The organism is Klebsiella spallanzanii (assembly GCF_902158555.1).
Classification (GTDB): Bacteria; Pseudomonadota; Gammaproteobacteria; order Enterobacterales; family Enterobacteriaceae; genus Klebsiella; species Klebsiella spallanzanii.
On sequence record NZ_CABGGS010000012.1, the window covers coordinates 570264 to 627934 of the forward strand.

A 57671-nucleotide genomic window follows, 5' to 3' on the forward strand; every position below is an offset into this window, starting at 1 on the left:
ATATCGACCAGTCATTGGAAGGCGTGGTCGCCAGCACCATTGAGGTGATCAACAAAGGCAGTAACTAGTGAGTACATTAACGCTTGTTTTAACAGCAGTCGGCTCCGTTTTGCTGCTGCTGTTTTTAGTCATGAAGGCGCGTATGCACGCCTTCGTGGCTTTGATGGTGGTTTCTATTGGAGCAGGTCTTTTTTCCGGAATGCCGTTAGATAAAATCGCGGCGACGATGGAAAAAGGGATGGGCGGCACGCTAGGCTTTCTGGCCATCGTCGTCGCGCTGGGGGCAATGTTTGGTAAGATCCTGCATGAAACCGGCGCGGTCGACCAGATTGCCGTCAAGATGCTGAAATCTTTCGGCCATAACCGCGCCCACTATGCGATAGGCCTGGCCGGGCTTATCTGCGCGCTACCGCTATTTTTTGAAGTCGCGATCGTGCTGCTGATTAGCGTGGCCTTCTCGATGGCGCGCCATACCGGCACCAACCTTGTGAAGCTGGTGATCCCGCTGTTTGCTGGGGTAGCCGCCGCGGCTGCGTTCCTGCTGCCGGGGCCTGCGCCGATGCTGCTGGCATCGCAGATGAACGCTGACTTTGGCTGGATGATCTTGATTGGCCTGTGCGCCGCGATCCCGGGGATGATTATTGCCGGGCCGCTGTGGGGCAACTTTATCAGCCGCTACGTTGAACTGCATATCCCTGACGATATTAGCGAACCGCATCTTGGCGAAGGCAAAATGCCGTCATTCGGCTTCAGCCTGTCGCTGATTCTGCTGCCATTAGTGCTGGTTGGTCTGAAAACTATCGCCGCTCGCTTTGTGCCGGAAGGTTCCACGGCCTACGAATGGTTCGAGTTTATCGGCCATCCATTTACCGCGATCCTGGTGGCTTGTCTGGTCGCTATCTATGGCCTGGCGGTGCGTCAGGGAATGGCGAAAGACCGCGTAATGGAAATTTGTGGTCATGCGCTTCAGCCTGCGGGGATTATCCTGTTGGTCATCGGCGCAGGCGGCGTGTTCAAACAGGTGCTGGTGGATTCCGGCGTGGGCCCGGCGCTCGGTGAAGCGCTCACCGGTATGGGGCTGCCGATTGCGATCACCTGTTTCGTGCTGGCGGCGGCGGTGCGTATTATTCAGGGCTCCGCGACCGTCGCCTGCCTGACGGCCGTTGGCCTGGTGATGCCGGTTATTGAACAGCTGCACTACAGCGGCGCGCAGATGGCGGCGCTCTCTATCTGTATCGCCGGGGGGTCCATCGTGGTCAGCCATGTCAACGACGCGGGCTTCTGGCTGTTCGGGAAGTTTACTGGCGCAACCGAAGCGCAAACGCTGAAGACCTGGACGATGATGGAGACCATCCTCGGCACCGTTGGTGCAATCGTCGGTATGATTGCGTTTACATTGTTGAGCTAAACACCGACGTTATAACCCGGCAGAGCGAGGCGATGCCGGGTTGATTTTCCCCCTCTACTGTTATCCAACACATCTTTGCTTTGAATCACCCCAAATCCCCCTGATATGAGAAATACGACGAACGTCACACAGTTCATAAACCCACGCCACGCCTGGGTTTGTCGGGTTTTGTCAGGAAGATTAAAACTGCTGAATTTCCGCCAGGATCCATAATTCTGATCAATAAAATAGCGTCGGAAAATATTCCCTTCACAATATAAATTCCCTGATAATCATTAGGGTATTCCGGGGTGCCAATGACGGCTGCCGCGATGCAGAATTAGTTGTGTTACTGATTGCCTGGCAATCATTGATTAATTTCACTTGCGACTTTAGCTGCATTTTGTAATGTGAAGGACTAACCAGTAGGAAACTGGCCTGGAACAAACAGCAAACACCTCGCAGGAATACGTTATGAAAAATGTTGGTTTTATCGGCTGGCGCGGAATGGTCGGCTCTGTACTCATGCAACGCATGGTTGAAGAGCGCGATTTTGACGCCATTCGCCCTGTTTTTTTCTCCACCTCCCAGCTGGGGCAGCCTGCTCCATCTTTTGGTGGCAGTACCGGTGGCACGCTTCAGGATGCATTTGATCTGGAAGCACTGAAGGCGCTGGACATTATTGTCACGTGTCAGGGCGGCGATTACACCAACGATATTTACCCGAAGCTGCGCGAAAGCGGCTGGCAGGGTTACTGGATTGACGCGGCCTCTTCGCTGCGCATGAAAGATGATGCCATTATCATTCTTGACCCGGTGAATCAGGATGTGATCACCGCCGGTCTGAACAATGGCGTCAAAACCTTTGTCGGCGGCAACTGTACCGTCAGCCTGATGCTGATGTCTCTCGGCGGCCTGTTTGCTCAGGATCTGGTCGAGTGGGTCAGCGTGGCGACCTATCAGGCGGCTTCTGGCGGCGGTGCGCGCCATATGCGCGAGCTGCTGACCCAGATGGGCCAGCTGCACAGCCATGTTGCGGCTGAGCTGGCGGATCCGGCTTCTGCGATCCTGGAGATTGAACGTAAAGTGACGTCGTTGACCCGCAGCGGCGAGCTGGCGGTAGATAACTTTGGCGTTCCTCTGGCGGGCAGCCTGATCCCATGGATCGACAAACAGCTGGATAACGGCCAGAGCCGTGAAGAGTGGAAAGGCCAGGCGGAGACCAACAAAATCCTCGCGACGGCTTCACCCATTCCGGTAGACGGCCTGTGCGTTCGCGTTGGCGCGCTGCGTTGCCACAGCCAGGCGTTCACCATCAAGCTGAAAAAAGATGTTTCGATTCCGACCGTCGAGGAGCTTCTGGCTGCGCACAACCCGTGGGCCAAAGTGGTACCGAACGATCGTGATATCACCATGCGCGAGCTGACCCCGGCTGCCGTGACTGGCACCCTGACCACCCCGGTGGGTCGCCTGCGTAAACTGAATATGGGGCCGGAGTATCTGTCGGCCTTCACCGTTGGCGACCAGCTGTTGTGGGGAGCCGCCGAGCCGCTCCGCCGCATGCTAAGACAGCTGGCGTAGAGGTCACAAGATGAGAAAAGGGGTGTTGAAACACCCCTTTTTTTTGCGTAATACAAGGAGTAACGCGAATGTTTTATTTTTCCCAACGGAGGTAACTCAGCCTTGGCTATGCTTTAAGTAAGGAGTCATGACGTCTCCTTACCTGAAGGTGGGACGGAGCAGGGGGAATGCACAACGTGCTGCGCCGTTCAGGTCAAAAAAAGTCGCCGGATGCAGGAAAAGGCGACACCTACAACAGGATGAAACCATGTCTGATCGTATTGATAAGGACGTGATTAATGCGCTTATTGCCGGCCATTTTGCGGATCCTTTTTCCGTGCTTGGCATGCATTACACCGACGCCGGGCTGGAAGTTCGTGCATTATTACCTGATGCCACCGATGTGTGGGTCATTGAACCAAAAACCGGGCGCAAAGTCGGCAAGCTAGAATGCCTCGACTCGCGCGGTTTCTTTAGCGGCGTTCTGCCGCGTCGTAAAAATCCTTTTCGCTATCAACTGGCCGTCACCTGGCACGGACAGCAGAATCTGATTGATGACCCGTACCGCTTTGGTCCGCTGCTGCAGGATCTCGATGTCTGGTTGCTGTCGGAAGGCACGCATCTACGCCCCTATGAAACACTGGGCGCGCATGCCGATACGATGGACGGCGTTGTTGGTACGCGTTTCTCGGTCTGGGCGCCTAACGCCCGCCGGGTGTCGGTCGTCGGCCAGTTTAACTACTGGGACGGCCGTCGCCACCCGATGCGCCTGCGTAAAGAGTCCGGTATCTGGGAGCTGTTTGTTCCCGGTGCGCTTAACGGCCAGCTGTACAAATTCGAGCTTATTGATGCCCACGGCAATCTGCGGGTGAAGTCCGACCCTTACGCCTTCGAAGCGCAAATGCGCCCTGAAAGCGCCTCGCTTATCTGCGGGCTGCCGGAAAAGATCGAGCAGCCAGCAGCGCGTAAGCAGGCTAACCAGTTTGATGCGCCGATATCGATTTATGAAGTGCATCTCGGCTCCTGGCGTCGCCATACCGATAACAATTTCTGGCTTAGCTACCGCGAGCTGGCCGACCAACTGGTGCCCTATGCCAAATGGATGGGCTTTACTCATCTGGAGCTGCTGCCGGTTAACGAACATCCGTTTGACGGCAGCTGGGGCTATCAGCCAACCGGGCTGTATGCGCCGACCCGTCGCTTTGGGACCCGGGAAGATTTTCGCTATTTTATCAATGCCGCCCATGCTGCGGGTCTCAACGTGATCCTCGATTGGGTACCGGGCCATTTCCCGGCGGATGATTTTGCTCTCGCTTCGTTTGACGGTACTTCGTTGTATGAGCATAGCGACCCGCGCGAAGGCTACCATCAGGACTGGAACACCCTGATTTACAACTACGGTCGCCGCGAGGTCAGCAACTTCCTGGTTGGCAATGCGCTGTACTGGATTGAACGCTTTGGCATTGACGCGCTACGGGTTGATGCGGTGGCATCAATGATTTATCGCGACTACAGTCGCAAAGAAGGCGAGTGGGTACCGAACGAATTCGGCGGTCGGGAAAACCTGGAAGCGATTGAGTTCCTGCGTAATACCAACCGCGTGCTGGGCGAGCAGACCCCGGGCGCGGTGACGATGGCGGAAGAGTCGACCGACTTTCCCGGCGTTTCTCGTCCTTCCTCCACCGGCGGGTTGGGTTTCTGGTTCAAATGGAACCTCGGCTGGATGCACGACACCCTCGACTATATGAAGCTGGACCCGGTGCATCGCCGCCATCATCACGACAAGATGACCTTCGGTATGCTCTACAACTACACCGAAAACTTTGTCCTGCCGCTCTCCCACGACGAAGTGGTGCACGGCAAAAAATCCATTCTCGACCGCATGCCTGGTGACGCCTGGCAGAAGTTCGCTAACCTGCGTGCCTACTACGGCTGGCTGTTTGCCTTCCCGGGTAAAAAGCTGCTGTTTATGGGCAATGAGTTTGCACAAGGACGCGAGTGGAATCACGACGGCAGCCTCGACTGGCATCTGCTGGAAGGCGGTGACAACTGGCACCACGGCGTTCAGCGGCTGGTGCGCGATCTCAACCATACCTATCGTCACCATAAAGCGCTGCATGAGCTGGATTTTGACCCTTACGGCTTTGAATGGCTGGTGGTCGACGATCATGAGCGTTCGGTGTTTATCTTTGTTCGTCGCGACAGGGAGGGCAATGAAATTATTGTGGCCAGCAATTTCACCCCGGTACCGCGCCATGACTATCGTTTCGGCATCAACCAGCCTGGCCGCTGGCGTGAAGAGCTGAACACCGACTCAATGCACTATCACGGCAGCAATACCGGCAATGGCGGCATCGTTGAAAGCGATGCCATTGCCAGCCATGGTCGCGAGCACTCCCTCTCCATTACGCTGCCGCCGCTGGCGACGGTCTGGCTGGTGCGGGAGGCGCAATGATTGCACTCACGGCAGGAAAGCCTGCCCCTCTTGGGGCCAGCTACGACGGTAAGGGAGTGAATTTTGCCCTCTTTTCCGCCCATGCGGAGCGGGTGGAACTCTGTGTGTTTGACGATCAAGGCAATGAACGGCGTGTTGATCTGCCGGTGCGCAGCGGCGATATCTGGCACGGTTGGCTCGCTGATGCCGGACCGGGGCTGCGCTACGGCTACCGCGTCCACGGTCCCTGGGACCCGGCGCGGGGGCACCGTTTCAACCCGGCGAAGCTGCTACTCGACCCTTGCTGCCATCAGGTAGACGGTGTGCTGCCTGACGATGAGCGTCTTCACGGCGGTGACAGCGTTCCTGATAACCGCGATAGCGCGGCGATAGCGCCGAAATCGCGGGTTATCGACCTGCATTACGACTGGCGCGATGATAAGCTGCCGCGCACGTCGTGGGGTCAGACGGTGATTTATGAAGCCCACGTCAAAGGGCTGACGTACCTGCATCCTGAACTACCCGAGGCGATTCGCGGTACCTACAAAGCGCTGGGGCATCCGGTGATGATCGACTATTTCCGCATGCTTGGCATTACTGCACTAGAGTTAATGCCGGTGGCGCAGTTCGCCAGCGAACCGCGCCTTCAGCGGATGGGTTTAAGCAACTATTGGGGCTACAACCCGCTGGCGATTTTCGCTCTCGATACGCGCTACGCCAGCGCGCCTGAGCAAGCGCTAAATGAGTTTCGCGATGCGGTAAAAGCGCTGCATGCGGCGGGCATTGAAGTGATTCTCGACGTGGTGCTGAACCATAGCGCTGAGATAGACCTTGAGGGGCCGACCTTCTCCCTGCGCGGAATTGATAACCGTAGCTATTATTGGATCAGAGAAGACGGCGATTATCACAACTGGACCGGCTGCGGGAACACCATCAACCTCAGCCATCCGGGCGTGGTGGAGTATGCCCGTCAGTGCCTGCGTTTTTGGGTGGATGAGTGTCACGTTGATGGTTTTCGTTTTGACCTGGCGTCAGTTATGGGCCGCACACCGGAGTTTCGTCAGGATGCGCCGTTGTTTGAGGCTATCCGTAACGACCCGCGTCTGGCGGAAGTGAAGCTGATTGCTGAACCCTGGGATATTGGCCCCGGCGGCTACCAGGTTGGTAATTTTCCACCGTTTTTTGCCGAATGGAACGACCATTTCCGCGATACCGCGCGTCGTTTCTGGTTGCAGCAAAATGTCTCGCTGGGTGACTTCGCTCAGCGTTTTGCCGCCTCCAGCGACGTTTTTCAGCGTAACGGAAGAGCGCCCGCGGCGGCGGTTAATCTGCTTACCGCGCACGATGGTTTTACCCTTCGCGACTGCGTTTGTTTCAATCAGAAACATAATGAGGCAAACGGGGAAGAGAATCGCGATGGGACTAACAATAACTACAGTAACAATCATGGTATAGAAGGATTAGAAGGGAGTCTTGCCGTGATTGAACGGCGCCGAGCCAGCGTTCATGCCCTCCTGGCAACGCTACTGCTGGCGCAGGGAACGCCGATGCTGCTGGCGGGTGACGAACACGGTCACAGCCAGCATGGCAACAACAATGCTTACTGTCAGGACAATGCGTTGACCTGGCTGGACTGGAACCATACTAACCGCGGGCTGACCGCGTTCACCGCCGCGTTGATTCATCTGCGCCAGCATATTCCGGCATTAACCGAGAATCGCTGGTGGCAGGAGGGAGACGGCAGCGTCCGCTGGTTAAACCAGCATGCGCAGCCGCTGTCCGCTGATGAATGGCAGCACGGTGTACCGCGTATGCAGATCGTTTTATCCGATCGCTGGTTGCTAACGCTCAATGCCGCCGCCGAGGTGGCAGAGATGGTTTTACCCGCGGGGGAATGGCGCGCCATTCCACCTTTCGCCGGAGAGGATAATCCGGTCACTATGGCTGTCTGGCATGGGCCCGCGCACGGAGTGTGCGTATTTCAAAGGTCGTAACCTCGGGGCTTCCGGTTGGTCTCGAAGCGGCGGCGCGGCGAGAAGGGCAGGCAAGCTGGGGAGTAAAAAAGGAGTTAAATATGGTTGGGGTAGAAAAGAACGATCCGTTGATGCTGGCACGTCAGTTGCCAATCAAATCCGTTGCGCTAATCCTTGCCGGGGGACGTGGTACCCGTCTGAAGGATTTAACCAATAAACGCGCGAAACCTGCCGTCCATTTCGGTGGCAAGTTCCGCATTATCGATTTTGCGTTATCTAACTGTATTAACTCAGGTATTCGCCGCATCGGCGTCATCACTCAGTATCAATCGCATACGTTGGTACAGCATATCCAGCGCGGTTGGTCGTTCTTCAATGAAGAGATGAACGAGTTTGTCGACTTACTGCCTGCCCAGCAAAGGATGCAGGGGGAAAACTGGTACCGCGGCACGGCGGATGCGGTGACGCAGAACCTCGACATTATTCGCCGCTATAAGGCGGAGTATGTGGTGATCCTCGCGGGCGACCATATTTACAAGCAAGACTATTCGCGCATGCTTATCGACCATGTCGAAAAAGGGGCGCGTTGCACCGTGGCCTGTATGCCGGTGCCTATTGAAGAAGCACCGGCGTTCGGGGTGATGGCGGTGGACGAGAGCGATAAGATTATCGATTTCGTCGAAAAACCGGCTAACCCTCCGGCGATGCCGGGTGATGCAAGCAAATCGCTGGCGAGTATGGGTATCTATGTCTTTGATGCGGATTACCTTTATGAACTTCTGGAAGAAGATGACGGCGATGAAAGCTCCAGCCACGATTTTGGTAAAGATATCATTCCGAAAATCACCAAAGCTGGCATGGCTTATGCACATCCTTTCCCGCTCTCCTGCGTACAGTCCGATCCGCAGTCTGAGCCTTACTGGCGCGATGTCGGGACCCTGGAAGCGTACTGGAAAGCCAACCTCGATCTGGCTTCAGTGACGCCGGAACTGGACATGTACGATCAGAACTGGCCGATTCGTACCCATATGGAGCCTTTGCCACCGGCTAAATTCGTTCAGGACCGTTCGGGTAGTCACGGAATGACCCTGAACTCGCTGGTCTCCGGCGGCTGTATTATTTCCGGTTCTGTGGTTGTGCAGTCGGTGCTGTTCCCGCGCGTGCGGGTGAATTCATTCTGTAACATTGATTCGGCAGTCTTGTTGCCAGAGGTTTGGGTTGGCCGTTCGTGCCGCCTGCGTCGCTGCATTATTGACCGCGCCTGCGTGATCCCGGAAGGTATGGTTGTTGGTGAGAACGCGGAAGAGGATGCACGCCGTTTCTACCGCTCGGAGGAAGGTATCGTGTTGGTCACCCGCGACATGCTGCGGAAATTGGGGTACCCACAGGAGCGCTAATGCAGGTATTACATGTATGTTCAGAGATGTTCCCGCTGTTAAAAACCGGTGGGCTGGCGGATGTGATCGGCGCGCTGCCTGCGGCGCAAATTGCGGGCGGCGTTGACACGCGCGTGCTGCTGCCCGCGTTTCCTGATATTCGCCGCGGCATCACCGACGCACAAGTGGTGACGCGTCGGGAGACCTTTGCCGGGCGCATCACGCTGCTGTTCGGCCACTTTAACGGCGTGGGCATCTATTTGATTGATGCCCCACATCTCTACGATCGTCCAGGGAGCCCTTACCACGATACCAACCAGCACGCCTACACCGATAACGTGCTGCGTTTTGCGCTGCTTGGCTGGGTGGGTAGCGAGATGGCCTGCGGGCTGGACCCATTCTGGCGTCCTGATGTGGTTCATGCCCACGACTGGCATGCGGGGCTGACGCCTGCCTACCTGGCGGCGCGCGGCCATCCGGCTAAGTCGGTCTTTACGGTGCATAACCTGGCCTACCAGGGCATGTTCTACTCGTGGCATATGAATGATATTGAGCTGCCGTGGTCGTTCTATAACGTTCATGGTCTGGAATTTAACGGCCAGATTTCCTTCCTGAAGGCCGGTCTCTATTACGCCGATCATATTACGGCGGTGAGCCCGACCTATGCTCGTGAAATCACCGAGCCGCAGTTCGCTTACGGGATGGAAGGATTGCTGCGCCAGCGTCAGCATGAGGGCCGTCTTTCAGGGATCCTCAACGGGGTAGATGACCATATCTGGAACCCGGAAAGCGACCTGCTGCTGGCGACGCGCTATGACCGCGATCGGCTGGAAGAAAAAGCCGAGAACAAACGTCAGTTGCAAATTGCCATGGGACTAAAGGTGGATGATAAAGCGCCGCTGTTTGCCGTGGTCAGCCGCCTGACCAGCCAGAAAGGGCTGGACCTGGTGCTTGAAGCGCTGCCGGGCCTGCTTGAGCAGGGGGGCCAGCTGGCGCTGCTGGGGGCGGGCGATCCGGTGCTGCAGGAGGGATTCCTGGCCGCCGCCGCCGAACACCCCGGTAAAGTCGGCGTACAGATTGGCTATCATGAAGCCTTCTCGCACCGCATTATGGGCGGTGCTGATGTGATTCTGGTACCCAGCCGCTTTGAGCCATGCGGCTTAACTCAGCTGTATGGCCTGAAGTACGGCACGCTACCGCTGGTGCGGCGCACCGGCGGCCTGGCGGATACCGTTTCCGACTGTTCGCTGGAGAACCTCGCCGACGGTCTGGCAACCGGATTTGTTTTTGAGGACAGCAACGCCTTGTCGCTGCTGCGGGCTATTCGACGCACATTTGTCCTGTGGTCGCGTCCGTCGCTCTGGCGTTACGTTCAGCGTCAGGCGATGAATATGGATTTTAGCTGGCAGGTTGCCGCAAATTCTTACCGCGAACTTTATCAACGCTTGCTGTAACCAGGAGCCAAAGCTATGAATGTACCTTTTAGCTACTCATCACCCACGCTGAGCGTTGAGGCGTTAAAGCACTCTATTGCTTATAAGCTGATGTTTATCATCGGCAAAGACCCGGCTATCGCTAACAAGCATGAATGGCTCAACGCCACGCTATTCGCCGTTCGCGATCGCATGGTGGAGCGCTGGCTACGCTCAAACCGCGCGCAGCTTTCACAGGAAGTCCGCCAGGTTTACTACCTGTCGATGGAGTTTCTGATTGGTCGTACCTTATCCAATGCGCTGTTATCGCTCGGTATCTATGACGATGTGAACAGCGCGCTGGAAGAGATGGGGCTGAATCTCGAAGAGCTGATCGATGAAGAGAACGACCCCGGTTTAGGTAACGGCGGTCTTGGCCGTCTGGCGGCCTGTTTCCTCGATTCGCTTGCGGCGCTGGGCTTGCCGGGCCGTGGCTACGGTATTCGCTACGACTACGGTATGTTTAAGCAGAATATCGTCGATGGGCGGCAGAAAGAGTCGCCGGATTACTGGCTGGAGTACGGTAACCCGTGGGAATTTGAGCGCCACAATACCCGCTACAAAGTACGCTTCGGCGGACGTATTCAGCAGGAAGGTAAAAATTCCCGCTGGGTAGAAACTGAAGAGATCCTCGCCGAGGCCTATGACCAGATTATCCCTGGTTTTGATACCGATGCGACGAACACTCTGCGCCTGTGGAGCGCCCAGGCCAGCAGCGAAATCAACCTCGGTAAATTCAACCAGGGCGACTACTTCGCGGCAGTGGAAGACAAAAATCACTCTGAAAACGTCTCCCGGGTGCTCTATCCGGATGACTCTACCTATTCCGGGCGCGAGCTGCGCCTGCGTCAGGAATATTTCCTTGTTTCGGCGACGGTGCAGGATATTCTCAGCCGCCACTACCAGCTGCATAAAACCTATGCCAATCTGGCGGATAAAATCGCGATTCACCTCAACGACACCCATCCGGTGCTGTCGATTCCGGAGCTGATGCGCCTGCTGATTGACGAGCATAAGTTCAGTTGGGATGAGGCGTTTGAGGTGACCTGTCAGGTCTTCTCTTATACCAACCATACCCTGATGAGCGAAGCGCTGGAGACCTGGCCTGTCGATATGCTGGGCAAAATCCTGCCGCGACATTTACAGATAATCTTCGAGATTAACGACTACTTCCTGAAAACCCTGCAGGAGCAGTATCCCAACGATACCGCAATGCTGGGCCGCACGTCGATTATCGACGAGTCTAACGGTCGTCGCGTACGCATGGCCTGGCTGGCGGTGGTGGTTAGCCACAAGGTTAACGGCGTATCCGAGCTGCATTCCCGGCTGATGGTGGAGTCGTTGTTTGCTGAATTTGCGAAAATCTTCCCGATGCGCTTTACCAACGTAACCAACGGCGTGACGCCGCGCCGCTGGCTGGCGGTGGCTAACCCGCCGCTGTCGAAAGTGCTTGATGAGAATATCGGTCGCACCTGGCGCACGGATTTGAGCCAGTTGAAGGAGCTGGAGCAGCATATTGATTATCCAACGGTAAACCGGGCGGTTCGCCAGGCCAAGCTGGAAAACAAGCAGCGGCTGGCGAACTATATCGGCCAGCAGCTTAACGTGGTGGTGAACCCGAAGGCGCTGTTTGACGTGCAGATCAAGCGTATTCACGAGTACAAGCGCCAGCTAATGAACGTGCTGCATGTGATAACTCGCTACAACCGCATTAAGGCCGACCCCAGCGCTGAGTGGGTACCGCGAGTCAATATCTTTGCCGGGAAGGCGGCTTCGGCCTACTACATGGCTAAGCATATTATCCATTTGATTAACGATGTCGCGGCGATAGTGAATAACGATCCGCAGATCGGCGATAAGCTGAAAGTGGTGTTTATTCCAAACTACAGCGTGAGTCTGGCGCAGCTGATCATCCCGGCGGCAGATCTCTCTGAGCAGATCTCGCTGGCGGGAACAGAAGCGTCCGGGACCAGCAACATGAAGTTCGCGCTCAATGGTGCGTTAACCATCGGTACGCTGGATGGCGCTAACGTTGAGATGCAGGAGCACGTCGGCGAAGACAATATCTTTATCTTCGGTAATACCGCAGAAGAGGTTGAAGCCCTACGGGCCAGCGGCTACAAACCGCGTGATTACTATGAGAAGGATGAAGAGCTGCACCAGGCGCTGACGCAAATTGGTACCGGCCTGTTCAGCCCGTCGGAGCCGGGACGCTACCGGGATCTGCTGGATTCGCTGATTAACTTCGGCGACCACTATCAGGTTCTGGCGGATTACCGTAGCTACGTGGATTGTCAGGACAAGGTGGATGAGCTGTATCGTCATCCGGAAGAGTGGGCCAATAAAGCGATGCTGAATATCGCCAATATGGGCTACTTCTCTTCCGATCGTACGATCAAAGAGTACGCCGACCATATCTGGCATATCGATCCGGTCAGGTTGTAGCGGTTTAACGCTTGAGAACGGGGCCAAACGGCCCCGTTTTTTATCGTGGTATATCCGTGGGTATGCCGATATTCGTCTGATGAATCTATTAGCGGCATTTGGTCTCTGTTATGGAAAAAGGGTTGAGTACTGGTGTATAGTATTAGCAGAAAAATTCATAATTAATTGATAATAATATGAAAAAGATTACGACATCTATTCCGGCCCTCGATAAAATCATGCGCGTATTTGCTTACCTTCTGGAGTGCGATGGCGCAACGTTTACCCAGATCCATCAAAATTCAGGGATTGCGAAAAGCAGTACCTCATCTTTGCTCAACGGCATGGTGGAGCATGGGTTATTACGCCAGGAAAAAGACAAGTATTATCTGGGGCTACGCCTGTATGAATTAGGTAATAAAGCGGCGGAACAGTACGATATTAAAAAAATCGCGTTACCGATTCTTGAAGAGATTCGCGATAACACCGGCCTGACCTGCCATCTTGGCGTTCTGGAAGGCGATGCCCCTATTTACCTTCTGAAAGTCGAAAGCCCACAGGCTATTGTGATTCGAAGCTGGGAGGGCAAGCGCCTCTCATTACATAGCTCAGGGCTGGGGAAGGTGCTGATTGCATGGCTTAGCGGGGAAGAGCTGGAGGAATTGCTGCCTCCAGATCAGATATTAACGCGTTTTACGGATACGACGATCACGGATGTGAATATCCTTAAGCAGGAGTTAGCAGGAATTCGCCGTCGCGGCTGGGGTTATGATAACGAAGAAGACTCCCTTGGCGTGCGCTGCATTGCGGTGCCGGTATTCAATACGCAGGGGAAAGTGATCGCCGCCCTGAGCGTATCCGGCGTTGCGTTCCAGATCCCCGATGATAAACGCGAGTCGCTTGCTACGCTGATGATGGATGCCAGCCGTAGCCTGACGCGCCTGATGTGCTGAAATAAAAAGACATAGCGGGCAAGAAGCCCGCTTTCGTCATCGCTTAAAGTCCCGCACGCTGTAAGACCTGCTTCAAATTCGAAATATGTTCTTCATTTGCCGGCAAAACGGGGGGCATTACGTGAGTTGAAATATCGACTCCGCTAAGCTGAATTGCCTTTTTGATTATCCCGAAGAAAGGCGAATCCAGGCTGTAAATAGTGGAAAGCGCGGACAGCCTGCGCTGTAATCCGAACATTGTCTCATACTCTTTTTCACACCACGCGCGGTAGATCCCGCAGGTTAGCTGCGGCGCAAAGTTCGCTGTCGCTGGGATCCCGCCGTTGCCGCCTAAGATAAGCGTATCCATCATATATTCATCATAGCCGGAGAAAATAACGAAGTCCGGACGCACTGGCCTGACATTATTGATGATTTCACGAATATGGCTGATATTATCAACGGTATCCTTAATGCCGATAATATTGGGGTGATCCTGCGCCAGCCGGGTAATTAAATCAACGCTAAGGTCCTGTCCCGTCAATGCCGGGAAGTTGTAGAGAATGACCGGGCTTTTTATGTTATTAGCCACGGTTTTGAAATGATGATAAATATACTCATCGGTCAATCTGGCATAGTAGGGATTGAGTACCAGCACGGCATCGACTTCGAGTCGGTCGGCATGCTGGCCATACTCAATCACTTCCTGCGTACTGGTGCTGCTAATACCTAATAGTACTGGAATGCGGCGGTTAATATGACGGACGCAAAACTCTGCGGTTTCCAGACGCAGTGCATTGGTCATATGGCAAAATTCCCCCCCGCTGCCCAGCAGTAATACGCCATTGACCTTGCTTGCAATAAGATGATCCAGCAAGGTCGCCATGCCGACTTTATCCAACTCTCCCTGCGCATTAACAATGGTCGGGACTGGTGGAAATACGCCGTGAAATTTCGTAATCTGAGTCATGTATTGATCCTTAAAACAGGCGAGCCGTAGCCCGCCAGGGATATTATTTAAGCCAGGCTCCGGCCATTAATGATGTTGCATTAGCGGTGAACTGTTTAAAGACGCCGCGACGGTTTGAATAATCAGGTTTCTTCCAGCTTGCCCGACGGTCTTCAAGGCAGCGGCGTATTTCCTCTTCTGTTTTAAACACTCCGTCGATCCCTACAATATTGAGCTTACGGCCTTTCACATCCATTTCGATTAAATCACCATCTTCCACCAGGGCAATCGGCCCGCCATCAGCGGCTTCTGGCGAGACGTGTCCGACACATGGCCCGCTGGTCGCTCCAGAGAAACGACCGTCGGTAATCAATGCGACTTTTCCGTCGAGGCGTTTGTCATACACGATGGCATCGGTAGTCATCAGCATTTCCGGTGCGCCAGAGCCTTTTGCGCCTTCGTAGCGAATGAAAATGACGTCGCCGGGTTCGATATGGTTATGGATGATGGCCTGCTGAGCGTCTTCTTCGGAGTTAAAGACCCGAGCCGGACCGGTATGGTGGTGCATATCCGGCGCACAGGCCGCGTATTTAATGACCGCCCCTTCAGGCGCGATGTTGCCTTTCAGTACCGCAATCGACCCTTTTTTGGTGGCATTTTCTGGTTTCCGGATCACCTTCTCCGGGCTGACTTTGTAATTGTTGAGGTAACCGTGGTTGCGGGTAAAGAAGCCGGATTGATGGAGCATTTCCAGGTTGTCGCCGAGCGTACGGCCAGTCACGGTAAGAACATCAAGATCCAGATAATCGCGCAGATACCATTGCACCATTGGCACGCCGCCTGCGAACCACATCATTTCGGTAACGTATTCACCGCTGGGCTGAATATTGGTCAGATAAGGGATTTCATTATTGATCCGATCAAACAGTTCGGGCTTCAGCTCCCATCCGAGTTCATGAGCGATGGCCGGAAGGTGGATCATCGCATTGGTGCTGCCACCAATAGCAGCATGGACTTTGATAGCATTTTCAAACGCCGCAGGAGTCAGGATCTTATGGGTGGTGATATTTTTCTCCGCCAGATACAGCGCCTGGTGGCCTGCGGTTCTGGCAACGCGGCGAATTTCCGCCAGGGTCGATGGCAGCAGAGCGCTACCAGGCAGGGCCAGCCCCAATGCCTCCGACATGCACTGCATGGTACTGGCCGTTCCCATAAACTGGCAGGCTCCGGCGGTGGGGCAACCGCATTGCTGCATGGCTTCCACTTGCTGAATGCCGATTTCGCCTTTCTTCAACTTAGCAGTGATCCCGCCGAGGTCAGAAGTACTCATATTCGGTGCCGGACGCATAGAACCGCCGGGAATATGCAGCAGCGGCAGGTTCAGGCGTGCGGCGGCAATCAGATGCGCCGGGATAGATTTATCGCAGCTTGAGATCAGAATACCGGCATCATAAGGCACCACTGAGGCATGAATTTCGACCATGTTGGCAATGGCTTCGCGAGATGCCAGGATGTAATTCATCCCATCGTGGCCCTGACCCCAGCCGTCGCAGATATCCGTCACATGGTGACGGACCGCGCGACCACCGCTTTCATGAACACCCAGCACGGCTTCATCGCCCAGTTGGTTAAGATGGAAACTGCCCGGATGGCTTTCGCCATAGCAATCATCCACCAGGACCTGCAGTTTATTGACATCTTCTTTGCTGTAATTCATTCCAAGACGCAGGGCGTCGAGCTGCGACCACAGGTCGCGAGCATGCTGACATTTTTGGCTCATTTGGCGATTCCTTCCTGTTTAAGTGACGCACCCGGCGTCGAGGTGTTAGGCGTGTTGCTGCTACCTGCAGGACGAGCGGTAACAGAAGGCAAGCTGAAAAGCAGTCCAACGGCGATAAGCAGGGCGGCAACCAGTACGGTCATTCCTGCTGTTTGCGAGAACGTCACCGTTAACAGCCCGACGAGGTACGGACCGATAAAGCCGCCGATGTTGCCCAGGGCGTTGATCGTGCCGCGCACGCCGCCCAGAACGTTGGGGGCGAAGAGTAATGGCGGCAGCGTCCAGAATGGACCGGCATAGGCTTGCAGGAAGAATCCGCAAATGACCATCATGCCGTAGGCGAGCCAGACGTTATCTTTCAGTAATAAGGAGAGGGCGAGGCAGACCGCGAAACCCAGCAGAGGAATAGCCGTGTAAAGGCGGCGATTCATCGTTTTATCACACCATTTGGCGATGTAATACTGACCGATAATGCACAGAACGTAAGGCGCCGCGGTGAGTACCCCAACGATGGTCATGCCGCTGCCGGTCAGGTGTTTAATCAGATTTGGCATCCACAGCGCGAAGCCATAGAATCCGACCTGTACGAAGAAATAGATACCGACAAGCTTCCACAGGTTGATGCTTTTTAATACGCTGCGAATGCTGCTTTGCTCTCCGCCAATACTCAACGCGCGATCGGCCAGCAATTTTTGTTCGATCCAGGCGCGCTCTTTCGGATCCAGCCACTTTGCCTGATGCGGGTGATCGGAAACCAAAGGTAGCCAGACAAAGAGCAGTCCCAGAGAGAGCAAGCCTTCGATGATAAACATCTCCCGCCAGCCGTAGGTTTCAATAAGCCAGCCGGAAAGCGGCCCGGTAATAATAGAGGCGACGGCCAGGTTCATCTGGAAATAAGCGATAGCCCTGGCGCGCTCCTCATTTGGGAACCAGTGGCCAATCAGCGCCAGAATGGCGGGATACACAGCACCTTCCGCCACGCCGAGCACAAAGCGGATAATCAACAACTGCGTCGGTGTCTGAACAAAACCGGTCAGCAGGGCAAAGCCACCCCAGGCGACGATTGTCCAGGCAATTAACTTCTTGGCGCTTAGCCGCTCGGCTATCTGACCGCCGGGAATTTGCAGGAAGATATAACCAATAAAGAAGATCCCGGCGACCAGACCGGCAAAAGAAGCCGTCATGCCTAAATCTTCATCCATGCCGCCTGCGATCCCAATGGCGATATTGGTCCTGTCCATATAGGCCACGATATAAACGAGGATCGTGGCTGGAATAATATGCAGCCAGCGCCCTCGTGTGGTCGGTTTCTCTATTTCAATGCTCATCATTGCATCCCTTTAGTATCAAAAAATTATGTTCTGTATGTGGAACTATTGTTCTGTATATTGATACTATGCCGACGTATTCATACAGCGTCAATTCCATACTCTAAGGAAGGTTATATTTTGTGATTTGCTTCAAAAATGAACGGAAATAAGGTGAGAAAGAGCGGGTAACCCAATGGAAACTGCTCATTGGTCTAATACATAGCCAAAATTGTGCGCTGCCTCACAGGATAAAATTATGCTCTCACCTGGTCATTGTGCGTTCAGAGTAAACAGCATTAAATTCTTTATGTGGAATTTGTGTTCTGTATATTGAACTTTAATGCTTTTTAAGGAGAAACAATGGTTACTACCGCGATCTTTCCGTCACGATATGTTCAGGGTAAAGGGGCGTTGACAACGCATCTTCCGCAGGAATTGGCCGCACTCGGTCATAAGGCGCTGATTTTGCAGGATCCTGTTGTTCACAGCACCTACCGGGATGCGGTTGCAACAGCACTGCACGGGGTGATTGAATTTGATATCGAAGTGTTCAGTAGCGAGTGCAGTGATGAGGAAATTGCTCGCATCTCCGCACGTGCGCAGGAAATTGGCGCCGATGTGATTGTTGGTATGGGGGGTGGGAAAACCCTGGATACGGCAAAAGCAACCGGCGCCAGCCTGCGGCTGCCTATTGCCGTGGTTCCTACTCTGGCCTCAACGGATGCGCCGTGCAGTTCACTGGTTGTTATCTATACGCCAGAAGGGAAATTCAAACGCTACCTGATGATTCCACGTAACCCGACGCTTGTGCTGGTGGACAGCAGTATTATTGCTGCCGCGCCGGTACGCTTTTTGGTTTCCGGGATAGGCGATGCGCTGGCAACCTGGTTTGAAGCGGAAGATTGCCGCATCAAAGGGGCCGGCAATATGACCACCAGGCCAGGACCGATGACCGCATTTGAGCTGGCGCGCTTTTGCTACACCACCTTAATGCGCTATGGGCGCCTGGCGAAGCTTGCCTGTGAACAACATCAGGTTACTCCGGCGCTCGAACATGTTATCGAAGCGAATACGCTATTATCCGGGCTCGGTTTTGAAAGCGGTGGGCTGGCGGCGGCGCACGCTATTCATAATGGTCTGACGGTACTGCCCGCCACGCACAAATACTGGCATGGGGAAAAGGTTGCGTTTGGCACGCTGGCAATGCTTATGCTCACCGATAGAGCGCCTGAGCTTATCGAGGAGGTTTATCGATTTTGTGAAGATATAGGCTTGCCCACCACGCTGGCGGATATCGGTCTGGCTGGCGTTAGCGATGATGAACTGCTGGCCGTTGCCAGGGCGTCTTGTCAAACTGGGGAAACGATGCACAACGAGCCGTTTACCATTACGCCGGAGGCCGTTCAGGCGGCATTGCGGGCCGCCGATGCTGTTGGGCAGGCGCGGAAAAAGATCGATCTTGCAGGTTAATGTGAGCCTGTAAATAAAAAACGGCAGCCGGAACTTTCAACTTCTGTCTGCCGCTATCGTGAATGTTTTAACGTCGCGATTTCAGAAAAATGCATGGGGGGTGCTCAGGACTACCGGGTTTATACTTCCGCTATCGCAGGGATTAGCGGATAGAAAAATGAAAAATGCTAAGTGGCTTTTTTTGTCAATCATGCTGGCGTTTACCGGTGTGCCAATATTAACGCACGTTGTCGCTCTGGTACTGGCGATGGTCGGCGGCGGCCTGGCGCTGGTTGCTGGTCTATTTGGCGAATCGCAGATAGTTGCCACGGCGATTCTTTATCTGGTGTTCGCGGCGGGCGCGGCGCTGATGTTTGCTGGTGGTCGGGTATGGGCAGATAAAAGCGAGTCGGCATCGCTGGCCGGGTGGCGTCAGAGCCTCTTATTATTGCCTGCGCTGATGGCGCTTTTGACCTGGATTATCATGCTGCAGCGGGCTGGGCTGAGCTTTCAGCGCCTGAATTTTATCTGGATGTCTACGTCCCTGCTTCCGTGGTTTGGCATGAGCGTGGTATCGGCTCTGACCGACTGGTACTGGGGAATCGTTGTGTTACCCGTTGGCTCTCAGCTCTGCTTTACGCTGGGATATTACTGGCCGCACCGGCGTTCTCCCATCGTCAGAGGCGCATATATCTGCCGTAGCATTATGTTGTCGATAATCGCGCTACTGGTGGCATATGCTGCCTGGCAGGCATGGCTACGTGAGGAAAAGTACCCTTCTGTCAGCAGAAACAATAGCGTTCTCGAATCGATTAACACGGGCGATTACGCGCCGGGAAGCCGCAGTAAACTGACCCCTTTGCAAGGGCCGCCGCAATTACGCTTCACGAAAAACTGGCCGCGAATGGCCGGGGCGACAGCGGCCTATCCGCTGTATGCGTCGGCATTTTATGCGCTGAATACCTTTCCCGCTGAGTTTTCCATCAGGGACTCTTTATACGAGACCCGTACGCCGTCTGCTTACAGCAACATTATTGATAACGAAGCTGATATTATTTTCGTCGCTCAGCCTTCCTCCGGGCAGAAACAGCGCGCGCAGGATGCGGGCGTCAAGCTCATCTATACCCCCTTCGCCCGCGAAGCCTTTGTGTTTATTGCTAATCAAAATAACCCGGTCCAGTCGCTTAGCGAGGAGCAAATCCGCACTATTTTTAGCGGCAAAATTACCCGCTGGAACGAGGTCGGTGGTGCAGATAAAGCCATTCAGCCCTGGCAACGTCCGGAGGACTCGGGTAGCCAGACGGTGATGCTGGCGAAGGTCATGCGTGGGGAACCGATGCTGCCGCCAAAAGAAACTGAATTTGCTTCGGCAATGGAAGGCGTGATCCATGAAGTGGCCGAATACCAGAATACGCGTGGGGCGATTGGTTACACCTTCCGCTACTACGCGACGCAAATGAACAGCAATAAAAATATCAAACTGCTGTCCATCAACGGCATTGCGCCGACGGTTGAAAATATTCGTAACGGCAGTTACCCGTACACGGTTGATGTTTATATGGTCACCCGAGAACATGCCTCGACGGAAACGCAAAAGCTGGTGGCATGGTTTTTAAGCCCTCAGGGGCAGCGGCTGGTGCAGGATGTCGGCTATGTGCCGTTGTATCCGGCAGCAAAATAAAGGGATGTAAAAGAAGTGAAATACGGGTTGAGAACACTGGCGCTGGCATTTATCGGCGTGCCGCTCTGCGCGCATATTGTTATTTTTATTTTAGTATTACTCGTTAACTCAGTTGCATATGTTTCATTCAAAATGCAGCTCGCATTAGGTGCGAATCTTTCAACTGAAGAGACTATGCAGTGGTTTATATTTGCCCCTGGCTGCGTGGTGATGCTTATCGTCGGCTGGTTATGGGCGAGGTACACCAGACCCACGCTGAATATCCCTTCTCGCCACTGCTTGTTGTTGTTGCCTGCACTGTTGGCATTGACGGCGTGGGTGGCGATTATGCAGTACACGGGATACAGTTTCGTCAGCAAAGCCTATGCAAATCTCTTTTATTGGTCTCTTCCCTGGTGGGGAATCGATTTGCTTGCGCTGCTTTCTGGCTGGTATTGGGGGATGGTGCTGATTCCCGTGGGGACGCAAATTGGCTTCACGCTGGGATATTCCTGGCGTAGCCGTCGGCAGCCTGTTTCTAAAAATGAGCGGCGTTACCGTTTGGGTGTGTTGATGGGGCTGGTGTTGCTGTGCCTGTTCGCGCTGTGGCAGGCGAAACAGCGTGCGGATAAGTACGTGCATATGGACAAACGGTTTAGCGTTCGTGAGGTCATTGATTCATTGGGTAAATATCGCCCGGATGTGTCTGGCAATAAGCTTATCCGCCTTCAGGCAAAAGCGCCGTTTCAGTTTAGTGAACATTGGCCGAGATGGGATGGCGCCACGGCGGCGTACCCTCTCTATGCTTCGGCTTTTTATGCGCTGAACACATTTCCCGATACAACCTCGTCTTACGACATTCGAAGCTGCTGCCTGAAAAATTCGCGAACGCCGATTGCGTATCAAAAACTCATCGACAATAAAACCGATATTATTTTTGTCGCCCAGCCTCTGAAGGGCAGAAGAAACGCGCGCAAGAGGCTGGCGTTACGCTGACTTATACCCCTTTCGCTCGCGAAGCCTTCGTTTTTATTGTTAATGCCAATAATCCGGTGGAGTCGCTTACCGGGCAGCAGGTGCGCGATATCTTTAGCGGTAAAATTACCCGCTGGAGCGAGGTGGGCGGTAGCGATGAGCCGATACAGGTCTGGCAGCGTCCGGTGGATTCCGGTAGCCAGACGGTGATGTTGGCGAAAGTGATGAAGCAGACGCCGATGCTACCGGCGAAGGAGACTGAGGTGGCAAGAGGCATGGGTAGAGTGATTCGCGAGGTCGCGGATTATCAAAATACGAATAGATCCATCGGTTACACCTTTCGTTATTACGCCACGCAGATGAATAGTGATAAGGGCATCAAGCTGCTGGCGATAAACGGTATTTATCCTTCGGAGCCGAATATTCGTAATGGAAGCTATCCGTACTCAACGGATGTTTATATGGTGACTCGCGAAAATCCAACGCCGGAAACGCAAAAAATTGTCGATTGGTTTATTAGCCCGCAGGGGCAACTGTTAGTGCAGAACGTCGGCTATGTGCCGCTGTATCCGATGACGGAATAATGAATCTCATGGAAGACGTAAAATTGTACGTGCAGCTGGCGGGCGTTGAGCCTTCTGGCGGCGCTGATATTTGTATCGCGCGGCGGGAATCTACCGCCTGGCATAAAGACATCGTGGCGGAGCTGATTAATCAGGTTTTAGATGACGCCGAAAAATTCGCGGGTGTACCGGGTCTGGAAGGGCTACGGGCATACGATGTCATGTTAGGAATTGGTTTAACATCCAGCGGCATCTGGCCGGGTTTTTCTCTGGATCCCAATACGATTAGCCGCATGAGCGACTGCGGCGCCGACTTAGATTTCGATCCTTATATTGAAAATGTGCCAACGCATACCTGTGACCGTGAAACTCACGATGATTTCACGATAGTGTTTTCCGCGCTGGGTTTTCATCATCAGCGGGACGTTATCGCAATTCGTGGGCTGAGAGAGTACGCCAGCGTGGCGGATGTTTTCATCTTTCAGGTGTTTAAAGACGCCTTGAAATACCACAACGACAATAGCCTGCGGTTATTCAGAAAAAAGCAGTCGGAGCTGACGATATACGCCCGTTATTATCAGGCTGAAAGCTGTGGCGATGAAGGTTGTACGACATGTCATGAGTCGTGTACCCGGCCAGGCTTTCATCTGCCGAGTGATGTTTTTATCCGCCTCAATGCCGCCAATGCGCGCTTTCGGTATTGCCCGTTTGAAAAACGGCGGTTGTCGGTGTGATGAGATGGGGCATGGCGTTGATAATCGTCGCGGCGCTGACGGCTTGCGACGATCGTGTCGAAAGCCGTTTTTTATTCAGAAAATAAGCGTGGAGCGTTACCGCATAACTACCGACATGCCCGCGCGGTTTTACGACGCCAGCGACAGCTCAGACTTTCCCGCGTGCTGCGCCAGCCATTCGCTGATGCGGGCCTGCTGTTCGGCCGTTAGCCACATTCCTTGCTTAGTCCGCCGCCATATCGCATCGTCCAGGGTTCGCACCCATTCATGTTCGACCAGGTATTTAAGTTCGGCTTCGAAAAATTCATGGCCGAAGTTTTCGCCCAGATCGTCTAATGATGCGGCTTCACCAAGGATCCACTCGCTATTGCTGCCATAGGTGCGGGCATAATGGCGGGCCATCGATTCGCTAATAAACGGGAAGCGACGACGCAGTTTAGCCGCATAGTCATCACGGTCGCCGTTGATATCGCCGCCGGGCAGGATTGCGGTTTTGGTCCATGCCGGGCCGATGCCTTTGTAGTAAGGCGTCAGTTTCTCCAGCGCGTGTTCGGCCAGTTTACGATAGGTGGTGAGCTTACCGCCAAACACCGACAGCAGCGGAGCCTGTCCGTTCACATCATGAATATCAAGGGTGTAATCGCGGGTGATCGCCTGCGGTGAGTCGGATTCGTCATCGCATAGTGGGCGCACGCCAGAGTAGGTCCAGACAATATCGTCCCGAGTCAGCGTCTTTTTAAAGTGCGCGTTATAGACGTTCAGCAGGTAGTTAACCTCTTTGTCATCGATAGCCACGGCTTTCGGGTCGCCTTTATATTCCACGTCGGTGGTGCCGATGATAGAGAATTCATCCATCCACGGGATCACGAACACAATGCGTTTGTCTTCGTTTTGCAGGATGTAGGCCTGCTTCTGCGTATGTACACGCGGAACGACAATATGGCTGCCTTTAATCAGGCGGATGCCGTATGGCGATGGCAGATGCATACCGTCATCGAAGAATTGTTTGACCCACGGTCCAGTGGCGTTCACCAGGCCGCGTGCCTGCCAGGTAAACTTCTCTCCGGTATCGATATCTTCTGCTTCGACGACCCACAAACCATTTTCACGTTTCGCCGAGGTGGCGCGGGTACGCGTGCGAACTTCTCCACCTTTACGTACCACCATCTGGGCATTAGCCAGCACCAGCCGCGCATCGTCGACCCAGCAGTCGGAATATTCGAAACCGCGCACGATTTCAGGTTTTAGTACCGATTCTGTGCCAAAACGCAACCCGGTTGAGCTGGGTAAACTGGTACGTTTGCCCAGATGATCGTACATAAACAAGCCAATACGGATTATCCATGCCGGGCGCAGGTGCGGGCGATGCGGTAAACGAAAGCGCATCGGGAAGGCGATGTGCGGAGCCATTTTTAACAACACTTCTCGCTCGGCCAGCGCTTCGCTTACCAGGCGGAATTCGTAGTGTTCAAGGTAACGCAGCCCGCCGTGAATCAGCTTTGAGCTAGCGCTGGATGTGGCGCAGGCCAGGTCGTTTGCCTCCAGCATCAACACGGATAAACCACGCCCTGCGGCGTCTGCCGCGATACCGGCACCGTTGATGCCTCCCCCTATCACAATCAGATCTTTGGTTTCCACGCTCGCCACCTCTTACACTTTCGTTTAAGCTCATAAATGTTCGATATCGCTCAATATAGCAAATAATCGCGCCATTGGTAACATCAAAAAAACATTTCAGAGTGATGCGTGTAACATATTGGCGTTTATTTAGCGCCAGGCTGTACACTAGACGCTAAAATCCGCGGCGTTTTGCCACCTGCCTGTAGATAAAGAAGAGAGTATATGGATCACTTTGAGTGTATTAACGTAGAAGAAGCTCACCAAAAAATGCACCAGAAGACGGCGGTGCTGGTGGATATACGCGACCCGCAAAGCTACGCGATGGGCCATACGCCGGGCGCATTCCATCTGACCAACGATACCCTGGGCGCGTTTATGCGCGACAACGATTTTGATACGGCCGTCATGGTGATGTGCTATCACGGTAATAGCAGTAAAGGCGCTGCGCAGTATCTGCTGCAGCAGGGTTATGACAAGGTTTACAGCGTAGATGGCGGGTTTGACGCCTGGCATCGGCATTTTCCGGCGGAAGTCGCGCATGGTGTGATGTAGGCGTTAGCGCGCCATGCGCTATAATGTCTCCCTTTGTGTGGAATAAGCGATCCGCTGCATGTTAATGATTACCTCTTTTGCCAACCCCCGCGTGGCCCAGGCGTTTGTCGACTATATGGCGACGCAGGGAATTATTCTGACGATTCAGCAACATACGCAGAGCGACATCTGGCTGGCTGATGAAAGTCAGGCCGGGCGCGTACAGGCCGAGCTGGCCCGATTTCTGGAAAATCCCGCCGATCCGCGTTACCTCGCCGCCAGCTGGCAGTCGGGGCATACTAACAGCGGGCTGCATTACCAGCGTTTCCCTTTTTTAGCGACGCTTCGACACAACGCCGGGCCGTTTACCTGGGGCGTTCTGTTTGCCTGTATTGCGGTTTTTGTGCTGCAAACGGTTCTTGGCGATCAGCCGGTTATGCTGCTGCTGGCCTGGCCCTATGATCCTTCGCTGAAATTTGAGGTATGGCGCTACTTTAGCCATGCGCTCATGCACTTCTCGCTGATGCATATTCTGTTCAACCTGCTATGGTGGTGGTACCTCGGCGGGGCGGTGGAAAAACGCATTGGCAGCGGCAAGCTGGTGGTTATTACGGTCATCAGCGCCTTGCTGAGCGGCTTTGTCCAGCATCAGTTTAGCGGCCCGTGGTTTGGCGGTTTGTCCGGTGTGGTTTATGCGCTGATGGGCTACGTCTGGCTGCGAGGCGAGCGCGATCCGCAAAGCGGAATTTTTTTGCAGCGCGGCTTGATACTCTTCTCTTTAGTATGGTTAATTGCAGGCTGGTTTGACGTTTTCGGCATGTCGATCGCGAACGGCGCTCATGTGGCGGGTCTGGTGACCGGGCTGGCGATGGCGTTTGTTGATACGCAGAATGTGCGAAAACGAACGTAGAGACTCCCAGGGATATTTCATGAAACAAACACAACGTCATGACGCGATTATCGAACTGGTAAAAAAACAGGGATACGTCAGTACTGAAGAGCTGGTCGAACAGTTTGCCGTCAGCCCGCAGACTATTCGCCGTGACCTGAATGATTTAGCTGAACAAAAAATGATCCTGCGCCACCACGGCGGCGCGGCGCTGCCTTCCAGCTCGGTGAACACCTCCTGGCATGACAGGAAGTCGACCCAGACTCAGGAAAAAGAGCGCATTGCCCGTAAGGTGGCGAGCGAAATTCCCGACGGCGCGACGCTGTTTATTGATATCGGCACCACGCCGGAAGCCGTGGCGCATGCGTTGCTCAACCATAACGATCTGCGTATCGTCACCAATAACCTCAACGTCGCCAACACGCTTATGGTGAAAGAGGATTTCCGCATTATTCTGGCGGGCGGCGAACTGCGCAGCCGAGATGGCGGGATTATCGGCGAGGCCACCCTGGACTTTATCTCCCAGTTCCGCCTTGATTTCGGCATTCTTGGCATCAGTGGAATCGACAGCGATGGCTCCCTGCTGGAGTTCGACTACCACGAAGTGCGCACCAAACGGGCGATTATCGAGAACTCTCGTCATGTGATGCTGGTCGTTGACCACTCAAAATTTGGCCGCAATGCGATGGTGAATATGGGCAGTATCAGCATGGTCGATGCGGTCTATACCGACGTGATGCCGCCCGCTGGCGTGCTGAAGGTGATTACCGACAACAACCTTCAACTGGAGCTGTGCTGATTCTTCAGCATTTCCCAGGCCAGGCCAAAGCGCGCCAGATACTTACGTAGCCGGTCAGCGTCATTGACGGTGGCTTTGCCAAGGCGTGAAACGTTAAAGAGCTGGCGTCCGGCATCGGAGATGCTTGTTGCCTGCTGACATACGGCAATGACGTTTTGCAGATGCAGGCGGTCAAACAGGTCCAGGTTTTCCGCCTCCGCCCCTAAAAGCGTGTCGATTGCCGAGGGGCGGTTATCATTCCAGCTGTAGCGCAGGCGCTCAATCTCATCCTCAACCGTGTTCACCGTGATGCGACCGTTCTCCGCCAGGGTTGCCATGCGGGTGACGCTGGCGGAAAGCTCGCGGAAGTTGCCGTTCCACGCCGCCTGCGGCGAGGTGGCGAAGGTCAGCCAGGCACGGCGCGCTTCGGTATTGAAACGCACGCTGTCGCCGGTTAACGCCGCGTGACGCTCAATTTCATAGTCGAGGTTGGGTTCGATATCTTCACGGCGCTGGCGCAAACCCGGCAGCTCAAACGTCCACAGATTGATACGCGCGTACAGGTCTTCGCGGAACTGGCCCTGGGCAACCAGCTGGCGTAAATCACGCACGGTCCCGGCGATAAGCTGGAAATCACTGCTCACCTGCTGGTCGCTGCCGAAGGGATAAAAGCGTTTTTCTTCTATTGCCTTAAGTAGCATTGCCTGTTCATCGGCGCCCAGCTCACCAATTTCATCCAGAAAAAGCATCCCGCCGTTTGCGCTGCGCAGCAGGCCGGCCCGCTCTTCCCGTGCGCCGGTAAACGCGCCTTTGACATGGCCAAATAAGGTCGACATGGCGGTATCGCCGCGCAGCGTCGCGCAGTTGACCTCGACAAACGGGCCGTTGAATTGATGGCGAGCCAGCTTTAATTCGTAGATCCGGCGGGCCAGAAATGATTTGCCCGCGCCGGTCGGGCCGTTAAGCAACATGGGTGAACGGGAGCGGATGGCAACGCGCTCAATATGCTCGATCATCCGGTTGAAATGCGGGTTACGGGTCTCGATACCGGATTTCAGGAAGTTAAGCGTCTCTTCGCGCTCCTGGGCAAAGCGGCTGGCGATATCGTTATAGCGGCTGAGGTCGAGGTCGATGATCGTCACGTCGCCGGGGCTGTGGGGCTTATCCTTCTTCCGCGGCGGGGAGGTTTGCGCCAACCGCGCCGGGAGATAGCGCGCTTCCGCCAGCAGGAACCAGCAGATCTGCGCCACGTGAGTGCCGGTGGTGATATGAATCAGATAGTCTTCATCTTCCGGATGGAACGCGTGGCTGCGGGCGAAATCATGTAGGCAGGCATAAACCTCTTCGAAATCCCATGGATTGCGGATGGCTATCTCGACGCCGATGACTTCCGTTTCCGGCGATACGCTGGCGATATCCTGTTTTAAGGTTTCAAACAGCCCCCGCGAACGCGCGTCGTACAGCAGCTCAAGGCGATGAACAACTAACGTTTCCTGCTGGCACAGGCTTAAGGTTGGTCGCCATTTTTCCCAGCGTTGGCTGCCGCGGCCAACGTAATCCAGTACCGTACCGACAAAACCAAAGGTCACCGTTTTGCGCATATTAGATTTCCTTATAAAAGACGATATTAAATTATCGTCTTTTAGCTTTTCCCGCGCAGTGAATTTTTTAGCTAAATGACGGTTAAAATAATTAATCTATAAAAATCAATTAAATATAATTAATTTTAATTTCTGGCACGGCGGTTGCAATAGTCATGGCATGGAGAATAACGGAAATGGGAAAACAGATGGCTAATCCACTTTTGTTCCGTTCGCTGTTACGGGACGCGCCGCTGGCAGATACGCAAAACCACGAACGTGCAGCGGCTTTTGCCTTCACCCCGCGCCATAAGTTGGCGCAGATGGTGATGACAGGCTGCATGAACGAAACCTTTTACGCCAGCGCTCAGGCACAGCTCAGTGATGTTCTGGAGATAGCGAAAGACCTGGACGATCTGTTTCTCGCGAAGCTGGCGATTTATGGCCGTGAGCGGGGAATGATGAAAGATATGCCTGCGTTGCTGACCGCGCTTCTGGCGGCGCGCAGTTCCGCGCTGCTGCCGGTGGTGTTTGCGCGGGTGATTAACAACGGTCGCATGCTGCGTAACTTTGTGCAGATATTGCGCAGCGGCGTCACCGGACGGCGTTCGCTGGGTACCCGGCCGAAGAAGCTGGTTCAGCGTTGGTTGCAGGAGGCCAGCGAAGAGCGTTTATTGCAGGCTTCGGTGGGCAATGCCCCGTCGCTGGCGGATATCGTGAAGATGGTTCACCCGCGTCCACAGGCTCTGTGGCAGGACGCCTTTTTCGCCTGGCTAATCGGTAAGCCGTGTGACAAAGCACAACTGCCGGAGAAAACGCAGGCGCTGCTGGCGTTTCGTGAGGGTCGCGGTGGTGCGGCTTTACCCGATGTGCCGTTTTTACTGCTGACCCACGCGCCGCTGGCTACTGAACAATGGGCGCAGCTGGCACAGCGAATGAGCTGGCAAACGCTGCGGATGAATTTGAATACCCTGGCGCGTCACGGCGTTTTTGACAATGCAGAGCTGGCCGCCAGCGTAGCGAAACGGCTGGCGGACAGGGCGCAGGTGCGTCAGTCCCGGGTCTATCCTTATCAGCTGCTGTCGGCGTGGAGCAATCTGCAAAGCGGCGTGCCGCAGGCTATCAGCGATGCCTTAGAACAGGCGATGGAGTTTGCGCTGGAGAACGTTCCGCAGTTTCGCGGCAACGTGGTGGTCTGTCCGGACGTATCGGGGTCGATGGGCTCATCGATAACCGGCTATCGTCAGGGAGCAACCAGCAAAATTCGCTGCGTGGATGTTGCCGGGCTGATTGCCGCCGCCGTGTTGCGTAATCATCCGCAGGCCCGCGTGCTACCGTTCGAATGCGATGTGGTAAACGTTGCGCTCGACCCTAAGCAGTCGGTGATGCGTAACGCGCAGAAGCTGGCGGCAGTCGGCGGCGGTGGGACCAATTGTTCCGCACCGCTACGCAAGCTGCTGGCCGAGCGAGCGCGGGTGGATCTGGTGATCATGGTGTCGGATAACGAATCCTGGATTGATCGGTCGCGCCACGGCTCGACCGCAACCATGGAGTGCTGGGCCGCGCTGAAAAAACGTAACCCGCTGGCGCGTCTGGTGTGTATCGACCTGCTGCCTTACGGCACCACCCAGGCGGCGGAGCGGGGCGATATTTTGAACGTCGGCGGTTTTAACGATGAGGTATTTACGGTGATTGATAACTTTGTTAACGGTCGCTACGGCAGCGCGCACTGGCTGGAAGAGATCGAGTCCGTGACGCTGCAATGAGTATTCAGCGCGGCGCGAATGCTGGCCGGGATTACATCTTTCCCGATGCGTATCATCCCGGCTATGAATTTGTCGCGCGGCGCTGAAGGCACGAATGCTGGTGGATCTACATCCTATGAAGATCCAGGTCGCAGGTTCGAATCCTGCCGGAGTCTGACTCCGTAGCTCAGAGGCTAGAGCAGGTCGATCCACCTTAACTTGTCGTGCCACCCTGTTTTGGCGAATGCCTGTGGATCTACATTTGTTGCGGGTTCGAGTCCCGTCAGAGCCCGGCTCTGTAGCTCAATGGTAGAGCCATGTATTCACATTAACTTGTCGCCACCTTAATAAATAAAACGAGAAAAAATAATGAATTACGAATTAATGACCACCCAGAACGCCCCGGTAAAAATGTGGACTAAAGGCGTACCAGTAGAAGACGATGCGCGTCAGCAGCTTATTAATACGGCAAAAATGCCCTTTATTTTCAACCATATTGCCGTGATGCCCGATGTACACCTTGGAAAAGGTTCGACCATCGGTAGCGTGATCCCAACGCGCGGTGCGATTATCCCGGCGGCGGTCGGTGTGGATATCGGTTGCGGAATGAATGCGCTGCGTACCAGCTTAACGGCTGCGGATCTCCCGGATAACCTTGCTGAGCTGCGTAGCGCGATTGAAGCTGCCGTGCCGCACGGACGTACCACCGGACGGGGCCGCCGTGACGCAGGGGCATGGGAAAATCCGCCAGCTAACGTTGAAGAAAAATGGGCGCAGCTGGAAGAGGGGTATCTGTGGTTAACGCAAAAATATCCGCGTTTTCTGAACACCAATAACCATAAGCATCTGGGAACGTTGGGAACCGGTAACCACTTTATTGAAATTTGTCTGGATGAGGCCGACCAGGTATGGATTATGCTGCACTCCGGTTCGCGCGGAATTGGTAACGCCATTGGTACGTACTTTATCGGCCTGGCGCAGCAAGAGATGCAGGAGCAACTGGAGACGCTGCCGTCCCGCGATCTGGCGTATTTTAATGAAGGAAGCGAATATTTTGACGATTACCTGAAAGCCGTCAACTGGGCGCAGATGTTCGCCAGCCTGAACCGCGATGCGATGATGGAAAACGCGTTAGCGGCGCTGCAGAAATGCGTGGATAAACCGATAACCCTCGGGATGGAAGATATCAACTGCCACCATAACTATGTGCAAAAAGAGCAGCACTTTGGTGAAGAGATTTATGTGACACGTAAGGGCGCTGTTTCGGCGCAGCGCGGGCAGTACGGCATTATTCCGGGGTCGATGGGGGCGAAAAGCTTTATTGTCCGCGGGCTGGGAAACGAAGAATCCTTCTGTTCGTGCAGCCACGGTGCCGGGCGCGTGATGAGCCGTACTAAAGCGAAAAAGCTGTTTAGCGTCGACGATCAGATTCGCGCTACCGCGCATGTAGAATGCCGTAAAGATGCCGACGTTATCGATGAGATTCCGATGGCCTACAAGGATATTGACGCGGTGATGGCTGCGCAATCCGATCTGGTAGAAATTGTGCATACGCTACGTCAGGTGGTGTGCGTTAAAGGATAGTCAAAATGGAAAGGATGATTGCGCTGGACGGTGCGCAGGGAGAAGGCGGCGGGCAGATTTTGCGCTCGGCGCTGAGCCTGTCGATGATAACCGGCCAGCCGTTTGAGATTAGCGGCATTCGCGCCGGTCGCGCCAGGCCGGGGCTGCTGCGCCAGCATTTAACGGCGGTGCTGGCGGCGAAGGAAATCTGTGGTGCTGAGGTCAACGGCGATGAACTGGGTTCGCAGCGGTTACGCTTTGCTCCGGGACGGGTTCGCGGCGGGGAGTATAAATTTGCTATCGGCAGCGCGGGTAGCTGCATGCTGGTGCTGCAAACGGTTTTACCCGCACTCTGGTTTGCCGATAGTCCGGCCCGCGTCGAAGTGAGCGGGGGGACGCATAATCAGTCAGCCCCCAGCGCGGATTTTATTTGCCGCGTCTGGGAGCCGCTGCTGGCGAAGATGGGCATAAACCAGCACGCCACCCTGATAAAACACGGCTTCTATCCGGCGGGCGGCGGCGCGGTGGTGGCGAAGGTTGGACCGGTTGCGTCATTGAGCGGGCTACAGCTGATATCGCGCGGTGAAACGGTGAGGATGAGCGCTGAAGCACTGTTGGCTTCTGTTCCTTACCACGTCGGCGAACGTGAAGTGATGGCGCTGGAGTCCTGGCTGCCGCTGGCGGATAAAAAGGTTCAGGTACTGGAAGGCGGCGCCGGGCCGGGGAATACGCTGTCGCTGGCCGTTGAGTGCGAGAATCTCACGGAGCTGTTTATTGCCTTTGGCACCAAAGGCGTGAGCGCTGAAAAGGTCGCGCACCAGCTGGCTTTAGAGGCTAAACACTATCTTGCAAGCCCGGCGGCGGTGGGGGAATATCTGGCTGACCAGCTGATTTTACCGCTGGCGCTGGCGGGAGATGGTTCGTTTACCGTGGCGAAAACGTCAGCGCATTTGCTGACGAATATCGCGGTGGTCGAACGGTTTCTTCCGGTTCGATTTTCCTGCGAGCCGCTCGACGGCGGCTATCTTATTCAGGTACGGGGTTAAACCCCGTACCCCATCATCTTAAGCAACCGCTGGGCATGCTGTACGGCATCCTGGCGATGCGCGACGCCAAGCTTCTGATACAAATTGCGAATATGGGTTTTGATGGTGGTGGCGGCGACATCCAGCTCACCGGCGATTTGTTCGTTGCTGTAACCGGAATAGATTAGCCCCAGCACCTGCCATTCGCGCTGGGTCAACGGGCTGGTGCGAATAAGCTCCGGCACTTCCGGGTGGTTCAGCAACCTTTCAACGAAGTTTTCGTCAAAGTGGGCGAATTTGTGGCGATGATGCTGATTGATATCGCGCAGAATACGCTGGGCGCGGTGCTGCTCCAGCTCCGGCAGCGTATTGAGTTGAATCAGCTGGCGCAGCTGTTGCGCCATCGCTTCACCTTCGATCACAAAATGGTTAATAAACCCGGTGCGATTGGCGAGAGTGAGCGCTTCTAACAAGGCTTTCTGCGCTTCGTTTTTACGTCCTGCCTGCCAGTAAAGCTGGTTGAGCAGCAGCAGGTTGCGGTTCAGATCGCTCATCAAGCGCAGCGAGCGCGCATTGTCGTTTAACTCTTCCAGTACCATTTCAGCAGAATCAAAATCGCCGAGCAGGATTTGCGCGCGGGCGATATTGCGCCACTGGCTCTGCAGAAAATGGTTATTGGCAAATTCTGGTTTCGGCGTCTGGCGCAGCCAGTTTGCCGCGGCGGCTTTGTCGCCGGTCATCTGCCAGTAAATCACCCGCACTTTATCGGCATTGGATACCCAGTCGCTATGGTAATGGCCGTTGCCGAGCAGGTTTTCCAGGCGATTCAAATGGCTACGGGCGTTATCCAGGTCGCCGCGCGCCAGCGAGCACTGCACCATCAGCGTCAGGCACTGCAACTGCTGCTGCGGCTGATAGGTAGAAAGCACGTTCATGCCGCTGCGCGCGGAAGCTTCCGCTTCATCCAGCCGCGCCCAGGCCCACAGCAGCTGGGAGCGAATACGTAGCAGGAATTCATGCATCGGCAGCTGTTCGAGATGCTGTTCGCGAATGAGCTGGAAGGCTTTTTCCTGAATTTCCCAGGCCGCCTGCAGGAAACCCTGAGCGAAGAGAATTTCGCTCTGCTGGATCATGCTCCAGAGCGCGTAATGCCAGACGTCGTGGCGGCGGGCCATCTGTTCCGTTTGCTGCATCACCGCCAGCGATTTACTCAACTGGCCTTTGCAGTGCAGCACTTCGCCGTGTACCGATGTCGCGACGATACGGCTGTAGTAGTTAGCCAACGGCAGTTCATCAAGGGCCACCATCGCCAGGCGCTCCGCTTCGTCCTGATCCCCGGCGTTAATCGCCACCTGAGCACGCAGGGCGTTGAAGTCGCCGTGCATGGCGGTGTCCATTTCCGCATCCATCTCCTGCTCAGCGCGTGCCAGCAGGGTGTTCACTTCGCTGTAGCGATGTTGGCTCTGCATCAGCCAGGCCTGCAGGAGAATTAAACGCGGATTTTCCAGTAAGTTTGACCACGGCAGCGCCGCCAGAGATTGCTCCAGTAAACCCAGCTCGCTGTGGTTAAACATTCCCCACGCGTGGCTGAGCAGGATATCGCGCAGCATTTTTGCGTCACCCGCAGCCAGAGCATGATGAATAGCCTCGCTCGGGAAACCTTGCGCCATCCAGCTTTCGGCTGCCGCATGGTGAATTTCCGGCAGTTCAACCGCCAGCTCCCACTGACAGCGCTGGCGCAGGAAGTTACCGAACAGCGGATGGTAGCGGAACCACTCGCCGGAATCGTCCATCCGTTGCAGGAATAACCCCTGACGTTCGATCTCTTCCAGCTGCATCTGGCCATTTTCTTCACCAGTGACGCGGACGATGAGCGCATCGTTCATCGAGCGCAGCAGCGAGCTTTTCAGCAGGAAGTTGCGCGTCCGGGGATCAACGTTATCCAGGACTTCATCGACCAGATAGTCTGAAAGATGGCTGGCGTTAATTCCGGCAAGCCTGCGGGCGGAGTGATGAGCGGAGGTATTGTTCTGGCGCGCTGAGAGGGCAATTAGCTGCAGCGCGGTGGCCCAACCGGCGACATCGTCACACAGCCTTTTGCTGTCGTCGGGCTCAATAGGCGAACTGAGGCGGCAGTCGAAAAACTGCTTGGCTTCCTGATGGGTAAAAGCTAACTGTTGGCTGCCAATCTCAAGCAGTTGATCGCGTACGCGCAGGTTGGCGATACCGAGCTGCGGCAGGTTACGCGACAGAACCACCAGGGTCATATTTTCCGGCTGATGACGGAGGAAAAAACGCATCGCATCATGAATAACCGGATTGCTGATCAGATGGTAATCATCAATCACCAGGAACAGCGGGCGCTGCCAGTCGGCCAGTTCAATAAACAGTTGAGCAAACAAGGAGGGCAGGCTGGCGTACTGGCGCTTTTGCACCATGGCTTCGCTGGCCGCACAGTGACCGCCGGTGGCCTGTTGAATAGCGGCAATAAGATAGCTGGCAAAACGCTCCTGTTGGTTGTCGCCTTCATCCAGCGAGAACCAGCCAAGGTCATTTTTCCCCGCCGCCCATTGAGAAACGAGCGTGGTCTTACCGTATCCAGCCGGGCTGGTCACCAACGCGAGACGATAATTGTTCGCGCCGGAAAGTTTCGCCAGTAATCGCTCGCGAACCACGGTGTGTTCAAGGCGGACCGGACGACTTAATTTAGACGGAATCAACATAGTTCTACATTTCGCTGTGCAAGGGAGGATTGCGAATTTTTTTGCGCTTCGTAATTAATATCTAATAAGGTCGGCCATAATGAATTTTATTGCAAGTTATGTCCGAGTTTTATGCTCTTGAATTTGCTCTATGTCACAAATTTTGACATAGAGTGAAATTCATATAAAGGGGTGACAGCGTGCGCGGTTACTGGGCTTGCGGGATTTTTAGGCACAATAAGCTAATCTTTTTTTACAATACTAGTAGTTGTTTGTTTTTATTAAATTATTATCAGCGAATTCTTATTAGTCATCCTTTTGAGCTATTTCTGTATTTAAGTCTGTTTATTCTCCTGATATTTACTTTTATTTCTCAATATTTACAAAGCGGCATTTTGCTTACTTTTACCGTCTTGGCTTGTAACAAAGTTTCATGCGGTAAGCGTGACCGATTTGTTGTTCCGGCGTGGCGAATTTTGCAGCATAATTTCGCCGATCGGCTAACGTAATAGTGGCCACGATCACACTTTTCGCTCATCCCCGCTACTCCTCCCCGGCTAATCCCTGGCGGGATGAGGACGTGACTCCGGGAGGTCGGCACACTAACGCTAACGTTTTAGTAAAGGACCCGGATTTCTTATGTCACAGACTTCTTTTAACAAAGCTCAGTTTCAGGCTGCACTGACGCGTCAGTGGCAGCATTTTGGTTTACAGTCCGCCTCCGAGATGACCCAGCGTCAATGGTGGCGCGCCGTGAGCGGTGCGCTATCCGAGCTGTTGTCGGCTCAGCCGGTAGCGAAAGCGACCGAAGGGCAGCGCCACGTAAACTACATCTCCATGGAGTTTTTGATTGGTCGTCTGACCGGCAACAACTTGCTTAATCTTGGCTGGTATCAGCAGGTGAGCGATGAACTTCAGACCCATGACGTTAACCTGACCGACCTGCTGGAAGAGGAAATCGACCCGGGTCTGGGCAATGGCGGCCTGGGCCGTCTGGCGGCGTGCTTCCTCGATTCCATGGCGACCGTCGGCCAGTCGGCGACCGGTTACGGCCTGAACTACCAGTACGGCCTGTTCCGCCAGTCATTTGCTGACGGACAGCAGATGGAAGCACCGGACGACTGGGGGCGCAGCAGCTATCCGTGGTTCCGCCACAATGAAGCGCTGGATGTGCAGGTTGGGCTCGGCGGTAAAGTGACCAAAGGCGGTGAGTGGGTACCGGCATTCGTGATTACCGGCGAAGCCTGGGATCTGCCGGTGCTGGGGTATCGCAACAACGTCGCGCAACCGCTGCGTCTGTGGCAAGCCAAACACGCGCATCCGTTTAACCTGACCAAATTCAACGACGGCGATTTCTTGCGTGCTGAACAGCAGGGTATCGACGCGGAAAAACTGACGAAAGTCCTCTATCCGAACGATAACCATCAGGCGGGTAAAAAACTGCGTCTGATGCAGCAGTACTTCCAGTGCGCCTGCTCGGTTGCCGATATTCTGCGTCGCCATCATCTGGCGGGCCGCAAGCTGGCGGAGCTGGCCGATTACGAAGTCATCCAGTTGAACGATACTCACCCGACGATTGCGATCCCGGAGCTGCTGCGCGTGCTGATCGATGAGCATCAGCTGAGCTGGGATGACGCGTGGGCGATCACCAGCAAAACTTTCGCCTATACCAACCACACCCTGATGCCGGAAGCGCTGGAGTGCTGGGATGAGAAGCTGGTGAAAGCGCTGCTGCCGCGTCACATGCAGATTATCAAAGAGATTAACGACCGCTTTAAAAAGCTGGTGGATAAAACCTGGCCGGGCGATAAGCAGGTATGGGCGAAACTGGCGGTGGTTCACGACAAACAGGTTCGTATGGCGAACATGTGCGTGGTCAGCGGCTTTGCGGTTAACGGCGTTGCTGCGCTGCACTCCGACCTGGTAGTGAAAGACCTGTTCCCGGAATATCACCAGCTGTGGCCGAATAAATTCCACAACGTTACCAACGGCATCACCCCGCGCCGCTGGATCAAACAGTGCAACCCGGCCCTGGCCGCGCTGCTGGATAAGACGCTGAAGGAAGAGTGGGCCAACGATCTCGACCAGCTGATTAACCTCGAAAAATACGCTGACGATGCGAAGTTCCGCCAGACGTACCGCGACATTAAGCTGGCCAACAAGGTTCGCCTGGCGGAGTTTGTGAAGCGGCGTACCGGTATCGAGATTAACCCGCAGGCGATTTTCGATATCCAGATTAAGCGTCTGCACGAGTACAAGCGTCAGCACCTCAACCTGCTGAACATTCTCGCGCAGTACAAAGAGATTCGTGAGAACCCGCAGGCAGACCGCGTACCGCGGGTGTTCCTGTTCGGTGCGAAAGCGGCTCCAGGCTACTATCTGGCGAAGAATATTATCTGGGCGATCAACAAGGTTGCTGAAGCGATCAATAACGATCCGCAGGTAGGCGATAAGCTGAAAGTCGTGTTCCTGCCGGACTATTGCGTGTCGGCGGCGGAAATGTTGATCCCGGCGGCGGATGTCTCCGAGCAGATTTCTACTGCGGGCAAAGAGGCCTCCGGTACCGGCAACATGAAGCTGGCGCTGAACGGCGCGCTGACTGTCGGAACCCTGGACGGCGCGAACGTTGAAATCGCTGAGCAGGTAGGAGAAGAAAACATCTTTATCTTCGGTCATACCGTAGAAGAAGTGAAAGCCCTGAAGGCCAAAGGTTACGATCCGCTGAAATGGCGGAAGAAAGACAAGCTGCTGGATGCGGTGCTGAAAGAGCTGGAAAGCGGTAAATATAGCGATGGCGACAAACATGCCTTCGACCAGATGCTGCATAGTCTGCTGAAAGGCGGGGATCCGTACCTGGTGCTGGCCGATTTTGAAGCCTACGTGGCGGCGCAGAAGCAAGTTGATGAGCTGTATCGCGACCAGGAAGCCTGGACCCGCGCGACGATTCTGAACACTGCGCGCTGCGGCATGTTCAGCTCTGACCGCTCCATTCGCGATTATCAGCAACGTATCTGGCAGGCAAAACGCTAAGGACTGGCCTATGGAGACTAAACGCCTTGATAACGCTGCCCTGGCGGCGGGAATAAGCCCAAGCTACATCAACGCGCACGGGAAGCCGCAGTCAATTGCTGCGGCGACCAAGCAGCGGCTGCTTGATGCGATGCATCGTACAACAATCGCCACGAAGGTGGCGGTTAACCCGCTGCCTGTGGTGCAGGTTTTTACCTACGGCAAAAAGATGTCTCTGCCGGTGGCGGGCCAGGGGGAGTTCCACTGGATCCTCACCACTGAAGAAGGGAAACAGTATCAGGGCCAGGTGCGCGGCGGCGAAACGCTGCCGCTGCCAGCAAAACTGCCGGAAGGCTATCACACGCTGACGCTGACTCAGGATGGCGATCGCTGGCACTGTCGGGCCATTGTCGCGCCTGTACGCTGCTACGAGCCGCAGGCGCTAAAGGACGGCAAGAAGCTGTGGGGAACCTGCGTGCAGCTTTATACGCTGCGTTCGGAGAAGAACTGGGGGATTGGTGATTTCGGTGATTTGCGCGTTATGCTGCCGGAAATCGCCCGCCGCGGCGGCTCGTTTATCGGGCTTAACCCGATTCATGCGCTCTATCCGGCTAACCCGGAGAGCGCCAGCCCGTACAGCCCTTCGTCGCGTCGCTGGCTTAACGTTATCTATATTGACGTCAATGCGGTAGAGGATTTCCGTCACAGTAAAGAGGCGCAGAAATGGTGGCAATCACCGGCCACGCAGCAGGCCTTACAGGCCGCGCGCCAGACCGATGACGTTGACTATGCCGCTGTGACCGCGCTGAAGCTCACTGCACTGCGCATGGCTTGGAAAGGTTTTTCCGCGCGCAATGATGAGACGGCTGCAGAGTTTCGTCAGTTTGTGACGCGTGAGGGCGAAAGTCTGTACTGGCAGGCGGCGTTTGACGCGCTTCATGCCTGGCAGGTTAAGCAGGATCCGATGCGCTGGGGCTGGCCCGCCTGGCCGAAGGCTTATCAGGACACTAACAGCCCGGAAGTGAAAGCATTCTGCGCTGAGCATGCCGATGAGGTGAATTTTTACCTGTGGCTGCAGTGGCTGGCTTACACCCAGTTTGCCGAATGCTGGCATACCAGTCAAAACGATGCCATGGCAATTGGCCTGTATCGTGACCTGGCGGTTGGCGTTGCGGAAGGCGGGGCTGAAACCTGGTGCGATCGCGAGCTCTACTGCCTGAAAGCTTCCGTCGGCGCGCCGCCGGATATTTTGGGCCCGCTGGGGCAAAACTGGGGCCTGCCGCCGATGGATCCGCATATCATCGTGTCGCGTGCCTACGAGCCGTTTATCGAACTGCTGCGCGCTAACATGCAAAACTGCGGCGCGCTGCGCATCGATCATGTGATGTCGGTGCTGCGTCTGTGGTGGATCCCTTACGGTGAAACGGCTGACCACGGTGCTTACGTGCAGTATCCGGTGGATGACCTGCTGTCGATTCTGGCGCTGGAGAGTAAGCGTCATCGCTGTATGGTGATCGGCGAGGATTTGGGTACCGTGCCGGTTGAGATCGTCGGTAAGCTGCGCAAAAGCGGTGTTTACTCCTATAAAGTGCTCTATTTCGAAAATGACCACGAGAAGACTTTCCGTGCGCCGAAGGCGTATCCGGAGCAATCAATGGCTGTGGCAACGACGCATGACCTGCCAACGCTTCGCGGCTACTGGGAAAGCGGCGACCTGACGCTGGGTAAATCGCTGGGCCTGTATCCGGATGAGGTGGTGCTACGCGGACTGTACCAGGATCGCGAGCTGGCGAAGCAGGGGCTGTTGGATGCACTGCATCGCTACGGCTGCCTGCCAAAGCGTACCGGGCATAAAGCGTCGCTGATGGCGATGACGTCGACCCTCAATCGCGGAATGCAGCGCTACATTGCTGACAGCAATAGCGCGCTGCTGGGTCTGCAGCCTGAGGATTGGCTGGAGATGGCCGAGCCGGTCAATATTCCGGGGACCAGCACGGAATATCCAAACTGGCGTCGTAAGCTCTCTACCACGCTGGAGGCAATGTTTGCCGACGAGCAGGTGAATAAGCTGATTAAGGACCTGGATAAGCGGCGTAAGGCGGCAAGTAAGAAAAAGCCTGCCTGATATCTGTTTTAAGTGACTAGTCCTGATATAGGTTGACAGTTTTCTGTCGATAAAACGCCTGATGAACATCATCGGGCGTTTTGTACTTCAGGGCCAGATGTGGCCGCTCATGGTTATAAATTCCCACCGACTCTTTTACCATCATTCTGGCTTATGCCAGATCGGCTGGACGCGAGAGTAAAAACTCATTTTTCAGGATACCGTTTATTCGCTCTGCCAGTGCATTCTGGTAGCAGTCGTAACCATCGGTCATTGAACAGGTTATCCCGTTTCTTTCATGGACTGACTGATAGAGCGCTGAACAGTATTGCAGCCCTCTGTCAGAATGATGTACCAGCGGACCTGTCGTTTTTCTCCGCCTCAGCGCCTGTCTGAACGCTTTTACCACGTTTTCTGTCTGCAGGTTTTCCCCGACATGGTAACCCACGATTTTTCTGGAGCAGGCATCGGTGACCAGACTCAGATAGGCCGTGCCGCTACGTAGCGGAAGGTAAGTAATATCGGCAACCCAGACCTGCTCCGGCTCAAGGGCGATAACCTGTTCAGGGCCGGGTTTCAGCAGGTTAGGATGCCAGTGAAAGCGATGATGGCTGTTGGTGGTTTTGTGATATGCCCGTTTCACCGGCACCAGGAGCCGGTATTCATCCAGCAAGTTAAACAGCTGGTCCCGCCCGATATTCAGCGTTTTATCGGCCTGAGTATTCAGCAGATAGTGCAGTTTACGCGTACCGATTCTCGGCTGACGACACCGGATGCGGGCAACAAATTCCAGAACCTGAGCATGATGTTCCTGCCGTTTTCTGCGCCTTGTGTTGTCCTGGTACCATGCCTGTCTGCTGTGCCCCAGGAACTGGCATGCACGCGTAACGGTTATTTTCGGGATCGGACTTTGCGCGAGGACTTGCCGGGCCGCTTTTTTACGATGCTCACCCCATAATCATTTTTCAGAACATTGATAACCGACTCAAAAAACTCAGCTTTCTGGTTTGCCAGCTCAAGCTGTTCTTCAAGTTCCCTGATTCTTTGCTCGGGTGTAAGCGGGACAGTCGTCTGAGCCACAGGCAGTTTCCTCTTCACCAGGTCAGGAAGTCCGGGGCTCCAGTCAAGCCGGCCATATTTACGCAGCCAGACAAGAACGGTGGAGCGCCCCTGAATGCCATACCGCTGCTGAGCCTGTTTATAGGTCATCTCGCCTTTTTCAACCTGTTCAACAACGGCTATTTTAAAGGATAGAGGATAATCACGTTGGGTGCGTTTGAACTCAGTCATCATCACGTTCTCCGGATTTAAGTCAGGAACGTGTCAACGCTATTCAGGACGGGTCAAAGAGCATTAAAAAGCCGGGAAGTGATTCCCGGCTTTTCTGTTACTGATGAACCGCTTTAGCGTTTCGGCCCTGCGGCAACCAGCGCTGCGCCCGCTGGCGTATCGGTATACTTCTCAAAGTTTTCGATAAACAACTTCGCCAGATGCTCAGCTTTTTCCTGCCACTGTTCTGGTGAGCCGTAGGTATTGCGCGGGTCAAGAATATGAGTATCTACGCCCGGCAGCTCGGTTGGGATTTGCAGCTCAAACATTGGCAGGGTGAAAGTTTCGGCATTGTCCAGAGAACCATTAAGGATCGCATCGATAATCGCGCGCGTATCTTTGATCGAGATACGTTTGCCGGTGCCGTTCCAGCCGGTGTTGACCAGATAAGCCTGCGCGCCGGAAGCCTGCATGCGCTTGACCAGCACTTCTGCGTATTGCGTCGGGTGTAGCGACAGGAACGCGGCGCCGAAGCAGGCGGAGAAGGTTGGCGTCGGCTCCGTCACACCACGCTCGGTACCGGCCAGTTTAGCGGTAAAGCCAGACAGGAAGTGGTACTGGGTTTGGTCGGCGGTCAGGCGAGAAACCGGCGGCAGCACACCGAACGCGTCAGCTGTCAGAAAGATAACCTTGGTGGCATGGCCCGCTTTAGAGATCGGCTTAACAATGTTCTCGATATGGTTGATCGGATAAGAGACGCGGGTGTTTTCGGTCTTCGAACCGTCGTTAAAATCGATGGTGCCATCGGCCAGTACCACGACGTTCTCCAGCAATGCATCGCGGCGAATTGCATGGTAGATATCCGGCTCTGCGGCTTCGGAAAGCTTAATGGTTTTGGCATAGCAGCCGCCTTCGAAGTTAAACACCCCATCGTCATCCCAGCCGTGTTCGTCATCGCCAATCAGGCGGCGTTTCGGGTCGGTGGAGAGGGTTGTTTTACCCGTACCGGAAAGGCCGAAGAAGATGGCGACATCCTCTTTTTCGCCGACGTTGGCAGAGCAGTGCATGGAAGCGATGCCCTTCAGCGGCAGCAGATAGTTCATCATCGAGAACATACCTTTCTTCATTTCGCCGCCGTACCAGGTTCCGCCAATCAGCTGAATGCGCTCGGTCAGGTTGAAGGCGACGAAGTTCTCGGAGTTGAGGCCCTGCTCTTTCCACTGCGGGTTGGTGCACTTGGCGCCATTCATCACGATGAAATCCGGCTCGAAGTTTGCCAGTTCCTCATCGCTTGGGCGAATAAACATGTTCTTCACGAAATGCGCCTGCCAGGCGACTTCGGTAATAAAACGGACGCTGAGGCGGGTGTCAGCATTGGCACCGCAGAAGGCATCAACGATAAACAGACGCTTGCCGGAGAGCTGGCGGGTAACCAGTCCCTTCAGGTGCTGCCACGTTTCTTCTGAGAGCGGTTTGTTGTCGTTCTTGCCTTTGCCTTTATCAGACCACCACACGGTATCGCGGGTAGTGTCGTCACGAACGATATACTTATCTTTTGGAGAACGGCCGGTAAAAATACCGGTATCGACAGCGATAGCACCAAGATTTGTTAATACGCCTCGTTCATAACCTTCCAGATTGGGGGCGAGCTCTTCCTGATACAAAGTATCGTAGCTGGGGTTGTGGACGATATCCTGGACGTCATTGATACCATAAGCCTTGAGATCCTGCGGGGTTAAACCATTATTAACGCGCATGTCACTGCTCCTTAGCCAATATGTACTGCTTTAAATTGTAGGGTTTATTACGGGGTATAGACCGCGACCAGGCTCATAGATTTACGTATCTCGACAAACGACATACTCACGAAAAACGTTGTGACTCCTGTCACGAAGCGTAGGGGATTATCTCAGGAAATCGGGCTTTAGTGGGGGTAGATGTTTCTTAATGGTTAAAAAGTAATTAAAAAAACTATTGAAATGTGAATGTAATCGCTTACCTGAAAGAAAATTACGTAACTCTTTCATAGAGAATCGATTCATCTCGCGAAGAAAAATACTTGACGCCAGAAGCGAGGATGACATTTGCCTCTGGCGAGGGGCAGGTTAGTGAATCTGCGGGTCGGCTGGTGAAGCGTTATTGCGGATTTCGGCAATATCCATTGCATTGAAGATGTAATGATTGCCGCAATAATCGCAGTGCATATCAATTTCACCTTCATCGGCCAGGATGCTGTCGATCTCTTCATCAGGCAGCGTTTTCAGCGCACCAGCGCAGCGTTCACGAGAGCAGGTACATTTAAACTCGACGTTCTGCGGCTCGTAAACGGTGACTTCTTCTTCATGGTACAGGCGCCAGAGCACATCGTTCGCTGGCAGAGTAAACAACTCTTCAGCTTTGATGGTTTCGGTTAGCGTGCTCAGGTGTTCGAAATCAGCTGCTTGCGCGTCTTGCGCGGGCAGAACCTGCAGCAGCATGCCGCCAGCCATCGGTTTGCCTTCGTGTTCGCCGCTACGAATGATCAGTCGGGTTGGCAGCTGCTCAGAGCGCTGGAAGTAATCTTCCAGGCAGGCCGCCAGCGTATCGCCCTCGAGCCCGACTACGCCCTGGTAACGCTCACCTTCCTGCGGAGAGATGGTAATGACCAGATATCCGTTACCGACCATGGTTTTCAGATCTGCCCCTTCCGGGATCTCGCCCTGAGTACGGGCTACGCCGCGCATTTGCTGCTGGTTGTTGCCGTTAATGACCGCCAACGACAGCGGGCCATCGCCCTGCAGTTGAACGGTGATATCGCCAGCGAACTTCAGCGTCGCGGTCAGCAGGCTGGTGGCGACCAGTAGCTCCGCCAGCACGGTTTTCACTGGCTGCGGATAGCTATGGTTCGTCAGAATCTGTTCTAAGGTTTCTGAAACTGTTACCAGCTCACCGCGCACGGCATAGTTTTCAAACAGATAGCGATGTAATTGATCGTGTTGAGTCATAATAATCTCTCTTGCTGGCCACAGTTATTCACTATCGCCGTGTTTAAATCTCATCAGGTCGCGGCGTTCTTTCTTATCCGGACGTCTGTCGGGATGCGGCATGGTTAGCGCGTTCATTTTCCGCGCCAGCGCCATTTTCTCGCGTTTCTCGATGCTCTCTGCCGTCTCGTCGTAGAGCGCGACGGCCTCACTGGCAGGCCTGCGCTGTTCGGTAATGCCTTTTACCACGATGGTACGCTCATCATTGCCCTGGCGGAGCATCAGGGTGGCGTTCAGCTCGACAATTTTCCCCGGCTTGCTGCGCTGACCGTTGTAGTGCACCTTGCCGCCTTCGATCATCTCGCGCGCCAAAGCGCGGGTTTTATAAATACGGGCTGCCCACAGCCATTTGTCCAGCCTGACGGCTGCGACGGTTTTTTCTTTCATGGCCTCTCCTGTGGGATCAACGCGGGGATCAGGTTTCGGTAATCACTCAGCCCCGGATGGCGAGCGTAGCTTTTTTCCGCCAGCCCGGAATCGGGGTTAGTGATGCCCAGGCAGTAGCGGATACCGAACTCCGCCGCCGCGTCCAGAATCGCCTCATTATCATCAACGAAGAGCGTATTGCGCGCGTTGAAGCCGGTTTCCTCAGCCACAGCATGCCACAGCCGCTGATCTTCTTTCGGATAACCAAATGTGTGGGTGGAAAGCAATAAATCAAGGTGCGCATCCAGCCCGGTATGCTTTAGCTTCACCGCCAGATTATGCGGGTGGGCGTTAGTCAGCAAAATCCGGCGTTTGCCGCTGGTTTTAAGCGCATCAAGGAACGGCACCGTATCGTCACGCAGGGCGGCTCTCGGCCCCTGCTCGCTGGTCATCGCACAAATATCCAAACCCAGGCGATCGCTCCAGTAGTCCAGGCAATACCAGTTTAGCGTATGTTGCACTGCATGATACTCCTGGCGCATTGCGTCTCTGGCTTCCTGAAGGTTGAGTCCCCGCGCGGCGCCCCAGGTTTCCGGAACCAGTTTTTGCCAGAAATAGTTGTCGAAGGCGAGGTCGAGCAGCGTGCCGTCCATATCAAGCAGAACGGTATCAACCTCCTGCCAGGCGATATCAAAATGCATGGTAAGTCTCCAGCGAGGGGGGAATTGCGCGACAGGGTATCACACCCCGTCGCACAGAGAATTATTCTTGCGGGTCCGGCGAGGAAAGCAGAACCGGATTCATGCAGCTTTCATAGTATTTCTGGATCTCTTCCTGACGCTGGCGGTGGCGCTGATAACGACGGATGGCCTGGATACCGTGATACGCCATGCAGCCCAGCATGGTCAGCAGCAGCAGCGTTGTCCCGAGATAACGCCACAGGCCGGTGCGGTCAGGAATGCGATGCAAATTGATATGCTGTGTTCCGTTGGCATCGGTATAAAGGCTGGTGACGATCCCCTCAGCCTGGAACGGCGTGTGCATCAACATACCCGCCAGACGCTGCAGTTCGCTCCACTGCTGGTGAGCAGGGTAGTCGTATAATCCGGTACTTGGCCATGGCTGATTCACCAGGTCGCTTCCTTCATCGCTGGCAATCAGGAAACCACCGGGAGCCGGGCTGTTTAGCGCCTGAGCTGCGCGCGAAGTTTCCCGGCTGACAAAAGGAGCGGTGGAAGTGGTGACCAGATTTTCCAGCGACTCAGCGCTTACCGGGCGCAGCAACACGTTAACGCCATCCAGTTTGCCCGTGCTGGCGCGTTTGGTGAGGGTTTCCCAATTACGCGTGTTGCCAAGGTTAACCAGCGCATTTTTTAAACGAACGCAGTCGTCTTTTGCGGAGCACAGGTCGTTGGTTTTTGTCACGATATCGCCAAAGTCATCCAGCAGCACCATGCCTGATTTCTGAATCGCGGAACGCAGCGCCGGGCTGACGCGCGAATCGTCATCGGATTCGGGGTGAAGCTGGCGCTGAACGGTTTGCATTAGCGCGGTAGCTTTACTGACGATGTCGGACTCCGGCAACGGCAGGGGAGGTGCATCATTCCAGACGATTTGCGAACAATCGAACGGCATAAACGGCGAGTTCTCTTTTGCCGTCCAGGTGCCTGGCGTGTGGATATTACACATGCCTGACCCTTTCAGGCGTAGCGTATCGCCGATGCGGATCTGTGATTTCTCCAGTTGAGCAACCGTTGTCGCTTCGATAGTTTGTGCGCCTTTCAGCCATGACAGGGTGAATTTAAACGGCATGTTCAGCGGAACGCTGGCCCACAGCATTACGACAACCAGCAGCGCGCCAGAGGCGATAATCGCGCTGCGCAGCCAGTACTGAAGCGGGAAGTTTTTGACTTCATCATGCAGAGACAGGAAGCGTCCCTGGCGGACCACATGACGGCTCAGATAGATGTCGACATCCGTTTGCTGACCAAGATCCTGGGTAATCCATGGTTGCCAGTGGCGTGGATAAATCAGGTCGATAATACCGAGGGAAATATTGTTGGTATGTTCCTGATCGTTTTCGCCAAACAGTCCCCAACGTTTGGGCATACCGCGCAGGCAGTGAATTTCCCGTAATGATGCTTTATGCGGCGGCGCGTAGATACCCCATATGCAAGCTAACAGCAACAACAGGCCGCCGCCCAATAGCCAGGGTGAAAAAACGTCGGGAGCGATCAGACTGCAATAAAAGAGCAGGAATGCAGCGACCGCCAGAATGGCTTCGCGAAGGCCGTCAGGGCGGCTAAGCGCGTGTTCTTCAGCTGTTTCCTGGCGAATGTTCAGCAGCTCAATCTGCTCGCTCTCTTCGCCACGAATGGAAGCCTGCCTCGCCGTTGTCGGTTCGAGAGCGAATCCGCGAGACTCCTGAGGATAGTCGCTGAGCGTTTGTCCGTTGAGAGCGATGACCAACGGCAAGCTATCGGTAGGGATTAACTCAACGCTGTTTTCATCATTGATATGTTGTTCCCAGAAGGGTGGAAGATGGACCTCCACTGAATCAAGGAAGTAGCGCCATTTATTCAGGTCGTCAGTGGTGATGCCGTAACGGGTGATCGCACGGGTGACGGTAAAAACGGTGCCGCTTTGTTCGTTAAGCGTCAGATTTATCGGCGCGATGCTGGCCCCCGAAGCAGGGAGCTGCTGATTGCGGCTAAGGCCTTCGAGGTACTTTTCTACAGCACTGCGCTCTTCATCGGAAAGCTTACGCGTAGCGGCATCGCTAAAGGCATGCAGCAGCGGCAGGCGGCGACGTCTGGCATGTGCTCGATACCACCACCCGATAAGCAATACGCAGATTAGCAGAGCTATCAAAAAAATCAGAAAGGTGCCCATGCCCATCCCATCATAGTTATTCTTTTCTTACTGGTATCGTCGGTTGCCATTCACAATGGAGGTAAAAAAACGTACGCAATCGGCATATATCATGTCAAAACGGGAAAATGTATTGTGCAATGCAGCAGCATACAACCTTATCAAAAACGTTAAAATCCAGGAATCGGTATATTCTCAAATAGTATTCAACCTCTTGACTTTTTGGTCTTTGTAACAATGAAATCTAAAACGATAAGGTTGCAATTATGTAAATTAGTGGCGAATTGAATTGCCGAAACCGTGCTGCGTATCGCACAATGACCTCTGTAATCACAGCATAGACCGATGACAATGAGCAAATCATTACAAAAACCCACTATTCTCAATGTTGAAACAGTCGCGCGCTCGCGTCTTTTTAATGTTGAAAGCGTGGACCTTGAGTTCAGCAACGGCGTACGCCGCGTGTATGAACGGATGCGGCCTTCTACCCGCGAAGCCGTGATGATTGTGCCGATTGTCGATGACCATATTATCCTGATTCGCGAATACGCTGTGGGTACGGAGTCCTATGAGCTGGGCTTTTCCAAAGGCCTGATCGATCCAGGCGAAAGCGTGCTGGAAGCCGCGAATCGTGAGCTAAAAGAAGAAGTCGGTTTTGGCGCAAACACGCTGACGTTTTTGAAAAAACTGAGCATGGCCCCGTCCTATTTTTCCAGCAAGATGAATATCCTGGTGGCAGAAGACCTTTATCCAGAATCGCTGCCGGGCGATGAGCCAGAACCGTTGCCGCAGGTTCGCTGGCCGCTGTCGCAGCTGATGACGCTGCTCGATGAAGAAGACTTCAATGAAGCCCGTAACGTTAGCGCGCTGTTCCTGCTGCGCGAGTGGCTACAGGCTCAGGGGCGGATTTAACGGATATCACGGATAAAGAAAAAGCGCCCGCAGGCGCTTTTTTCATCAGAACAGTTCGTGGGTCTCGCCCCCGCCATCGGTGAGGGTGGTGCCGACCTCATGAACCGCCTGCTGGGTAGGCTGAGTGCCATCGATAAAGTACTCAGCGCGGCTGTTACCGCCGCTGGCTAACTGACCGGTGCTGCGGTCGATATTAACCGTAACGATACCCGGCGGCGGCGTTAGCGGCTCTTCCGGTACGCCTTCCAGTACTCTTTTCATAAAGTCATCCCAGGCCGGCTGGGCGCTTTTTGCGCCGCCTTCGTAGCCCGATATCTGATCTTTAATGGCGCCGGAGGCGGTGGTACGGCCCAGATCGCGACGATGGTCATCAAAGCCAATCCATACTGACGTCACCACGCCGGGACCATAGCCGGAGAACCATGCATCTTTCGAGCTGTTGGTGGTCCCTGTCTTACCGCCGATATCGTGACGCTGCAGGTCGCGACCCGCACGCCAGCCGGTACCCATCCAGCCGGGTTCGCCAAAGATATTGGTGTTCAGAGCGCTTTTAATCAGGAAGGCCAGCGGCGTGTTAATCACGTGCGGCGCATATTCCGGGGTACCGCTCTGCGCAACCAGGGATTGGTTAGCCTGCTCAAGCTGTGGTTGCGGAGGAACGCTGGCGTTTTGCGGCTCCTGTGAGGTGGCTACGTCCTCAACATCTTTATTCTCCAGCACATCAGACTTCGGCGTGTCGCCATAAATTACCGGGATATTGCACTGCGGACAGGCAATTTTTGGCCGTTCTTCGAAAATAACGCCGCCCTGATCGTTCTCGATTTTGCTGATGAAATAAGGGCTAATCAGGAAGCCGCCGTTAGCCATCACCGAATAGCCGCGAGCAACCTGGAGCGGTGTGAAGGACGCTGAACCCAGCGCCAGTGATTCGGTCCGCACGATGTTTTGTGCCGGGAAGCCGAAGCGCTGGAGATATTCTGCCGCGTAATCCACACCCATCGCGCGCATAGCGCGAACCATCACAACGTTCTTCGATTGGCCTAGTCCCTGACGCAAGCGGATAGGACCAGCATACTGCGGCGGCGAGTTTTTTGGCCGCCAGTCGGAGCCGGAACCCGCATCCCACCGTGAAATCGGGACATCGTTGAGCATGCTCGCCAACGTTAGGCCTTTATCCATCGCAGCGGTGTAAAGGAACGGCTTAATGTTAGAGCCGACCTGGCGCAGTGCCTGAGTTGCGCGGTTGAACTTGCTTTGGTTGAAATCGAAACCGCCGACCAGCGCAATGATTGCGCCATTTTGCGGGTTGATCGATACCAGCGCTGAGTTGACATCCGGTACCTGCGACAGCCACCAGCTGTTACCTACCTGGCGAACCCAGACCTGTTGCCCGGTCTGAACAACATCGTTCACTTTACGCGGCGTGGCGCCCTGCTGAGTATCAGAGATAAACCGCCGCGCCCAGCGGATGCCTTCCATGTTCAGCGAGACGGAGGTGCCGTTGCTCAACAGGGCGACGGCTTCCTGCGGGCTGGCTGAAGTGATGACCGCCGGGGAGAGAGGGCCAGAGCCCAGTATCTTTTTCAGCGCAGCAATAATTTTCTGGTTATCCCACGGTGTCTCGCCCACTTTCCACAGCACGCCGGCCGGGCCGCGATAGCCGTGGCGCATATCGTAATCCAGCACGTTGTCACGTACCGCCTGCTGGGCTGACTGCTGATTTTTACGGGTGATGGTGGTGTAGACGCGATAACCGTCTTCATAAGCCTGCTCGCCGTAGCGGCTGACCATTTCCTGACGCACCATTTCGCTGAGGTATGGGGATGAGAAGGCAATTTCTGGCGTATGGTAGCTTGCGTCAATCGTCTGGCTACGCGCCTGATCGTACTGCGACTGAGTGATGTAGCCTTCGCTCAGCATACGTGAAAGAACCACGTTGCGGCGGGCGGTTGCGCGATCCATTGAATAGAGCGGGTTAAACGTTGACGGTGCTTTAGGCAAGCCCGCAATCACCGCCATTTCGCTCAGCGTCAACTGGTCGACGGATTTACCAAAATAGACCTGTGCAGCCGCGCCGACGCCATAGGCACGGTAGCCGAGATAGATTTTGTTCAGGTAGAGCTCAAGGATTTCATCTTTATTAAGCAACTGCTCAATGCGGATCGCGAGGAAAGCCTCTTTTACCTTACGCATCAGCGTCTTCTCAGGACTCAGAAAAAAGTTACGTGCTAGCTGCTGAGTGATGGTACTGGCGCCCTGAGAGGCGTGTCCGGAGAACATCGCGACGCTGGCGGCGCGGAAAATCCCGACCGGGTCAACGCCATGATGCTCATAAAAACGGCTGTCTTCGGTGGCGATAAACGCTTTTATCAGCTCAGGAGGCATTTGCTGTAGCGTGACGGGAATACGACGTTTTTCGCCGTATTGCGCGATCAGCTCGCCATCCGCGCTGTAGACCTGCATTGGGATTTGCAGGCGCACATCCTTCAGGGTCGCGACGTCAGGGAGCTGCGGCTCTATATATTTATAGAGACCAAAAATCGAGCCTGCTCCCAGCAGTACGCAACAGACTGCAAGGATAAAAAGATACTTTACGAACTTCACCGGAGATTTCTCATTTAGTTTTCATTGGGCAGTTTATAAACAAACGCGCAGTAGTATAAAGGCAAGCCTGGTGCATTGATATAGCGAAGCATATTGGTGGATAAGGAGATCGTAGGCATGGCTTTTAGAAACTGGCGCATAGGGATGCATATCCAGCAGGACCATATTGCTATTGTTGCGCTGTTGCATGAACGTTCACGCTGGGCGCTACGCCGCTGGTGGCGTATCCCATTAATGCCCGGCATTGTGCGGCACGGAATGGTGGTGGATGCTGACGCGCTGGTCAGTAAGCTGCAAAGTTGGCGGCGTGAGCTACCTTTGCAACATCAGATTTGTATCGCCTTCCCCGCAGCCCGAACATTGCAAAAACGGCTACCGCGTCCGCAGATTTCGCTACGAGAAAGCGAGCAGGCGACGTGGATAGCCAGCGCGATGGCACAGCAACTGGAAATGCCTGCTTCTTCATTATGTGTTGATTATTTGGCAACCGGAGCGGCAGATGGCTGGCGGGTTACCGCAGCGCAGCGATTAGACGTTAACGTGCTGCGCCATCTGGCAAGCCGCCTCAAGCTTAGGGTCGTAGGGATTGTTCCGGATGCCAGCGCACTTAGCGCCTTTCTTCCCTGGCTACCTGCTGAAATTCAGGGGCTTGCGTGGCGTGATGAAGATAGCTGGCTGTGGGCAACCGCCGATAGCTGGGGAAGTTGTTTATGCAGCGAAAATCCCTCTTTTCCTGGCATGGTTTCACAAGTTAACGCCGGAGCGTTTCGTCTCTGCGCTTCTGAATCGCCAGACGGGCAGAGCTTTGATGCCTGGAGCGTCATTCATCGCCTGCAGCCTCCGCTCCCGGCCTGTGGCGATAGTTTTACCGTGGCCCTGGGTCTGGCGATAGGAGCATGTCAGCCATGAGCCAGATCGTCAATTTTCTTCCCTGGCGCGAAACGCGACGACGGAAGCGCCTACGGACGGGGCTGCTGCTGACTGGCGGGGTTCTGCTTATTCTGCTTGCGATGCTGCTCGCATCAAGGCTCCACAAGCGGATGACTGACACGCTTGAAACCTTATGGATCGGTGCTGATAGCCAGCTTTATAGCGCATTTCAGCAGCGTGAACACGTAATGCGCCAACAGCTACAGCAACAGGAACAGCGACGTCAACGCCAGCTGCGGCGAGAGAAAACCGCCGCCTGGCAGCCAAGGCTGCAGGAGATAGCGGCGCGCTTGCCGGAACAGGCATGGTTAACCCATCTGGAATACCGGCAAAATGCTCTGCTGCTGAGTGGGCTAACGTTCAATCTTAAAGGGTTAGTTGTACTGGAGAAAGCACTGGAAAGTATTCATGGTTTTCATCCGGCAAAGTCGGGCGAAACGCATCGCGATAGTGAAGGGCGCTGGTTGTTTCGCTTTTCTATGACTGGAGAGGGTGAAAATGCGGGAACACCTTGAACGCTGGCTGACTGAGCGCAAAAGCCTGTTCGTGCCGCCTGTCGCTCTGATTCTCATTGCCGGATTCTGGATAGGGTTACAGCCGCAGCCGTTACAGGTCCAGGATAGCCGCTCGGCGCGTATACAGGAGCAGTGGCGAAAGCTTTTACCGCTGCGTGCCACGCTACAGGACGTCGGTATAGAAGCACAGCCCCAGATTTTCTCTCCTGTTGATCTTCCCGTTGCGGGGGCGTCGCTTATCGCCTGGCGGCCGGTGGGACGTGGGGGTGAGATGCAACTGGAGGTCGACTGGCAAGCAGTACCTGCGCTGTTTTCCTGGCTGGCCCGCTGCGGGATGGTGGCTACTGCATTCACGCTACGCCCGGAAAAGCAGGCGCTACAGCTGTCCCTACAACTGGAGGCTGAAGATGCACCGTAAATGTTGGTGTTTACTGCTGTTTTCGCTCCCGCTGCTGGCTAAAGAACGCGATCCGTTCCAGCCAGCGGTGGATAGTTGTCGGACAGCGCAGCTTAGTCAATGGCGCTATGGTGGGGCTATCGGCGAGCCTTTGGCGCTTATTGGTCTCTTACAGGATAGCGTCGGGAAGTGGCGTCGCGTGAGAGTAGATGAAACCCTGCCAACGAACTGGCGGGTTACGCATTTGACAGCAGAGAAAATGGCAATAACGACCGGCCCGGGGTGTGAACCCGTGCGATGGGTCTGGCAGCGAGAGGGAATGAAAAATGATGCGATGGATAAGCCTGCTGTTTCTGCTGCTGCCCCTGATAGTCGCGGCGGCAAAAAAAGATCTTCCCGTGTCGCTGGTCGTCGATGATGCGCCGGTGGCTCAGGTGCTGCAAACGCTGGCGGAGTTAAAACAGAAAAATCTCGTAGTGGCTCCGGACGTCAGCGGAACGGTGTCTCTCCATTTGAAGGCGGTTCCCTGGCAGCAGGCGCTGCGTTCGGTTATCGACAGCGCCGGTCTGGTGTTGAGCCAACAAGGTTCCGTGCTGTATGTCCACACTCAGGCCTGGCAAAATGCGCGGCAGGTACAGCTTGAGGCGGAAAGCGCCAGGCGTCTGCAGAGTCTTCCTTTACAGGGGCATAGCGTGGCCTTGCGTTATGCTGATGCCGAGGATTTGGTCAAAGCCGGGGCAAAATTATTAAGCCCTCGCGGATATCTGACCGTTGATAAGCGCACCAACCGCTTGCTCATTCGGGATGATGCCCAACATCTTCCAGCGTTAAAAGCATGGGCCCTTGAAATGGATATCCCCGTCGGCCAGGTCGAACTGGCGGCGCATATTGTCTCTATGAGCGAAACCAGCCTGCGTGAACTGGGCGTTAAATGGAGTCTTGCGGAAGCCAGCAGCCCACCGGGGTCTGGTAAGTTTACTACGTTAAGCAGCAACCTGGCGGTAGGGGACGCCAGTACGCGAGCCGGTTTTAACATTGGGCGGATTAACGGGCGGCTATTAGAGCTGGAACTTTCTGCGCTTGAACAAAAGCAGCAGGTTGAGATTATTGCCAGCCCGCGGTTGCTGGCCTCTCATATGCAGCCTGCCAGCATCAAGCAGGGAAGCGAAATCCCTTATCAGGTCTCCAGCGGTGAAAGCGGTGCGACTTCGGTTGAGTTTAAAGAGGCGGTGCTGGGGATGGAGGTCACGCCCACCGTATTACAACAGGATCGCGTACGGTTAAAGCTCAGGATCAGCGAAAATACGCCGGGTCAGGTACTGAAACAAGAAAACGGCGAAGTTCTGGCGATTGATAAACAAGAAATTGAAACGCTGGTCGAAGTGAAAAGCGGCGAGACCCTGGCCTTAGGCGGTATCTTTTCGCAGAAAAATAAATCCTCTCGCGATGGTATTCCTTTACTTAGCGACATCCCCTGGCTTGGCCAGCTGTTTCGCCGCGATGGCAAAGATAACGAACGGCGTGAACTGGTCGTCTTCATTACCCCACGTATTCTGGCAGTGCATTAAGCGAGTTTTTCATGCTAAACACGTTTCAGGTGTTTGACGTGAGGACGGATTTAGCATACAAGGGGTACCGATTTGAGAGTCGGGTACGACATCAATCCTCCCTTTCTTGTCCGGTGATTTATTCTGTTGCCAAACCAGCCGGAGTATTGAGATAATTTTTAGTCTGACTCTCGCTCTATTGCATATGAGGTTTCAGTTCATGTCCTGCTGCGCTGGGTGTTTGCGAAGCGGGTTTATCATTAACGAATAGTCTTAGTAGTACCGAAAAAATGGCAGAGAAACGCAATATCTTTCTGGTTGGGCCTATGGGTGCCGGCAAAAGCACTATTGGGCGCCAGTTAGCCCAACAGCTCAACATGGAATTTTACGATTCCGATCAAGAAATTGAGAAACGTACCGGCGCAGATGTGGGTTGGGTCTTTGATGTTGAAGGCGAAGACGGCTTCCGCGACCGTGAAGAAAAAATCATCAATGAGTTGACGGAAAAACAGGGAATCGTGCTGGCAACCGGCGGTGGCTCTGTAAAATCCCGTGAAACGCGTAACCGTCTCTCCGCCCGCGGCGTGGTGGTCTACCTGGAAACAACTATCGAAAAGCAGCTTGCCCGTACGCAGCGCGATAAAAAGCGTCCTTTGTTACAAGTTGATGCGCCGCCTCGCGAAGTTCTGGAAGCGTTGGCAGATGAACGCAATCCACTGTACGAAGAGATTGCTGATGTCACTATCCGCACCGACGATCAAAGTGCGAAAGTGGTAGCAAACCAGATTATTCATATGCTGGAAAGCAATTGATTCTGGCTTAATAAAGTGCGTTAGAGTAAAAGCAACTGAGGTGGACGTCGCGTTATGGAGAGGCTTACTGTAACCCTCGGGGAACGTAGTTACCCGATTACCATCGCGGCTGGTTTGTTTAACGATCCAGCTTCCTTCCTGCCACTGAAGTCGGGCGACCAGGTTATGCTGGTCACCAACGAAACGCTGGCACCGCTTTATCTGGATACCGTTCGCTCCGTACTTGAGCAAGCGGGAGTGAACGTCGACAGCGTGATTCTTCCCGACGGCGAGCAGTATAAAAGCCTGACGGTGATGGATACCGTTTTTACCGCTCTGTTGCAAAAACCACACGGCCGGGACACTACCTTAGTGGCGCTCGGCGGTGGGGTGATCGGTGATTTAACCGGGTTTGCCGCGGCCAGCTATCAGCGTGGTGTGCGCTTTATCCAGGTTCCTACCACCCTCTTGTCGCAGGTGGATTCTTCGGTCGGCGGTAAAACAGCCGTCAACCACCCCCTCGGCAAAAACATGATTGGCGCTTTCTGGCAGCCAGTTTCTGTCGTTGTCGATCTCAACTGCCTTAAAACGCTACCAACGCGTGAACTCTCTTCAGGCCTGGCAGAGGTCATTAAGTACGGCATTATTCTTGATGGCGAATTCTTCGACTGGCTGGAAAATAACATCGATGCACTGATAGCGCTGGATGAAAAAGCCATGGCGTACTGCATTCGTCGCTGTTGTGAGCTGAAAGCTGAAGTTGTTGCAGCCGACGAGCGCGAAACCGGGTTACGTGCTTTACTCAATCTTGGACATACTTTTGGTCATGCTATCGAAGCTGAAATGGGCTACGGTAACTGGTTACATGGTGAGGCCGTTGCTGCCGGTATGGTGATGGCGGCGTATGCGTCCGAGCGTCTGGGTCAGTTTAGCGCGCAAGATACGCAGCGAATTATTCGATTACTGCAGCGCGCAGGTTTACCGGTGAGCGGGCCGCAGGAGATGTCTGCCGAAGCATATTTGCCCCACATGATGCGTGACAAAAAAGTGCTGGCAGGCGAAATGCGGTTGGTACTACCCCTCGCGATAGGGAAGAGCGAGATACGCGGCGGAGTACCGCATGATGTTGTTCTTGGCGCGATTGCTGATACTCAGCAGGCGTAACAATAAGAAGGTCTGGCCGCGTTCGCGCGGCGTTATCATTTCGGGTGACATGCAATAGTCGTGAGCATAAGCCTTTTAGTGGGGTGTTAAATGGATGAATTAAAGCCAGAAGACGATATGAAAGCCGATCGCAGCGATCGTCGTACTGGTCGTTCCCGTCAGTCTTCAGAGCGTGATGCCGATCCGCAAATCAATTTTGATGATGTTGATATTGATGATGCTGACGATGGTCGCCCGACGCGCGGCAGTAAAGCACGCCGTGAGCGCGATGAAGAACAATATGAAGAATATGAAGAGGACGTAGAGTCTGACGAAGACGATGCTGAAGAGCGTCAGGTTGAACGTCGTCCTCGCAAGCGTAAAAAGGCACCGGCCAAACCGGCTTCCCGCCAGTACATCATGATGGGGGTGGGTATTCTCGTCCTTCTGCTACTGATTGTTGGCGTCGGGTCCGCGTTGAAATCACCTTCTTCTTCATCTGGTGATCAAACGGCTTCAGGTGAGAAAAGCATTAACTTATCCGGTGAGCAGGACAATAATGCCCAGCCTGCTGCTCAGGATGCCTCTGCGGCGAACAGCCCGCAGTCGCAGGATGTTTCTCTGCCGCCAATCGCTTCTAATCCGACTCAGGGTCAGGCTCCTGCTGAACCGCAAGGCCAGCAGCGTGTTGAAGTTCAGGGTGACCTGAATAATGCGCTGACCCAACAGCAGGGCCAGATTGATAGCGCCGTAGCGAATTCTACTCTGCCGACTGAACC

General features: G+C 54.5%; 41 protein-coding genes, 1 tRNA gene and 2 pseudogenes (2 of these 44 cut by a window edge). 31 read left to right on the plus strand and 13 right to left on the minus strand.

Annotated elements, in window-relative coordinates:
* From gntK to FN082_RS13880, 9 genes are all read left to right on the plus strand, one after another.
* Positions 1 to 68, plus strand: the final stretch of a protein-coding gene (gene gntK, locus FN082_RS13840) for a gluconokinase (RefSeq protein WP_139539020.1). The gene continues 463 nt to the left of window position 1, outside the view; only the last 68 of its 531 coding nucleotides appear in the window; its start codon lies off the left edge, out of view; it ends in the stop codon at positions 66 to 68.
* A complete protein-coding gene (gntU, locus tag FN082_RS13845) occupies positions 68 to 1408 on the plus strand; it encodes a gluconate transporter (protein ID WP_142981798.1) in 1341 nt (446 codons plus the stop codon). Before gntK ends, gntU begins: the two co-directional genes overlap by 1 nt.
* Positions 1409 to 1861: 453 nt before the next feature.
* Positions 1862 to 2968: an aspartate-semialdehyde dehydrogenase gene (gene asd, locus FN082_RS13850; protein WP_004106493.1), complete on the plus strand. Its 1107-nt coding sequence runs from the start codon at positions 1862 to 1864 to the stop codon at positions 2966 to 2968.
* A gap of 247 nt (positions 2969 to 3215) precedes the next feature.
* Positions 3216 to 5402, plus strand: coding sequence for a 1,4-alpha-glucan branching enzyme (gene glgB / locus FN082_RS13855; protein ID WP_139539019.1), 2187 nt, complete (start codon positions 3216 to 3218; stop codon positions 5400 to 5402).
* On the plus strand, positions 5399 to 7375 hold the full coding sequence (gene glgX, locus FN082_RS13860; RefSeq protein WP_142981799.1) for a glycogen debranching protein GlgX: 1977 nt from the start codon (positions 5399 to 5401) through the stop codon (positions 7373 to 7375). Before glgB ends, glgX begins: the two co-directional genes overlap by 4 nt.
* Before the next feature lie 80 nt (positions 7376 to 7455).
* On the plus strand, positions 7456 to 8751 hold the full coding sequence (glgC, locus tag FN082_RS13865) for a glucose-1-phosphate adenylyltransferase (RefSeq protein ID WP_139539017.1): 1296 nt from the start codon (positions 7456 to 7458) through the stop codon (positions 8749 to 8751).
* Positions 8751 to 10184 (plus strand): glycogen synthase GlgA, encoded by a 1434-nt coding sequence (gene glgA, locus FN082_RS13870; RefSeq protein WP_139539016.1) that lies wholly within the window; start codon positions 8751 to 8753, stop codon positions 10182 to 10184. The genes glgC and glgA overlap by 1 nt, the downstream gene beginning before the upstream one ends.
* Before the next feature lie 15 nt (positions 10185 to 10199).
* Entirely contained in the window at positions 10200 to 12647 is a 2448-nt protein-coding gene (gene glgP / locus FN082_RS13875; protein ID WP_139539015.1) for a glycogen phosphorylase, read from the plus strand.
* A 176-nt stretch (positions 12648 to 12823) separates the two neighbouring features.
* Entirely contained in the window at positions 12824 to 13579 is a 756-nt protein-coding gene (locus tag FN082_RS13880) for an IclR family transcriptional regulator (protein ID WP_080230104.1), read from the plus strand.
* Between the two features lie 43 nt (positions 13580 to 13622).
* Here FN082_RS13880 and FN082_RS13885 read toward each other — a convergent pair whose 3' ends face one another.
* From FN082_RS13885 to FN082_RS13895, 3 genes are read right to left on the minus strand one after another with little or no spacing between them, the layout of a single operon-like run.
* A complete protein-coding gene (locus FN082_RS13885; RefSeq protein ID WP_000192194.1) occupies positions 13623 to 14528 on the minus strand; it encodes a dihydrodipicolinate synthase family protein in 906 nt (301 codons plus the stop codon).
* Positions 14529 to 14571: 43 nt separating this feature from the next.
* On the minus strand, positions 14572 to 16287 hold the full coding sequence (gene ilvD / locus FN082_RS13890) for a dihydroxy-acid dehydratase (RefSeq protein ID WP_139539014.1): 1716 nt from the start codon (positions 16285 to 16287) through the stop codon (positions 14572 to 14574).
* Complete coding sequence (locus tag FN082_RS13895) at positions 16284 to 17618, minus strand: MFS transporter (RefSeq protein ID WP_058653091.1); 1335 nt, start codon at positions 17616 to 17618, stop codon at positions 16284 to 16286. Before FN082_RS13895 ends, ilvD begins: the two co-directional genes overlap by 4 nt.
* A gap of 339 nt (positions 17619 to 17957) precedes the next feature.
* Here FN082_RS13895 and FN082_RS13900 point away from each other — a divergent pair, with 339 nt between their 5' ends.
* The 4 genes and pseudogenes from FN082_RS13900 to FN082_RS13915 all read left to right on the plus strand — a co-directional run bounded on the left by FN082_RS13900 (position 17958) and on the right by FN082_RS13915 (position 22978).
* On the plus strand, positions 17958 to 19067 hold the full coding sequence (locus FN082_RS13900; RefSeq protein WP_139539013.1) for a glycerol dehydrogenase: 1110 nt from the start codon (positions 17958 to 17960) through the stop codon (positions 19065 to 19067).
* A 157-nt stretch (positions 19068 to 19224) separates the two neighbouring features.
* Positions 19225 to 20727: a PstS family phosphate ABC transporter substrate-binding protein gene (locus FN082_RS13905; RefSeq protein WP_142981800.1), complete on the plus strand. Its 1503-nt coding sequence runs from the start codon at positions 19225 to 19227 to the stop codon at positions 20725 to 20727.
* 15 nt (positions 20728 to 20742) lie between these two features.
* Positions 20743 to 22265 (plus strand): annotated as a pseudogene (locus FN082_RS30480) (PstS family phosphate ABC transporter substrate-binding protein).
* A gap of 8 nt (positions 22266 to 22273) precedes the next feature.
* A complete protein-coding gene (locus FN082_RS13915; protein WP_139539011.1) occupies positions 22274 to 22978 on the plus strand; it encodes a YbbD family protein in 705 nt (234 codons plus the stop codon).
* 129 nt (positions 22979 to 23107) lie between these two features.
* On the opposite strand, the gene glpD is transcribed toward FN082_RS13915, so the two are convergent.
* Positions 23108 to 24616 carry a glycerol-3-phosphate dehydrogenase gene (gene glpD / locus FN082_RS13920; RefSeq protein ID WP_142981801.1) on the minus strand — a complete coding sequence of 503 codons (1509 nt, stop codon included), beginning with the start codon at positions 24614 to 24616 and terminating at the stop codon, positions 23108 to 23110.
* A 204-nt stretch (positions 24617 to 24820) separates the two neighbouring features.
* Between glpD and glpE the strand changes: the two genes are divergently transcribed.
* The 3 genes from glpE to FN082_RS13935 are packed head-to-tail and all read left to right on the plus strand — an operon-like array spanning position 24821 to position 26817.
* A complete protein-coding gene (glpE, locus tag FN082_RS13925; protein WP_139539009.1) occupies positions 24821 to 25150 on the plus strand; it encodes a thiosulfate sulfurtransferase GlpE in 330 nt (109 codons plus the stop codon).
* Between the two features lie 58 nt (positions 25151 to 25208).
* Complete coding sequence (glpG, locus tag FN082_RS13930) at positions 25209 to 26039, plus strand: rhomboid family intramembrane serine protease GlpG (RefSeq protein WP_142463665.1); 831 nt, start codon at positions 25209 to 25211, stop codon at positions 26037 to 26039.
* Positions 26040 to 26058: 19 nt separating this feature from the next.
* On the plus strand, positions 26059 to 26817 hold the full coding sequence (locus FN082_RS13935; protein ID WP_139539007.1) for a DeoR/GlpR family transcriptional regulator: 759 nt from the start codon (positions 26059 to 26061) through the stop codon (positions 26815 to 26817).
* On the opposite strand, the gene rtcR is transcribed toward FN082_RS13935, so the two are convergent.
* A complete protein-coding gene (gene rtcR, locus FN082_RS13940; RefSeq protein WP_142981802.1) occupies positions 26799 to 28397 on the minus strand; it encodes an RNA repair transcriptional activator RtcR in 1599 nt (532 codons plus the stop codon). The genes FN082_RS13935 and rtcR overlap by 19 nt on opposite strands.
* Before the next feature lie 188 nt (positions 28398 to 28585).
* Between rtcR and FN082_RS13945 the strand changes: the two genes are divergently transcribed.
* The 4 genes from FN082_RS13945 (at position 28586) to rtcA (ending at position 32730) form a co-directional block, all read left to right on the plus strand.
* Positions 28586 to 30142, plus strand: coding sequence for a vWA domain-containing protein (locus tag FN082_RS13945; protein WP_142981803.1), 1557 nt, complete (start codon positions 28586 to 28588; stop codon positions 30140 to 30142).
* Between the two features lie 155 nt (positions 30143 to 30297).
* A tRNA-OTHER gene (locus FN082_RS29995) sits at positions 30298 to 30413 on the plus strand.
* Positions 30414 to 30490: 77 nt separating this feature from the next.
* A complete protein-coding gene (gene rtcB, locus FN082_RS13950) occupies positions 30491 to 31705 on the plus strand; it encodes an RNA-splicing ligase RtcB (RefSeq protein ID WP_139539004.1) in 1215 nt (404 codons plus the stop codon).
* Between the two features lie 5 nt (positions 31706 to 31710).
* Entirely contained in the window at positions 31711 to 32730 is a 1020-nt protein-coding gene (gene rtcA / locus FN082_RS13955; RefSeq protein WP_142981804.1) for an RNA 3'-terminal phosphate cyclase, read from the plus strand.
* Here rtcA and malT read toward each other — a convergent pair.
* A complete protein-coding gene (gene malT / locus FN082_RS13960) occupies positions 32727 to 35432 on the minus strand; it encodes an HTH-type transcriptional regulator MalT (protein ID WP_139539002.1) in 2706 nt (901 codons plus the stop codon). The two genes, rtcA and malT, sit on opposite strands and share 4 nt — an antisense overlap.
* A 618-nt stretch (positions 35433 to 36050) precedes the next feature.
* Between malT and malP the strand changes: the two genes are divergently transcribed.
* Both malP and malQ read left to right on the plus strand, forming a co-directional pair.
* The gene (gene malP / locus FN082_RS13965; RefSeq protein WP_142981805.1) at positions 36051 to 38441 is read left to right on the plus strand and encodes a maltodextrin phosphorylase; all 2391 of its coding nucleotides are present in this window, start codon (positions 36051 to 36053) and stop codon (positions 38439 to 38441) included.
* A gap of 10 nt (positions 38442 to 38451) precedes the next feature.
* On the plus strand, positions 38452 to 40545 hold the full coding sequence (gene malQ / locus FN082_RS13970; protein WP_139539000.1) for a 4-alpha-glucanotransferase: 2094 nt from the start codon (positions 38452 to 38454) through the stop codon (positions 40543 to 40545).
* A gap of 16 nt (positions 40546 to 40561) precedes the next feature.
* Here malQ and FN082_RS13975 read toward each other — a convergent pair.
* From FN082_RS13975 to FN082_RS14005, 6 genes and pseudogenes are all read right to left on the minus strand, one after another.
* Positions 40562 to 41817, minus strand: a pseudogene (locus tag FN082_RS13975) (IS3 family transposase).
* 110 nt (positions 41818 to 41927) lie between these two features.
* Positions 41928 to 43550, minus strand: coding sequence for a phosphoenolpyruvate carboxykinase (ATP) (pckA, locus tag FN082_RS13980; protein WP_139538999.1), 1623 nt, complete (start codon positions 43548 to 43550; stop codon positions 41928 to 41930).
* Positions 43551 to 43898: 348 nt separating this feature from the next.
* The gene (gene hslO / locus FN082_RS13990) at positions 43899 to 44783 is read right to left on the minus strand and encodes an Hsp33 family molecular chaperone HslO (RefSeq protein ID WP_180349583.1); all 885 of its coding nucleotides are present in this window, start codon (positions 44781 to 44783) and stop codon (positions 43899 to 43901) included.
* Between the two features lie 18 nt (positions 44784 to 44801).
* Positions 44802 to 45203, minus strand: a complete 402-nt coding sequence (hslR, locus tag FN082_RS13995) for a ribosome-associated heat shock protein Hsp15 (RefSeq protein ID WP_139538996.1) — start codon at positions 45201 to 45203, stop codon at positions 44802 to 44804.
* Complete coding sequence (yrfG, locus tag FN082_RS14000; protein WP_139538995.1) at positions 45200 to 45883, minus strand: GMP/IMP nucleotidase; 684 nt, start codon at positions 45881 to 45883, stop codon at positions 45200 to 45202. The genes hslR and yrfG overlap by 4 nt, the downstream gene beginning before the upstream one ends.
* 61 nt (positions 45884 to 45944) lie before the next feature.
* A complete protein-coding gene (locus FN082_RS14005; protein WP_139538994.1) occupies positions 45945 to 48074 on the minus strand; it encodes an intracellular growth attenuator family protein in 2130 nt (709 codons plus the stop codon).
* A 330-nt stretch (positions 48075 to 48404) separates the two neighbouring features.
* On the opposite strand from FN082_RS14005, the gene nudE reads away from it, so the two are divergent.
* On the plus strand, positions 48405 to 48965 hold the full coding sequence (gene nudE / locus FN082_RS14010; protein WP_139539088.1) for an ADP compounds hydrolase NudE: 561 nt from the start codon (positions 48405 to 48407) through the stop codon (positions 48963 to 48965).
* Positions 48966 to 49010: 45 nt separating this feature from the next.
* Here the strand turns inward: nudE and mrcA are convergent, their stop codons facing one another.
* A complete protein-coding gene (gene mrcA, locus FN082_RS14015; RefSeq protein WP_142981806.1) occupies positions 49011 to 51569 on the minus strand; it encodes a peptidoglycan glycosyltransferase/peptidoglycan DD-transpeptidase MrcA in 2559 nt (852 codons plus the stop codon).
* Between the two features lie 117 nt (positions 51570 to 51686).
* Between mrcA and FN082_RS14020 the strand changes: the two genes are divergently transcribed.
* From FN082_RS14020 to damX, 8 genes are all read left to right on the plus strand, one after another.
* On the plus strand, positions 51687 to 52478 hold the full coding sequence (locus FN082_RS14020) for a type IV pilus biogenesis protein PilM (protein WP_139538992.1): 792 nt from the start codon (positions 51687 to 51689) through the stop codon (positions 52476 to 52478).
* Complete coding sequence (locus FN082_RS14025) at positions 52475 to 53014, plus strand: PilN domain-containing protein (protein ID WP_142981807.1); 540 nt, start codon at positions 52475 to 52477, stop codon at positions 53012 to 53014. Before FN082_RS14020 ends, FN082_RS14025 begins: the two co-directional genes overlap by 4 nt.
* Positions 52998 to 53432 carry a HofO family protein gene (locus FN082_RS14030; RefSeq protein ID WP_139538990.1) on the plus strand — a complete coding sequence of 145 codons (435 nt, stop codon included), beginning with the start codon at positions 52998 to 53000 and terminating at the stop codon, positions 53430 to 53432. The genes FN082_RS14025 and FN082_RS14030 overlap by 17 nt, the downstream gene beginning before the upstream one ends.
* Positions 53422 to 53829, plus strand: a complete 408-nt coding sequence (locus FN082_RS14035) for a HofP DNA utilization family protein (RefSeq protein ID WP_139538989.1) — start codon at positions 53422 to 53424, stop codon at positions 53827 to 53829. The genes FN082_RS14030 and FN082_RS14035 overlap by 11 nt, the downstream gene beginning before the upstream one ends.
* Positions 53738 to 54979 (plus strand): DNA uptake porin HofQ, encoded by a 1242-nt coding sequence (gene hofQ, locus FN082_RS14040; RefSeq protein ID WP_142465383.1) that lies wholly within the window; start codon positions 53738 to 53740, stop codon positions 54977 to 54979. Before FN082_RS14035 ends, hofQ begins: the two co-directional genes overlap by 92 nt.
* A gap of 269 nt (positions 54980 to 55248) precedes the next feature.
* A complete protein-coding gene (gene aroK, locus FN082_RS14045; RefSeq protein ID WP_004106441.1) occupies positions 55249 to 55770 on the plus strand; it encodes a shikimate kinase AroK in 522 nt (173 codons plus the stop codon).
* A gap of 54 nt (positions 55771 to 55824) precedes the next feature.
* Positions 55825 to 56913, plus strand: a complete 1089-nt coding sequence (aroB, locus tag FN082_RS14050; RefSeq protein ID WP_142981808.1) for a 3-dehydroquinate synthase — start codon at positions 55825 to 55827, stop codon at positions 56911 to 56913.
* Positions 56914 to 57003: 90 nt separating this feature from the next.
* On the plus strand, positions 57004 to 57671 hold the 5' portion of the coding sequence (damX, locus tag FN082_RS14055; protein WP_142463654.1) for a cell division protein DamX. It continues 625 nt past the right edge of the window; 668 of the gene's 1293 nt are visible here — the first part of the coding sequence; it begins with the start codon at positions 57004 to 57006; the stop codon falls past the right edge of the window.

Excerpts from the sequence above, each read along its gene's own strand:
- aroK (WP_004106441.1), top strand. The coding sequence starts at position 55,249 with ATGGCAGAGAAACGCAATATCTTTCTGGTTGGGCCTATGGGTGCCGGC.
- glpE (WP_139539009.1), top strand. The coding sequence starts at position 24,821 with ATGGATCACTTTGAGTGTATTAACGTAGAAGAAGCTCACCAAAAAATG.
- FN082_RS14020 (WP_139538992.1), top strand. The coding sequence starts at position 51,687 with ATGGCTTTTAGAAACTGGCGCATAGGGATGCATATCCAGCAGGACCAT.
- glgC (WP_139539017.1), top strand. The coding sequence starts at position 7,456 with ATGGTTGGGGTAGAAAAGAACGATCCGTTGATGCTGGCACGTCAGTTG.
- malQ (WP_139539000.1), top strand. The coding sequence starts at position 38,452 with ATGGAGACTAAACGCCTTGATAACGCTGCCCTGGCGGCGGGAATAAGC.
- aroB (WP_142981808.1), top strand. The coding sequence starts at position 55,825 with ATGGAGAGGCTTACTGTAACCCTCGGGGAACGTAGTTACCCGATTACC.
- FN082_RS13935 (WP_139539007.1), top strand. The coding sequence starts at position 26,059 with ATGAAACAAACACAACGTCATGACGCGATTATCGAACTGGTAAAAAAA.
- rtcB (WP_139539004.1), top strand. The coding sequence starts at position 30,491 with ATGAATTACGAATTAATGACCACCCAGAACGCCCCGGTAAAAATGTGG.
- FN082_RS14025 (WP_142981807.1), top strand. The coding sequence starts at position 52,475 with ATGAGCCAGATCGTCAATTTTCTTCCCTGGCGCGAAACGCGACGACGG.
- FN082_RS13905 (WP_142981800.1), top strand. The coding sequence starts at position 19,225 with ATGAAAAATGCTAAGTGGCTTTTTTTGTCAATCATGCTGGCGTTTACC.
- glgP (WP_139539015.1), top strand. The coding sequence starts at position 10,200 with ATGAATGTACCTTTTAGCTACTCATCACCCACGCTGAGCGTTGAGGCG.
- FN082_RS14035 (WP_139538989.1), top strand. The coding sequence starts at position 53,422 with ATGCACCGTAAATGTTGGTGTTTACTGCTGTTTTCGCTCCCGCTGCTG.
- yrfG (WP_139538995.1), bottom strand. The coding sequence starts at position 45,883 with ATGCATTTTGATATCGCCTGGCAGGAGGTTGATACCGTTCTGCTTGAT.
- hslR (WP_139538996.1), bottom strand. The coding sequence starts at position 45,203 with ATGAAAGAAAAAACCGTCGCAGCCGTCAGGCTGGACAAATGGCTGTGG.
- FN082_RS13895 (WP_058653091.1), bottom strand. The coding sequence starts at position 17,618 with ATGATGAGCATTGAAATAGAGAAACCGACCACACGAGGGCGCTGGCTG.
- glgA (WP_139539016.1), top strand. The coding sequence starts at position 8,751 with ATGCAGGTATTACATGTATGTTCAGAGATGTTCCCGCTGTTAAAAACC.
- malT (WP_139539002.1), bottom strand. The coding sequence starts at position 35,432 with ATGTTGATTCCGTCTAAATTAAGTCGTCCGGTCCGCCTTGAACACACC.
- glgB (WP_139539019.1), top strand. The coding sequence starts at position 3,216 with ATGTCTGATCGTATTGATAAGGACGTGATTAATGCGCTTATTGCCGGC.
- FN082_RS13885 (WP_000192194.1), bottom strand. The coding sequence starts at position 14,528 with ATGACTCAGATTACGAAATTTCACGGCGTATTTCCACCAGTCCCGACC.
- rtcR (WP_142981802.1), bottom strand. The coding sequence starts at position 28,397 with ATGCGCAAAACGGTGACCTTTGGTTTTGTCGGTACGGTACTGGATTAC.
- ilvD (WP_139539014.1), bottom strand. The coding sequence starts at position 16,287 with ATGAGCCAAAAATGTCAGCATGCTCGCGACCTGTGGTCGCAGCTCGAC.
- FN082_RS13880 (WP_080230104.1), top strand. The coding sequence starts at position 12,824 with ATGAAAAAGATTACGACATCTATTCCGGCCCTCGATAAAATCATGCGC.
- FN082_RS14005 (WP_139538994.1), bottom strand. The coding sequence starts at position 48,074 with ATGGGCACCTTTCTGATTTTTTTGATAGCTCTGCTAATCTGCGTATTG.
- pckA (WP_139538999.1), bottom strand. The coding sequence starts at position 43,550 with ATGCGCGTTAATAATGGTTTAACCCCGCAGGATCTCAAGGCTTATGGT.
- malP (WP_142981805.1), top strand. The coding sequence starts at position 36,051 with ATGTCACAGACTTCTTTTAACAAAGCTCAGTTTCAGGCTGCACTGACG.
- FN082_RS13900 (WP_139539013.1), top strand. The coding sequence starts at position 17,958 with ATGGTTACTACCGCGATCTTTCCGTCACGATATGTTCAGGGTAAAGGG.
- FN082_RS13915 (WP_139539011.1), top strand. The coding sequence starts at position 22,274 with ATGGAAGACGTAAAATTGTACGTGCAGCTGGCGGGCGTTGAGCCTTCT.
- rtcA (WP_142981804.1), top strand. The coding sequence starts at position 31,711 with ATGGAAAGGATGATTGCGCTGGACGGTGCGCAGGGAGAAGGCGGCGGG.
- glpG (WP_142463665.1), top strand. The coding sequence starts at position 25,209 with ATGTTAATGATTACCTCTTTTGCCAACCCCCGCGTGGCCCAGGCGTTT.
- asd (WP_004106493.1), top strand. The coding sequence starts at position 1,862 with ATGAAAAATGTTGGTTTTATCGGCTGGCGCGGAATGGTCGGCTCTGTA.
- hofQ (WP_142465383.1), top strand. The coding sequence starts at position 53,738 with ATGATGCGATGGATAAGCCTGCTGTTTCTGCTGCTGCCCCTGATAGTC.
- glgX (WP_142981799.1), top strand. The coding sequence starts at position 5,399 with ATGATTGCACTCACGGCAGGAAAGCCTGCCCCTCTTGGGGCCAGCTAC.
- FN082_RS14030 (WP_139538990.1), top strand. The coding sequence starts at position 52,998 with ATGCGGGAACACCTTGAACGCTGGCTGACTGAGCGCAAAAGCCTGTTC.
- nudE (WP_139539088.1), top strand. The coding sequence starts at position 48,405 with ATGAGCAAATCATTACAAAAACCCACTATTCTCAATGTTGAAACAGTC.
- FN082_RS13945 (WP_142981803.1), top strand. The coding sequence starts at position 28,586 with ATGGCTAATCCACTTTTGTTCCGTTCGCTGTTACGGGACGCGCCGCTG.